The sequence below is a fragment of the Algoriphagus winogradskyi genome (assembly GCF_900182815.1).
Lineage (GTDB): Bacteria > Bacteroidota > Bacteroidia > Cytophagales > Cyclobacteriaceae > Algoriphagus > Algoriphagus winogradskyi.
This window is the reverse complement of sequence record NZ_FXUA01000003.1, coordinates 634385-692055: the sequence shown is the minus strand read 5'-3', so window position 1 is coordinate 692055 and position 57671 is coordinate 634385. Positions and strand designations below refer to the sequence as shown.

General features: G+C 40.4%; 46 protein-coding genes and 1 other RNA gene (2 of these 47 running past the window's edge). 22 read left to right on the top strand and 25 right to left on the bottom strand.

Features of this window, described 5'->3' with window-relative positions; genetic code table 11:
- The 4 genes from QOL76_RS11325 to ssrA form a co-directional block, all read right to left on the bottom strand.
- On the bottom strand, positions 1–1932 hold the 5' portion of the coding sequence (locus tag QOL76_RS11325) for an efflux RND transporter permease subunit (protein WP_283413073.1). The gene continues 1236 nt to the left of window position 1, outside the view; only the first 1932 of its 3168 coding nucleotides appear in the window; its start codon is at positions 1930–1932; the stop codon falls past the left edge of the window.
- A 30-nt stretch (positions 1933–1962) separates the two neighbouring features.
- Complete coding sequence (locus QOL76_RS11320) at positions 1963–3051, bottom strand: efflux RND transporter periplasmic adaptor subunit (RefSeq protein ID WP_283413072.1); 1089 nt, start codon at positions 3049–3051, stop codon at positions 1963–1965.
- A gap of 263 nt (positions 3052–3314) precedes the next feature.
- A complete protein-coding gene (locus QOL76_RS11315; protein WP_283413071.1) occupies positions 3315–3725 on the bottom strand; it encodes a hypothetical protein in 411 nt (136 codons plus the stop codon).
- Positions 3726–4158: 433 nt separating this feature from the next.
- Positions 4159–4561: a transfer-messenger RNA gene (gene ssrA / locus QOL76_RS11310) on the bottom strand.
- A gap of 239 nt (positions 4562–4800) precedes the next feature.
- On the opposite strand from ssrA, the gene QOL76_RS11305 reads away from it, so the two are divergent.
- Positions 4801–5946 carry a DNA polymerase III subunit gamma/tau gene (locus tag QOL76_RS11305; protein WP_283413070.1) on the top strand — a complete coding sequence of 382 codons (1146 nt, stop codon included), beginning with the start codon at positions 4801–4803 and terminating at the stop codon, positions 5944–5946.
- A gap of 74 nt (positions 5947–6020) precedes the next feature.
- Complete coding sequence (locus tag QOL76_RS11300) at positions 6021–6521, top strand: hypothetical protein (RefSeq protein WP_283413069.1); 501 nt, start codon at positions 6021–6023, stop codon at positions 6519–6521.
- Here the strand turns inward: QOL76_RS11300 and QOL76_RS11295 are convergent.
- From QOL76_RS11295 to QOL76_RS11280, 4 genes are all read right to left on the bottom strand, one after another.
- A complete protein-coding gene (locus tag QOL76_RS11295) occupies positions 6518–7510 on the bottom strand; it encodes a DUF3078 domain-containing protein (RefSeq protein ID WP_283413068.1) in 993 nt (330 codons plus the stop codon). The two genes, QOL76_RS11300 and QOL76_RS11295, sit on opposite strands and share 4 nt — an antisense overlap.
- Positions 7511–7534: 24 nt before the next feature.
- Positions 7535–9127, bottom strand: coding sequence for a lytic transglycosylase domain-containing protein (locus QOL76_RS11290; RefSeq protein ID WP_283413067.1), 1593 nt, complete (start codon positions 9125–9127; stop codon positions 7535–7537).
- Positions 9128–9193: 66 nt separating this feature from the next.
- Positions 9194–9838 carry an O-methyltransferase gene (locus tag QOL76_RS11285; protein ID WP_283413066.1) on the bottom strand — a complete coding sequence of 215 codons (645 nt, stop codon included), beginning with the start codon at positions 9836–9838 and terminating at the stop codon, positions 9194–9196.
- Positions 9839–9840: 2 nt separating this feature from the next.
- Positions 9841–11070: a M16 family metallopeptidase gene (locus QOL76_RS11280; protein WP_283413065.1), complete on the bottom strand. Its 1230-nt coding sequence runs from the start codon at positions 11068–11070 to the stop codon at positions 9841–9843.
- Positions 11071–11190: 120 nt separating this feature from the next.
- On the opposite strand from QOL76_RS11280, the gene QOL76_RS11275 reads away from it, so the two are divergent.
- Positions 11191–12483 carry an aminopeptidase P family protein gene (locus tag QOL76_RS11275; RefSeq protein WP_283413064.1) on the top strand — a complete coding sequence of 431 codons (1293 nt, stop codon included), beginning with the start codon at positions 11191–11193 and terminating at the stop codon, positions 12481–12483.
- An 84-nt stretch (positions 12484–12567) separates the two neighbouring features.
- On the opposite strand, the gene QOL76_RS11270 is transcribed toward QOL76_RS11275, so the two are convergent.
- Both QOL76_RS11270 and rlmD read right to left on the bottom strand, forming a co-directional pair.
- Positions 12568–12945 carry a hypothetical protein gene (locus QOL76_RS11270; RefSeq protein ID WP_283413063.1) on the bottom strand — a complete coding sequence of 126 codons (378 nt, stop codon included), beginning with the start codon at positions 12943–12945 and terminating at the stop codon, positions 12568–12570.
- Positions 12942–14348 (bottom strand): 23S rRNA (uracil(1939)-C(5))-methyltransferase RlmD, encoded by a 1407-nt coding sequence (rlmD, locus tag QOL76_RS11265; RefSeq protein WP_283413062.1) that lies wholly within the window; start codon positions 14346–14348, stop codon positions 12942–12944. The genes QOL76_RS11270 and rlmD overlap by 4 nt, the downstream gene beginning before the upstream one ends.
- 255 nt (positions 14349–14603) lie before the next feature.
- On the opposite strand from rlmD, the gene QOL76_RS11260 reads away from it, so the two are divergent.
- The 4 genes from QOL76_RS11260 to QOL76_RS11245 all read left to right on the top strand — a co-directional run bounded on the left by QOL76_RS11260 (position 14604) and on the right by QOL76_RS11245 (position 21086).
- Complete coding sequence (locus QOL76_RS11260; RefSeq protein WP_283413061.1) at positions 14604–15425, top strand: SDR family oxidoreductase; 822 nt, start codon at positions 14604–14606, stop codon at positions 15423–15425.
- Positions 15426–19307, top strand: coding sequence for an AAA domain-containing protein (locus QOL76_RS11255; protein WP_283413060.1), 3882 nt, complete (start codon positions 15426–15428; stop codon positions 19305–19307). It begins immediately after the preceding gene.
- 148 nt (positions 19308–19455) lie between these two features.
- Positions 19456–19791 carry a helix-turn-helix domain-containing protein gene (locus QOL76_RS11250; RefSeq protein ID WP_283413059.1) on the top strand — a complete coding sequence of 112 codons (336 nt, stop codon included), beginning with the start codon at positions 19456–19458 and terminating at the stop codon, positions 19789–19791.
- Positions 19785–21086 carry a type II toxin-antitoxin system HipA family toxin gene (locus QOL76_RS11245; RefSeq protein WP_283413058.1) on the top strand — a complete coding sequence of 434 codons (1302 nt, stop codon included), beginning with the start codon at positions 19785–19787 and terminating at the stop codon, positions 21084–21086. The genes QOL76_RS11250 and QOL76_RS11245 overlap by 7 nt, the downstream gene beginning before the upstream one ends.
- Positions 21087–21120: 34 nt before the next feature.
- On the opposite strand, the gene QOL76_RS11240 is transcribed toward QOL76_RS11245, so the two are convergent.
- On the bottom strand, positions 21121–22242 hold the full coding sequence (locus tag QOL76_RS11240) for an AAA family ATPase (RefSeq protein WP_283413057.1): 1122 nt from the start codon (positions 22240–22242) through the stop codon (positions 21121–21123).
- 132 nt (positions 22243–22374) lie between these two features.
- The gene (locus QOL76_RS11235) at positions 22375–23145 is read right to left on the bottom strand and encodes a YdcF family protein (protein ID WP_283413056.1); all 771 of its coding nucleotides are present in this window, start codon (positions 23143–23145) and stop codon (positions 22375–22377) included.
- Between the two features lie 258 nt (positions 23146–23403).
- Between QOL76_RS11235 and QOL76_RS11230 the strand changes: the two genes are divergently transcribed.
- The 3 genes from QOL76_RS11230 (at position 23404) to araD1 (ending at position 27938) form a co-directional block, all read left to right on the top strand.
- On the top strand, positions 23404–23808 hold the full coding sequence (locus QOL76_RS11230; RefSeq protein WP_283413055.1) for a hypothetical protein: 405 nt from the start codon (positions 23404–23406) through the stop codon (positions 23806–23808).
- Positions 23809–23947: 139 nt separating this feature from the next.
- Positions 23948–26893, top strand: coding sequence for an FAD-binding and (Fe-S)-binding domain-containing protein (locus QOL76_RS11225; protein ID WP_283413054.1), 2946 nt, complete (start codon positions 23948–23950; stop codon positions 26891–26893).
- A gap of 28 nt (positions 26894–26921) precedes the next feature.
- Positions 26922–27938, top strand: coding sequence for an AraD1 family protein (araD1, locus tag QOL76_RS11220; RefSeq protein WP_283413053.1), 1017 nt, complete (start codon positions 26922–26924; stop codon positions 27936–27938).
- 49 nt (positions 27939–27987) lie between these two features.
- On the opposite strand, the gene QOL76_RS11215 is transcribed toward araD1, so the two are convergent.
- Both QOL76_RS11215 and hutG read right to left on the bottom strand, forming a co-directional pair.
- A complete protein-coding gene (locus QOL76_RS11215) occupies positions 27988–29169 on the bottom strand; it encodes a DUF4934 domain-containing protein (protein WP_283413052.1) in 1182 nt (393 codons plus the stop codon).
- Positions 29170–29201: 32 nt separating this feature from the next.
- On the bottom strand, positions 29202–30167 hold the full coding sequence (gene hutG / locus QOL76_RS11210) for a formimidoylglutamase (protein ID WP_283413051.1): 966 nt from the start codon (positions 30165–30167) through the stop codon (positions 29202–29204).
- Positions 30168–30292: 125 nt separating this feature from the next.
- Between hutG and QOL76_RS11205 the strand changes: the two genes are divergently transcribed.
- Positions 30293–30913 carry a Uma2 family endonuclease gene (locus QOL76_RS11205; protein ID WP_283413050.1) on the top strand — a complete coding sequence of 207 codons (621 nt, stop codon included), beginning with the start codon at positions 30293–30295 and terminating at the stop codon, positions 30911–30913.
- 13 nt (positions 30914–30926) lie between these two features.
- Here QOL76_RS11205 and hutU read toward each other — a convergent pair whose 3' ends face one another.
- The 3 genes from hutU to hutH all read right to left on the bottom strand — a co-directional run bounded on the left by hutU (position 30927) and on the right by hutH (position 35974).
- Positions 30927–32927, bottom strand: a complete 2001-nt coding sequence (gene hutU, locus QOL76_RS11200) for a urocanate hydratase (protein WP_283413049.1) — start codon at positions 32925–32927, stop codon at positions 30927–30929.
- Between the two features lie 129 nt (positions 32928–33056).
- A complete protein-coding gene (gene hutI, locus QOL76_RS11195) occupies positions 33057–34289 on the bottom strand; it encodes an imidazolonepropionase (RefSeq protein WP_283413048.1) in 1233 nt (410 codons plus the stop codon).
- A 119-nt stretch (positions 34290–34408) separates the two neighbouring features.
- Positions 34409–35974, bottom strand: a complete 1566-nt coding sequence (gene hutH / locus QOL76_RS11190) for a histidine ammonia-lyase (RefSeq protein ID WP_283413047.1) — start codon at positions 35972–35974, stop codon at positions 34409–34411.
- A 100-nt stretch (positions 35975–36074) separates the two neighbouring features.
- Between hutH and QOL76_RS11185 the strand changes: the two genes are divergently transcribed.
- Both QOL76_RS11185 and QOL76_RS11180 read left to right on the top strand, forming a co-directional pair.
- Positions 36075–36941 carry a LysR family transcriptional regulator gene (locus tag QOL76_RS11185; RefSeq protein ID WP_283413046.1) on the top strand — a complete coding sequence of 289 codons (867 nt, stop codon included), beginning with the start codon at positions 36075–36077 and terminating at the stop codon, positions 36939–36941.
- Between the two features lie 126 nt (positions 36942–37067).
- Positions 37068–37886, top strand: a complete 819-nt coding sequence (locus tag QOL76_RS11180; RefSeq protein WP_283413045.1) for a helix-turn-helix domain-containing protein — start codon at positions 37068–37070, stop codon at positions 37884–37886.
- Here QOL76_RS11180 and menD read toward each other — a convergent pair.
- From menD to QOL76_RS11165, 3 genes are read right to left on the bottom strand one after another with little or no spacing between them, the layout of a single operon-like run.
- Positions 37864–39549: a 2-succinyl-5-enolpyruvyl-6-hydroxy-3-cyclohexene-1-carboxylic-acid synthase gene (gene menD, locus QOL76_RS11175; RefSeq protein WP_283413044.1), complete on the bottom strand. Its 1686-nt coding sequence runs from the start codon at positions 39547–39549 to the stop codon at positions 37864–37866. The two genes, QOL76_RS11180 and menD, sit on opposite strands and share 23 nt — an antisense overlap.
- Positions 39546–40763, bottom strand: coding sequence for a chorismate-binding protein (locus QOL76_RS11170; protein ID WP_283413043.1), 1218 nt, complete (start codon positions 40761–40763; stop codon positions 39546–39548). The genes menD and QOL76_RS11170 overlap by 4 nt, the downstream gene beginning before the upstream one ends.
- Positions 40763–41185 carry a hotdog fold thioesterase gene (locus tag QOL76_RS11165; protein ID WP_283413042.1) on the bottom strand — a complete coding sequence of 141 codons (423 nt, stop codon included), beginning with the start codon at positions 41183–41185 and terminating at the stop codon, positions 40763–40765. The genes QOL76_RS11170 and QOL76_RS11165 overlap by 1 nt, the downstream gene beginning before the upstream one ends.
- A gap of 52 nt (positions 41186–41237) precedes the next feature.
- Here QOL76_RS11165 and QOL76_RS11160 point away from each other — a divergent pair, with 52 nt between their 5' ends.
- Positions 41238–41858 (top strand): histidine phosphatase family protein, encoded by a 621-nt coding sequence (locus QOL76_RS11160; RefSeq protein WP_283413041.1) that lies wholly within the window; start codon positions 41238–41240, stop codon positions 41856–41858.
- Here the strand turns inward: QOL76_RS11160 and QOL76_RS11155 are convergent.
- From QOL76_RS11155 to QOL76_RS11145, 3 genes are all read right to left on the bottom strand, one after another.
- Positions 41845–42258, bottom strand: coding sequence for a hypothetical protein (locus QOL76_RS11155; protein ID WP_283413040.1), 414 nt, complete (start codon positions 42256–42258; stop codon positions 41845–41847). The genes QOL76_RS11160 and QOL76_RS11155 overlap by 14 nt on opposite strands.
- A 112-nt stretch (positions 42259–42370) precedes the next feature.
- Positions 42371–43156, bottom strand: a complete 786-nt coding sequence (locus tag QOL76_RS11150; protein ID WP_283413039.1) for a zinc ribbon domain-containing protein — start codon at positions 43154–43156, stop codon at positions 42371–42373.
- Between the two features lie 3 nt (positions 43157–43159).
- Positions 43160–44260, bottom strand: a complete 1101-nt coding sequence (locus QOL76_RS11145; RefSeq protein WP_283413038.1) for a Nif3-like dinuclear metal center hexameric protein — start codon at positions 44258–44260, stop codon at positions 43160–43162.
- Between the two features lie 39 nt (positions 44261–44299).
- Here QOL76_RS11145 and lpxK point away from each other — a divergent pair, with 39 nt between their 5' ends.
- From lpxK to QOL76_RS11125, 4 genes are all read left to right on the top strand, one after another.
- Positions 44300–45355, top strand: a complete 1056-nt coding sequence (gene lpxK / locus QOL76_RS11140; RefSeq protein ID WP_283413037.1) for a tetraacyldisaccharide 4'-kinase — start codon at positions 44300–44302, stop codon at positions 45353–45355.
- A gap of 42 nt (positions 45356–45397) precedes the next feature.
- The gene (locus QOL76_RS11135) at positions 45398–47314 is read left to right on the top strand and encodes a putative porin (protein WP_283413036.1); all 1917 of its coding nucleotides are present in this window, start codon (positions 45398–45400) and stop codon (positions 47312–47314) included.
- A 2-nt stretch (positions 47315–47316) separates the two neighbouring features.
- Positions 47317–47928: a MiaE family protein gene (locus tag QOL76_RS11130; RefSeq protein ID WP_283413035.1), complete on the top strand. Its 612-nt coding sequence runs from the start codon at positions 47317–47319 to the stop codon at positions 47926–47928.
- Positions 47929–48034: 106 nt separating this feature from the next.
- Entirely contained in the window at positions 48035–49279 is a 1245-nt protein-coding gene (locus QOL76_RS11125; RefSeq protein WP_283413034.1) for an ABC transporter permease, read from the top strand.
- Between the two features lie 64 nt (positions 49280–49343).
- Here the strand turns inward: QOL76_RS11125 and mscL are convergent, their stop codons facing one another.
- A complete protein-coding gene (gene mscL, locus QOL76_RS11120) occupies positions 49344–49805 on the bottom strand; it encodes a large conductance mechanosensitive channel protein MscL (RefSeq protein WP_283413033.1) in 462 nt (153 codons plus the stop codon).
- A 203-nt stretch (positions 49806–50008) separates the two neighbouring features.
- Between mscL and QOL76_RS11115 the strand changes: the two genes are divergently transcribed.
- From QOL76_RS11115 to QOL76_RS11100, 4 genes are all read left to right on the top strand, one after another.
- A complete protein-coding gene (locus QOL76_RS11115; protein ID WP_283413032.1) occupies positions 50009–50257 on the top strand; it encodes a DUF7218 family protein in 249 nt (82 codons plus the stop codon).
- 33 nt (positions 50258–50290) lie between these two features.
- Complete coding sequence (locus QOL76_RS11110; protein ID WP_283413031.1) at positions 50291–51139, top strand: SDR family oxidoreductase; 849 nt, start codon at positions 50291–50293, stop codon at positions 51137–51139.
- Positions 51140–51384: 245 nt separating this feature from the next.
- On the top strand, positions 51385–54444 hold the full coding sequence (locus QOL76_RS11105) for a SusC/RagA family TonB-linked outer membrane protein (RefSeq protein ID WP_283413030.1): 3060 nt from the start codon (positions 51385–51387) through the stop codon (positions 54442–54444).
- An 18-nt stretch (positions 54445–54462) separates the two neighbouring features.
- A complete protein-coding gene (locus QOL76_RS11100) occupies positions 54463–55926 on the top strand; it encodes a RagB/SusD family nutrient uptake outer membrane protein (RefSeq protein ID WP_283413029.1) in 1464 nt (487 codons plus the stop codon).
- An 89-nt stretch (positions 55927–56015) separates the two neighbouring features.
- Here the strand turns inward: QOL76_RS11100 and QOL76_RS11095 are convergent, their stop codons facing one another.
- Positions 56016–57671, bottom strand: the 3' end of a protein-coding gene (locus tag QOL76_RS11095; RefSeq protein ID WP_283413028.1) for a PAS domain S-box protein. The gene runs 1932 nt beyond the window's last position; the window shows 1656 of its 3588 coding nt (coding positions 1933–3588); the start codon falls outside the window, past its right edge — the gene reads right to left on this strand; the stop codon is at positions 56016–56018.

Genomic DNA, 57671 nt, shown 5'->3' with positions numbered 1-57671 from the left:
TACCGTATGCTTACGATCGCCCCAGGGCTTTAAGTTGATCAAACAAGTACCTGCATTGGAACCACGACCTTCCGTCATGATCTCGTATCCTGCAAGGGAAGAAACGGATTCTACTCCATCGATTTCCTCACATATTTTCTGTAACTTCTGAGAAACCTGATTGGTACGCTCCAGCGTAGATCCTGGAGGTGTTTGGATAATCGCATAGATTGTTCCCTGATCTTCACTAGGGATAAAGCCTGCCGGAAGAATCTCGTTTTCGAATACAATCCCAGCTCCAAAGAGCAATAGTATGCCAAAGGTGAGCCATCTGCGACTTACCATGGAGCGAAGTAACTGAACATATTTGCCGGTTAACTTATCAAAACCACTATTGAATCCATCCAAAGCTTTGGTGAGGATATTTCTTTTCTTCTCTTTTCCATGGTGGTTTTTCAAGAGCATCGCACAAAGCACCGGAGTCAGCGTTAAAGCAATGATTGCTGAAATCACAATGGAACTTGCCATTGTAATGGAGAACTGACGGTAGAATGTACCCACTGGTCCACTCATAAAGGAGATAGGGAGAAACACGGAAACCATTACTGCCGTGATGGCGATGATAGCTCCAGAAATTTCACCAAGAACTCTTTTCACAGCTTGATATGGCGACAAATGAGGCATTTCCTCCATCTTAGCATGCACCGCTTCCACTACTACAATTGCATCATCGACCACAATACCAATAGCAAGTACTAAGGCAAAAAGGGTAATGATGTTGATAGATAGTCCAAACATCTGAAGCACGAAAAACGCTCCGATCAGTGATACTGGCACAGCAATGATTGGAATCAATGTCGATCGCCAATCACCCAAGAATACAAATACAACTAGAGCAACTAGGATAAATGCATCACGCAACGTATGAATTACCTGTTCGGTAGATGCGTCCAAGAATCGGGATACGTCATAACTGATACTGTAATCCATTCCCGGAGGAAAAGATTCTTTCATCGTTTCCAGTTGCGCTTTTACTTCTTCAATTACATCACTGGCATTGCTACCGTAGTTTTGTTTCAATACAATCGCAGCGGATGGATGACCATCCAGATTGGAGTATATGTCAAAGAATTCACTACCGAGTTCTGTCCGAGCTATGTCTTTCAACTTTATGGATTCCCCTTCAGAGTTGGCTCGTATGATGATATTGTCATACTCTTCAGGCTTGCTGAAACGCCCTTTGTAAGTCAATACATATTCTAGTGATTGTGCTTCTATGCCCGAGCTTTGTCCGATTCTACCTGGGCGGCCTACGATACTTTGCTCTTGCATAGCTTCCATTACCTCATCTACTGAGACATTGTATGCTCGCATACGATCAGGATTCAGCCACACACGCATCGCGTAAGTACGGCTACCTAATATTTGAGATCTTGCTACCCCTTTAATCCTGTTGATTTCAGGGATCATATTCACGTTAGCGTAGTTGTACAGGAATTTTTCATCCATGTTTTCGCTCTTGGAATACAGGTTGACATACATCAACATACTTGGTTGTATGGGTGTGATTACCACACCTTCACGCTGAACGAGTTCGGGTAGAAGAGGCATTACCTGATCCACCCTCGTCTTCACACGTATTACTGCCTGGTTAGGATCCGTGCCCGGTTCGAAGATGATGTTAATTGTAGCTTCACCGGCAGAGGTAGCATCCGTTGCCATGTATCTCATATCCTGCACACCGTTGATTGCGTTTTCCAAGGTGATCAAGGTGGATTTCACAAGTACATCTGCGCTTGATCCAGGGTATGCTATGAAAATACTGACTGTAGTAGGGGCAATCGGAGGGAACTGAGATATAGGTAGTTGCTTGATAGACAACGAGCCGATAAATACGATAATGATCGAAATCACAATCGCAAGGACTGGTCTTTTTATGAATGTGCTAAACATTAGTGTTTCTGGTTTTTATGAGAGAATTGACTACTCTGCATATAAGTCTAACTGAGACAATGCTGTGTGCGGATCTACGAAATCATAGTGTATCTCTTCATTTTCTCTTACCAGACGCAAACCTTCCAGAAGGATTTTGTCACCCTTTTCCAACCCAGCAGATATCACATAAATGTGAGGTATTTCTGCAGCAATGGTCACTTCTCTGGAGCGGATTTTATTTTCTTCGTCTACTACATAGACATACTTTTTTTCAAGTACTTCGAAGGTTGTTTTTTGAGGAATTAGTAGTGCATCCTTTAATGGAATACTCATCTCAATATTACCAGTTTCGCCGTGTCTTAATAGTCCGTCAGGGTTGGGGAATGTCGCTCTGAAGGCAATGTTGCCTGTTTCATTATTGAAATCTGCCTCTATAGTTTCTACTACGCCAGGATAAGTGAAGTACTTATTGTTTGCCATTAGTAGATTCACAATGACATCATCCTCACTTTTTACTTCAGCTTTGTATTCCAAGTATTCAGCTTCTGGTACGTTGTAGTAAACCCACATTTTGCTGTTGTCTGAGAATTCAGATAGCAATTCTCCTTCGTCTAGCAAACTGCCTTCTCGCACACGGAATCGGCCAATAATGCCGTCAAAAGGTGCGCGGATCTCTGTGAATTGCAAGTGGACTTCTGCCAATGCAAGTTCAGCTTTGGCTTTAGCCAATTTCGCTTTTGCCATAGCCAGCTCATTTGGAGCAACGATATTTCTATCTGCCAGCGTTTTGGTGTTTTGATATTCGATTTCTGCAAAATCTACTTCAGCCTTGGCACTTTGTTGTTCTGCTTCATAAAGCTTAGGCATGATCTTAAACATGATTTGCCCTTTTTTCACAAGTTGGCCTTCGTCTACATAGATTTTTTGTAGATAGCCTCTTTCTTGAGCTCTCAGCTCAATATGCTGTATTGAATGAATTTGGGATACATAATCTTTGGTGATCAATGTATCCATGGTGAGGGGGCTAGTAACCTGAAAGGTGGTTTCCTCTTCGTGATGCTCTTCTCCGTGTGAAGTACAGCTTGCGATCCACATTGTGCTGCACAGGCTAAAGAGCATGAAAATTTGATTTTTCATGTGTTATTATTTGAATTTTAATGGTCACATGGAATCGCGCATTTCTCATAATCGTACGCGTGTACGACACTTGAAATAGCCTCGATTTCATAGGTTGATTTAATAAAAACGATACTTTTTTCCGGGTGATTTTGGGAGGTTGTGTATAAGGGAATACACAGAAACCGTTGAGCATCAGGTGTTTTTTTAGCTGATGTTCTAAGGGGTAATTAAGAAAATGGGAGTGTTAGGCAAGAATGGTTTTCTGCCTCAAAAAAGTAGTATTATATTCTAAATACCTGAATGACTACGTGTTTACGAAGCTCTCCTGTATTTGGCACAAACTTGCTGAAATGCAAGTCATGTGATGAAGTTTGAAAGAGAAAACCGAAAATCCGGGTAAAGTATATGGCGCTGAAGTATGCGCTATCTAAAAAGCTATGATCTGTGACAAACTTATCATCTTCCTCTTCAACTTTGGAATTGTTGACGGTAAATATATTGCTGCCATGCTCTTTGCTTGCAGAAATAGATAGGGGGTGTTGTTTTGTATTGTTGATTCCTACAGAAGTCTCAAAAGAGCCTCCTGCGCTTTCTAAAGCATTATCACTATCAATACTGGCATAGATAGCACTATACCCACTCGATATGAGAATACTTAGCGATAATAAGAATCTAACTAGATACTTTGCCATTTGGGTACAAACTTATGTAAGACTTCGCCAATAGTCAAGGGCAATTGATGAAATATCAGTAAAGATTTGTTGCTTTTATTGAAAATACTTTAATTCCCTCATTTTGAGAGTAATATGTTGTTTGCCAGAGTACACATTCAAAGGTGTTACGTTTTTTAAGCGAGCTTATATTGAGTAGTTTATCCGTCAGGAGTATATAGGGGGACAGGTGTTTTGAGGGTGATGGGTAGGCTCGGCGCGTTATAGGAAATTGCAAGTGCAGAAGAGAAGGAAAGTATAATGAGTTCGACTTTTGCAGAAAAAATAACTTTTCAGGATTAAAATGTTCGAACTCCCGAAGTCACCAAATTTGTTAAGCTTATCTATCTGATAAATAGTGGATTATCTTCAAAAAAGAAAGGCACAAATCCTTCAAAATTGGATTTGTGCCATCAGGTGGAGCTGGCGAGATTCGAACTCGCGTCCAGATAAGGAAACAACGTACCTTCTACATGCTTAGTCACCTGTTAGGTTTTCGATCGAAATATGCTGGGTGACACACCTTGTTTCGACTTAGCTACTGAATCTTAAACTTGCATAATAGCATCACAAGCAGCAGTCCGATCAAGTCGACACCTCAGATCCACCCGGATCAGACAACGGGCGGTGAGATGTGGCCGGGGAATTACTCTCGTAACTCAACCCTTTAAGCGTTCTTTCCTGTTAAGGTAAGATTAGGCAGCCATAGCGTAAGATTCTTCGCCATTTATAGTGCATATGAATTTTTCAAGGCCGTACATACTCCAGCCTGCATGCGAGCCCGATCTTTACACTTACTGTCAAAACCGGTCAGCCCCATTTGAATTAGGATGACAAAAGTAATGGGAAAATAGTTCCGACTTGAGGTCGGGGTAATAAAATTTAATTATTCAGTGATCAGTGTTCAGTTGGCAGGCCGATTACTGAACACTGCGCATTGAATACTTATTCAAATTCTCTAATAATATGCGCTTCAAACTCAATTCTTTACGGAAAATCTTTTAAATAGCTCGGATTTCAGGCATCCCGAGTATAGAGTTTTTTATATCTTGCGGTGATGGAAAATTTCGTCGTTTCGGCAAGAAAATACAGACCGGCAGATTTTAAGAGCGTAGTAGGACAGCAGCATATCACGACCACGCTCCAGAATGCCATAAAAAACAATCACTTAGCTCAGGCTTTTTTGTTTTGTGGTCCACGTGGGGTGGGTAAGACTACCTGTGCGCGTATCCTTGCCAAGACAATCAACTGCGAAGATCTTCAGGCTGACTTCGAAGCATGCGGTAAATGCGAATCCTGTGTTTCTTTCCAAAACAACAGTTCCTTCAATATCTACGAGCTCGATGCTGCTTCGAACAACTCCGTGGATGATATCCGTAATCTGGTAGATCAAGTACGCTATGCTCCGCAAAAAGGGCAGTATAAAGTCTATATCATTGATGAGGTTCACATGCTTTCCAATCAGGCTTTTAATGCCTTTTTGAAGACTTTGGAGGAGCCTCCTAAGTATGCCATTTTTATTTTGGCAACCACAGAGAAGCATAAAATTATCCCTACTATTCTTTCTCGTTGTCAGATTTTTGATTTCAATAGAATTCAGATCAAAGACATTTCGGGTCATTTGCAATATATCGCGGAAAAGGAAAAAGTGGATTATGAGGAAGAAGCGCTTAGACTTATTGCCACCAAAGCAGATGGCGCGCTTCGGGATGCACTTTCTATGTTTGATTTGATTGTGACTTATTCCGCTGGGAAAAAAGTGACCTATCATGAGACCATAGGAAATCTTCATATTCTGGATTATGACTACTATTTCAAAGTTTTGGATGCTTTGGTCTCTGAGGATCTTTCTCAGGTTTTATTGATTTTTGACGAGATCCTGAAGAAAGGTTTTGATGGGCATAATTTTATTGTTGGACTTTGCGAGCACTTACGTGACTTGTTAGTGGCCAAAGATCCTGCTACTATAGAGTTGATAGAGGTGTCAGAGTCTGCTAAAGAACGCTATTTGCAACAAACAGAAGCGGCTTCAGCTTCATTTTTACTCTCTTCATTGAACATCGCAAATCAATGCGATATCCATTATAAGACTTCAAAGAATCAGCGCTTGCATGTGGAGTTGGCTCTGATGAAAATGGCGAAGCTTCCTCAAGCATTTCGCCTTTCTATGATGGCAGCAGAGGATGCAAAAAAAAAAGCCTGACAGGGGAAGCCCCTGAACCAGTAAAAGAATCAATTGCCTTACCCATATCTTCTAGTTCTGCAAAACCTAGCTCTTTGCAGAAGACTATTTCTATTCCAAAAAACCTCGGGCATACCAAACAGTTAGCTGAGCAAAAGGCTAAAGATGAACTTATCCAAGCCAGATCTAAGGTAAGTGAAGAGGTTATTGAAGTAGAAATTGAAGGGAGAGATCTTACTCAAAGTATCTTAGATGAAGTCTTTCCAAAAGTAAAAGAACATTTTCAGCAGCTTGGGAAAAGTATGGAATTGGCGATTCTAGGTGATTCTATTAAAATGAATTCTGATACGGTAATCCTTGAGGTGATGGGGCACGTGCAAGAAGAACTTGCATTGAAGATGAAGCCTGAATTAGTTCGAGTAGTCCGGGAATTTGGCTCAGTCAATCATTTTAAAGTAGAAATTGAAATAAAAGAAGAGCTGGAATCAGAACGGAACAAACTTTATACGAGCACCGATAAATTCAATTTTTTAAAAGAAAAGCACGCTGCATTGGCAGAGTTTCAGCGTAGGTTTGGACTGGAAACAGATTTCTAAAAGTCAAGTGAAATCCCAAAGTTGATTAGATTTTGCAGTTGCACTGCTTGTCTGGACGTCCCGTCATCTTGTTTGATAAACACCTCCTCATCATAGATTAGCACGGTTTCTATTCGAGTGGAAATAAATTTATTCACCTGCATTCTGATCACAGATTTGAAATTGACAACCATATTTCCAAATACCTCATAGTTTGAGAAAAGATTGATGTCTGATTTCCAGGTGACATTTTTCATTAATTGGATGTCTGTCACAGAAGCCGCAAGCGAAACCCCAGCTTCAGCTCGAACATTTTCCCCTGGTACTACTCCGAATGCACCAGCACGACTCAGTGAATCATCCAATACAATCGTAAATCTACCTGTGAAAGGGGAGAGTATTACCGAAAGCTTACTTTTGTCTTTATAGGTTTTTCGGTAGTTAAGACCCGTGGAAGATTGTACATAGCCAGGAGAAAGTAAGTCGGATATTTTTGTTCGGATTTCCACATCACTTCCCGCTGGTCTGGAAAATTTGTAACCAGCAAGCAGCTGTGTCCTTGCATCTAATTGAGTGGATAAGTAGAAAAATTCAGAAAGCTCCCGACCATAATTACTGACAAAAGTGAAGTTATCATTAGTTTTTCTGGTTTTGAAATCTCTATCATCTTGTCGGTTGAACCCAAGACTTACAGTAAGCTGAGTATCCCAAACCTTATTATCTTTTTTGTAATTAGCATAAAGAGTCAAGCCGGAGTTCATTGCAAAAGTACTTGCGCCACCCGCAGCCCAATTTGACAAAGTGACTTGCTGAATATTTAGGTTATAATTGCCTCCTGTTTTCCAGAAAATTTCCTTTACTGGCTCTTCTACAAATAGTGAATCTCCAAGCATCAATAAAGTATCTCCATTAATGAGGACAGTATCAGGAATGTATTGCCTGTCCTGAGCCTGCAAAGTTTGGCCGAGGCATACTAGAAGTAATCCAAAAATTAGGAGATATTTTGACATTTAAAAAGCGTGGATGATTGCAATTTAAGGGCGGAAGATAACCAATTTCTGCCCTATGGATATGATGTTTTGAGCTCCAATATTGTTCCAGCTTTTCAACTGGTTGACAGTCACTCCGTATTTCTTACTTATAGCAAATAGTGTGTCTCCACTGGAAACAGTATGTGTTATTTTTGAGGTTGAAGAAGTAGTGTTATTAGGGGCGGAAGTATTAATAGCCGGTTGATTAGTGGTAGGAATAGTCGATACCTCTGATGCCATAACTTCTCTGGTTGGTGCTGGGTTATTGATTTTCACCATCGGAATATCCTCTCCACGTTTTCTATGCTCTTGAAGGTTTAGTACCATTCCAACTTTCAAGTCTCTGTCTTTTCTGATTCGGTTCTTAGACTTCAGTGCAGAAAGTTTGATTCCGTATTTCTGAGAAATGCTCCACAGGGTCTCTCCTGAGCGAACGATATGTGTAGCGACTTCAGCACTTGCATTCTTTTTTTCGGTGTAATAATACTCTCCAGCTTCGATACGCTCCCCTTTATCTAGGTCATTTAGCCTTCTCAATTTATTTTCTCTAATACCCACTCGATCTGAGAATGTACTTTGTGTAGTGGATTGAGCAGCTTGTACACCATCAAGATTGTTCACGGTAATCTGGTCTGGCTGTGAAGCTTTGGTCGTGTTTCCAGAGATTCTCGGGAAGGAATTAGCTTGTTGATAAGCAGGTGAAGTAGAAGTAGTGGTCGAGTTAGAACTTTGGCTAACAGGTTTTGATTCGGTGATGATTGCCTGCTGAATCGGTGCTGATCCATCACGTACATATACTACAGTATAAACTCTGTCGCCTGGGATTTTTCCGTTTTTAGTCCAGAGATTATATTCTTCTAAATGCTTTTCTGTCACCCCATACTTCTTGGCCAAAGCAGCCAGAGTGGTAGGCCCTTGAACTCGCTCTTCCACCATGTATTGACCACTGCTGGTAAATGAGGTGGTTTGGCTTCCAAAAGCGATTTTGTGAGCCAAGAATTTTTTAAAATACCAATGTGTATTTCGGTCTACATCTACGATCTGCTTGCCATTGTATTGAGTCCCAAAATAGGCTTTCGCTCCTCCCAAACCCATTTGGTAAGAAACCAAAGCGCACATCCAGTTGTCGAAGGTGTTATTATGCTTCTGTAAATAGAGTGCAGCTCCTTTAGTTGATGAGACAATATTTTTTCGATCATCGATTTGGTTATCTACTCTTAGAAAAACCTCCTCTGCTGTTCCTTGCTTAAACTGCCAAAAACCAACTGCATTAGAAGTAGAAACAGCATCTCCGATCAGACTACTTTCTTGAATAGCAAGGTATTTTAGATCTACAGGTACGCCTGCATTCCGAAGTTCCCGCTCGATAATCGGCATATATAAATTGACTCTATCCTGCTTTACTTTGAAATAGGAAGGATTTCTGTATTGTGCATCTACGTCAAGCTGGATTTCACGTCTAGCCTGGGGATTTATTCGTACGATTAGATCTGCAAACTCCAATTCCGCAGGTACTTGCGGTATTTGGGCCATGGACTCTTGGCCAAAAAACACTAGCAGGATGAAAAGAAGGTAAGGGGTACTGTTGATTTTCATTCGAAAAAGGCTTTCATCATCGATTCTGACTCATTTTAGCAAAAATGATTCCCCTTTTCGTTTCGGCTAGATTTTTCTTGCAATCATTACTCCATCCCGAATTGGGAGAAGTGCGTTTTCGACTCTTGGGTCGTTTTGAACCATCGCATTGAAGTCCAATAAAGCTTGGGTGTCCTTGTCTATTTTCTTGCCTTTCTCGACTAGGATTTTACCTGACCAAAGCACATTGTCTGCAAGGATAATCCCTCCAGGATTCATCTTATCGATGATCAAGTCGTAATACTTTCCGTAATTGATTTTGTCAGCGTCAATAAACACCATGTCAAAAGGGCCCGTAAGTTCAGGTATAATTTCGAGCGCATTTCCCAACCGGTAATCGATTTGGCCGGCAAGTCCACTTTCATCAAAAAATCCACGGACCATCGTCTCCAGCTCATCATTGATGTCCAGCGTAATTAACTTTCCACCTTTTTTCAATCCTCTAGCTAGGCAAATCCCTGAATAGCCAGTGTAGGTGCCAATTTCAAGAATAGTTTTTGGATTTTGCATTTTGGCGAAAAGTTCCAGCATTTTCCCTTGCAAATGTCCGGAGATCATCCGGGGCATCATCACTTTTGCCTGCGTTTCACGTGTGATTTTTTGAAGCAGAAGATCTTCCTCACTGCTGTGATTTTCACAATAGGTTAAAAGAGCTGGATCGATAAATTCCATAATTATTGGGGCGTGTAAGTTAGGAAAGTAAGTTGGTCAGGATTGAAGATTTCTTCGGCGATTCCCTGGATTTCTGCTGCTGTGGTATTTTTGATCTGGGTGAATATTTTGTCCAAAGGATCTACTTTTCCATGATCCAGGAGACTTTTTCCATACACTAGCATCAAGGCGGAGTAATTTTCCTCAGCCATCGCCATTTGGCCAATTGCCTGTTCTTTTGCCATGTGAAGCTGAAGTGTCCCTAGTCTGGTATTAGCTAATTTGCTCATTTCTTTTAAAACTAGTGCTTGTGCTTTTTTCAGCGTTTTTCCCTCGGTACCAAAGTATATTCCAAAAAATCCTATGTCTGAAAAAGGCTGATAACTGGACTCTATACTATATACATAACCATGTTTTTCCCGAAGCATCAGGTTCAGACGGCTATTCATACTTGGCCCACCCAGGATATTATTGAGCAGGTAAAGTTTGAATCGATTAGGATCGTAAAGGGAAAATGCCGGTCGTCCAATTGCACAAAGGGACTGGCTGATATCTCGTTCCTGCGTTTTCACTTTGGGTACATAGTTGTTGAATCCATTTCTGACATAGAGACTTCTCTTCGTCTGGATTTGGGATAAAGGAGTCTCAATTCCCTTTAGAACTTTTTGGAAGGAGATATTCCCTACGACTGAGAAGATAAGTCTGGAAGTGTCCAAACGAGTGGAAATGAAATCAAAGAAATCCTGCTGAGTAAAGCTTCCGACGGTTTGCTCTGTACCCAAGATGTTTCTTCCCAGTGCATGATTCTCAAAAACCAATTCGTCGAGCTCATCCTGAATCGCATCATCTGGAGAATCCCGGTACATTGCCATTTCTTCCAAGATAACTTGCCGCTCTTTTTCTATCTGCTTTTCCGGGAATGTGCTGTTGAAAGTGATGTCAAAAAGTAATTCGGACGCTTTGCCATAATGCTCCTTTAATGTTGATGCATAGAAGCATACTTTTTCTTTGGTGGTATAGGCGTTAAGTTCTCCGCCGAGCGATTCCAGGCGATTAAGAATATGGAAGGTTTTACGCTTCTGTGTGCCCTTGAAAGCCATGTGCTCCCAGAAATGAGCCAGACCTTCTTGCTCTTTGGTCTCATCTCTACTTCCTATATCTAATATAAATCCGCAGTGAACTAGTCTGGTATGGGTAACTTCCTGATGGACAATCCGAATGCCGTTACTAAGTTCTTTGATGTTTAATTCCATGCTTTAATTTACCCTGTCGGTAATATACAAAGTAAAGCAGGAAAATGGTTCCAGAGGAATTTCAAACCTAATTTTCACCTGAGAATTTGTAACTTTCCAACTCAGAAGAATAAGAATAATATGAAATACCAACCTCTTTCCAGTTCTCTATACATTAAGAATCGTGAGAAATTTTGCTACAAACTTGCTGAAAGTAGCGTCGCGATTTTTAATTCGAATGACATCATGCCTACCAACGCAGACGGAACCATGCGCTTTCGTCAGAATAATGATTTGTTTTACCTGACAGGTATAGATCAGGAAGAAACGATATTACTCGTCGCGCCGGATTGCCCAAACCCTACTATGAGAGAAGTCCTGTTTCTACGTGAAACAAACGAGCATATCGCTATCTGGGAAGGGCACAAGTACACAAAAGAGGAGGCTGAAGCTACATCTGGAATCAAAAATATTCAGTGGCTAAGCAATTTTGATCAGGTGTTTAATACCGTTATGGCGCTTAGCTGCAATGTCTATCTGAATACGAATGAACATCTGCGAGCAGGTGTGGTGGTGGAAACTCAGGATGCTAGATTCATAAAAGAATGCAAGGAGAAATTTCCGCTGCATAATTATCATCGATCAGCGCCAATAATGCACGAGCTGAGAGGAGTGAAGGAAAAGGAAGAAATTGACCAGCTACAGATAGCTTGTGACATTACTGAGAAAGGCTTTAGAAGAATCTTGTCTTTCGTAAAACCAGGAGTTACTGAATATGAGATAGAAGCAGAGTATCTGCATGAGTTTGTGAGAAACCGTAGCAATGGCTTTGCGTACCAGCCTATCATCGCCTCCGGAGCTTCTGCTTGTGTGCTTCATTACATTGAAAATCACAAAGAATGTCTTGCGGGAGAATTACTTCTCATGGACGTAGGTGCAGAATATGGTAATTACAATGCCGATATGACGCGTACCATTCCAGTGAGTGGGAGATTTACAGAGCGACAACGAGCAGTTTATGATGCTGTTTTAAGAGTGCAAAAAGAAGCTGCTAATATTCTAAGAATCGGTACAAACATTCAGGATTACCACAAAGAAGTAGGATTGATCATGCAAAGTGAATTGGTTGGCTTAGGTCTGATTGATCAAACTGACATCAAAAATCAAGATCCAGCTTGGCCTGCTTATAAAAAGTACTTTATGCATGGTACTTCCCATCATTTGGGACTGGATGTGCATGATGTTGGGACGATGCATGGGCCAATTAAACCTGGAATGGTATTTACAGTAGAACCAGGAATCTATATTCAGGAAGAAGGTTTAGGTGTCAGATTGGAAAATAATATCGTAATTAAGGAAGAAAAAGGTTATTTCGACTTGATGCGTAATATTCCAATAGAAGCTGAGGAAATCGAAGATTTGATGAATAGTTAATTGGATTTTTACACCAAAACCCACCAAAACAAAAAAGCTTTACCTAGTTAATAGGTAAAGCTTTTTTGTTGTTAAAATCTGAATTTAATCGTTCGGATAAGGTATGTACACAAAACTGGTAAATGCTCCATCCATCACAAACAAGCAGCAGAATTCGTCTGGATCTTTATAAGCTTTTTCGAAGTCTGGAAGAGATTCTTCAGCGATTAATTTGCGTTGAACAAATTCGTCCACATAGGTCATGAAGTAATTCCAATCCAAACCTTTTTCTTCTTTTCCCACAAAGATTTTACCGATAGGCTGCATCTCTTTTGATATTGGGAAAATTGGGTAATTAGAGAATTTTCTGTCTCTGATTTGATAGGAAGCTTCTTTCAAAGCGTCCGATATTTTTATGAAATCAGCGGTAATTGTTCCTAAATATTTGCCGCTAAGTTCTGGATCATTGAAATCTGAAATCATGATTTTAAAGTTAAGAGTACGACATTTTCTACGTGATAGGTTTGTGGAAACATATCCACTGGCTGGATTTTTTCCACCTTATATTTTTCTCCCAAAAGAGCCACATCCCTTGCCTGTGTGGCGGGGTTACAAGAAACATAAACAATCTTGGGAGCGTTCAGTCTCAAAAGCATCTGAAGTACCTTCTCATCCATTCCAGCACGAGGAGGATCGGTGATGATCAGATCCGGTGCGGCATGATTTGCGATGAATTCATCGTTTAGCATGTCTTTCATATCGCCGGCATAGAATAGGGTGTTGTCGATACCGTTGATCTGGGAATTGATTTTCGCGTCCTCGATCGCCGCAGGTACATATTCAATTCCGATCACTTGTTTCGCCTTTTTCGCCACGAAATTAGCGATAGTACCCGTTCCGGTATAAAGATCATAAACCACTTCATCTCCTTGCAAATCAGCAAAATCACGTGCGACCTTGTACAATTCGTAAGCTTGCTCAGAGTTGGTTTGGTAGAAAGACTTTGGTCCGATTCGAAATTTCAAGCCTTCCATTTCTTCTTCGATAAAGTCATTTCCTGCGAAAGTCACCAAATCCAAATCATGGAAAGTCTCATTTCCTTTGGTATTAATCACGTAAAGTAGTGACGTGATCTCAGGGAATTTCTGATTCAAAAACTCCATCACTTTTTGAATTCCTTCCGGATCATTTTCGCCAAACTGTACAATCACCATGGATTGATCTGTACTGGTTGTTCGGATGATGAGATTGCGAAGAAGTCCAACTTGATTTCTAATGTCGTAGAAACTTAGGTTGTTCGCTAGCGCAAATGTTCTCAGCTCATTCCTGACGTCATTCGAGATATTTCCCTGTAAGTAGCAGTGATCTACATCCACGATCTTATCAAACATCTTTGGGATATGAAAACCAAGTGCATTTCGGTCAAAATCTTCTCCCGACTGGATTTGCTCTATGGTCAGCCACTTCTTGTTTGAGAAGGTAAAGTCTAGCTTATTTCTGTAGTATTTGGTTTTTTCTGAACCTAGCGTTGGCCACACTTCAGGGATTTCCACTTTGGCTATACGCTGAAATTGATCCAAAACCTGCTGACGCTTGTAGGTTTTCTGCAAGTCATAATTAATGTGTTGCCACTTGCAGCCGCCGCAAGTCCCAAAGTGTGGGCAGAAAGGCTCAATTCTCTCGGTAGAATACTCGTGGAATTTCACAGGTTCTCCTTCCATAAAAGAGCTTTTTCCCTTGGTAATTCTCACATCTACCACATCTCCAGGTGCTACCCCAGTTACAAAAACCACTTTTTCCTCATGATGTCCCAAGCATTTTCCCTCCGAAGCAATACGCTCGATGAGTAGGTTGGTAATCACTTTATTTTTCATTTTTCGCGACATGGGCGCAAAATTAGGGAATTTTGGCTGCAATAAGGAATATCAGATCTAACTTGAATTTTATCTCGTACTTAAAATTTCTACTGCCCATTAAAAAACAATCCATTAGAAAACTTAAAAATGGAAATTTTGGTTAGAACTTGTTCGGTAGGAAAATCCCTAATTGATTGAGCTTTTGATAAAAGTCAATTTTCGAAGTTTTTTCGATACTCGGACTTGAAATTTAAAAAACACAAATTCTGTATCTTTGCACGATCAATGAAAGAAGATAGTCTTAAAGATAAAGTAGTCATAGTTACTGGTGCCACATCTGGAATAGGAGAGTCTTGTGCGAGAGTTTTTGGCGAAGCAGGAGCTAGGGTGGCCATAACAGGCAGAAATCAAGAAAAGTTGGATGCTACCAAAGAAAAGTTGGCTGCAGAAGGGCTAAATGTTTTGACCATTTTAGCTGATGCCAGCGTGATTGCGGATAACCAACGGATGGCAGAAACGGTACTTTCTGAATATGGAAAGATCGACATTTTGATAAACAATGCGGGCATTTCTATGCGTGCACTTTTCGAAAATCTTGATTTCGAAGTATTCCATAAAGTAATGGAAACTAATTTTTGGGGTACCGTATACGCAACCAAGTTTTGTTTGCCATCTATAATTGAGAATAAAGGGACCGTCATTGGCATTTCCTCGATCAACGGATTTCGTGGTACACCAGCTAGAACGGCATATACGGCAAGTAAATTTGCGATGAATGGTTTTTTTGAATCGCTTAGAACAGAAGTAATGAAAAAGGGAGTTCATGTCTTAGTGGCTTGTCCTGGATTTACTGCGTCCAATATTCGTAAAAATGCACTCACTGCTCATGGTTCTTTACAAGGAGAATCGCCTAGGGACGAATCCAAAATGATGAGTTCGGAAGAAGTAGCAGAAGAGATATTGAATGCTACACTGAAAAGAAAGCGTGATTTGACGCTTACTACCCAAGGAAAGCTGTTGAAATTCCTTAATAAGTGGATGCCGGGCAGGTTGGATCATATTGTGTATAATCAATTGAAAAAGGAAAAAGACTCACCTTTCCATTAAATGCCTGAGTCAATCTTTCAGACTTACCGAAACCGCCTCGTAGACCTGTCCTCCAAAAACAGGTCGCTTTATTTATCTAAGTCGGAAGGTTTTGGAGTTCTAGATCTGAAGGAATTTGATTTTTTAAATGGTGAAAATAGCTTTGAGATAATCAGGAAGTCTATTTCATCTAAGAAACCCCTCACATTAATCCCCGAATCTGATCCTCGTCTTGCGAATGTAAATACGCTTTCAAAGGCATTATCCAGACTTTCCTTTCGTGATCAATTGACCCAAGAAGAGACTGGTGAGCAATCACTTTTTCTTGGTTGGCCATTTGTTGAAGGGAAGCTTATTAATGGTCAGGTCTTGCGTGCGCCACTATTGCTTTTAGGTATAAAGTTGCAACTTGAACATGGGCAATGGATATTCTCAAAAACGGACGATTGGCAATGGAATCCGGCATTTCTTTTGGCTTATAGCCATGCATATGGAAAAGTAGTAGAGGCAGATTCGTTGAATCAAGAATTGCAGGAATTATCGACTGATGCAACTGGGTTTCGAACTGGGTTTTCAAAGATTCTTAATTATCACTTCTCGATTCAGCTGAGTTCATCGCTGTTTGAAGACCAGTTGGCTCCATTCCCAGTTTCCCAACTTAGTCTGGATTCTATTCAATTTCAGGATGGAAGGATTGCCTTGAAAAGCTATGCTTTGTTAGGGTTATTTGCTCAAAAAGGAAGTTTTCTTTTCACTGATTACGAAAAGTTGGAAAAGGAATTTGGCGAGTTAAGTCTGGAAGAGTTATTTACTCATTTTTTTGCAAACGATGAAAGTCAGCTCATTCCTAGAGAAGACCAGCTTTTTCCTGTATTTCCACTGGATGCTTCTCAGGAAAATGTTTTAGTGAAAGTTCGGCACGGCAAGAGTCTTGTTGTTGAAGGTCCGCCAGGTACGGGCAAGTCTCAATTAATTGCAAATCTGGTTTCAGACTATTGCTCTCGCGGCAAAAAAGTATTGGTGGTCTCACAAAAGAGAGCTGCGCTTGATGTGGTTTTTGAGCGATTGAGTAAAGCTGGTTTTGGTGATTTCTTGGGGTTGGTGCATGATTTCCGGACAGATCAGAAAGTCCTCTTTCAAAAGATAAAAGCTCAAATTGAATCTATAGAGGCTTATCAGGAGCAAAATCGAGGGATTGATTCTATACAACTTGAGCGTGAAATCTCTCAATACTCTAAAACAATTGCTAGGCTTTCGGATAAGTTTGAGAGGTTTAGATCTGCACTTTTTGATACCGATGCGGCTGGCATTCCAGTAAAGGCAATGTATTTGAAGGCTGACCTCCAAAAGCCATTCTTCGAGCATTCTGAATTAGTAAAGCTGGATTATCAGTCAGCTCTGGATTTTGAAAAGAATTATAAAATTCACCATTCTTATAAAGTCCAGTTTGCTGGCTCCTTTTGGGAAAACAGAGTTTCTTTTGCCCATTTTGAGCCCTCGGTTTTCCCTAGGATAAATCAGGTTCTGAAAGAGATTTCAGGATTTAGAGAAAAGACTTTTCACCTGAACAATGATTTTGACTTTGATAAGCTATCCGAGCTAATACTAACAGATGGTGATTTCTGCAAAAAGGTAGAACGAATAAGTTCTTTCCTTAAGCAATTGGAAAAGCCTGATTTAGGTATTTCAGCTGTTTTCGATCCTGCTATATTAAGGGGTCTGACCATCATTAAGGACTGGAATACTAAGGCTATCAATAAGTTGCAAAAGCTTTCATTTGGGATATCGGCAAGTAATGAGAGTATTTCTGCTTTGGAAGGTGAGTTGAATTCGCTACAACCTAAAGCAAATTCATGGCTTGGCAGAATTCAGGTGAACTTGAGTAAAAGTAAGTTCCCACTGACTTTTGATATTCTGAAGAAAGCCAATCTAAGCTTTAATGAAGCATCTGTATCTAATATTCAAGCTGAGTTAGACATACTCAAATCCTTGAAAATTGAGCTTTCAGAGCTTCCGATAATTGAAGGTTTGAATAGGAATGAGCTTTCAATTGAAGGGTTGAAGGATGAGGTTGAATTGATAAACCCGATTTTGGCTTGGGTGGAGTCATGGAAAAGTCAGCCAGAAGTTCATTCAGTGGCAAATTGGAATTCTGATGACTTTATGCAGCTGCTCAAAAAACTAGATGAATTCTCTAAATCGCTTGAGCTCAATTCTACCAATTGGAGGGCATATTTGAGGGATGAACAAATTTTGGAAATTCTTAAAAATGACTTTCCTACTGATAAGTTTGAAATCCAGATTAATCAGACATTTTCTGAGTTAGTTGCTTTTGATAGGTTTTTGGAAAGCTCTGACTCAGTTACTCTTACACTTGCAGAAAAGCTTGAAACTGATTTTGCCGACTTGAATTTAAGTGAGCAGGTTTTGGTGTTTTGGAATTCCTGGTATTTGGCTTGGATAGCTCAAATTGAAGTTAAGAATCCTGTTTTGGCAGATGCTGGAAGTCTCAAAATGGCTCATGAATTGGCTGAATTGAAAGATTCAATTCTTGAAAAAAGGAAGATCGCTAGGCACATTGCCTTACTAAGACTTCGAGAACAAGTTACTTCTGACTTGGAGTTTAACCGCTTAGGAAATCGACTGACTTATCGGGATTTGCTTCATCAGGTAAGTAAAAAGAGGCAGCGCTGGCCGATTCGCAAATTGGTGGAAGAAATGGGAAAGGAGGTTTTTCGTTTGTTGCCTTGTTGGTTTGCGAGCCCTGAGACTGTTTCAGCCTTGTTTCCTTTAAATCAGGAGTTTGATTTGGTGATTTTCGATGAGGCTTCTCAGTGTCAAGTTGAGCGCGGTTTGCCTGCTATGCTTCGTGGTAAGCAGGTGGTGATTGCCGGAGATTCCAAGCAGCTGAGGCCGTCAGATTTCTATCAGGTTAAATGGGAGTCTGACGAAGAAGGGTTGGAATACGAAGCAGAATCTTTACTAGAATTGGCTGGAAATTTCTTTGAAAAGCACCAACTCAAAGGGCATTACCGCTCTTCAGATCCTGCATTGATACATTTTTCCAATAGTCATTTCTACGAAAATCAACTGGAAACCTTGCCGGATTATGCAACTTCAATGGCTGGAAAACCTGCTTTCTCTTGGGAAAAAGTGGAGGGAATCTGGGTAAACCAGGTGAATAAGATGGAGGCCGATGCTGTGGTTTTGAAGGTGGAGTCAATTGGTGGTTCTTATCCTGAAGATACTATTGGTATTGTAACGGGAAATTATTTTCAAATGGAATTGATTCGGGAAAAGCTCTGGAAAGCTGGTTTTCAAAATAGTGGAATCAAGGTTCGAAACATTGAAAATGTACAGGGCGATGAGTTTGATCAGGTGATTTTATCCTTAGGCTATGCTCCAAATCCTGAAGGGAAGTTGGTGACAAACTTCGGGTTGCTTGGGAAATCTGGTGCTGAAAATAGATTGAATGTGGCTATCACCCGTGCTAGGAAAAAAATGCATATTATTTCGAGTATTGATTCAGCTGATTTTCGTCCTAGCCAACTTAAAAATCCAGGTTTAGTCTTACTGCGGGAGTTTTTGGCTTTTGTCCGTGCTCAGAGTGAAAATGCTTCGATTTCTATTCCTGAGCCCATTTCAAAGGGTTATGAAATTGATTGGAGCTTGAAAAATAGACTTCTGAAGAGCGGTAATTCTTATTCAGCTGATGTTCCATCAGTAGTGATGGATTTGATGTCAGAGGATTCAAATGGAGATAAGATAGCCATACTTACAGATGATCAACGGTTTTTTAATGCCTCCACAGCTAAAGCCGCTTTGGCTTACCACCCGATTCTTCTTGTGCAAAAAGGATGGAGTTATGATTGGAAATGGAGTAGAGATTCGTTTATTGATTGATAAATAAGAATATTGACTTATAAATCATTCACTAAGTTATTTTTATCTATTTAATGAATGATTAATCATTCGTTCCTAAATTTGTTTTTTTGTGTTATAAATCACTCATTAAGTCGTATATTTATGGATAATGAATGATATTTAAGTCATGGATTATAATCAAATAAGCGATTTAGCAATTTTGCAAAAGCTAGGAGATTTTGTCAAGCATCATCGTATAGAGCAAAACAAGTCTCAGGATCAGTTGGCGACCGAAGCTGGTGTGAGTAGATCCACACTGAGTCTGTTGGAGCGTGGTGAAAAGGTGAATTTGATCACTTTGATTCAGGTGCTCAGAGCCCTTAATCAATTACAATGGCTAGAGTCATTTGAAATAAAGCCTGTAATAAGTCCAATGACTTATATCAAGCTTCAAAAGAAGCATGAACGTCAACGCGTCAGGAATAGTGGTATGGCGGCAGAAGACCCACCTTTAGAGTGGTAGTAGCAGCCGAAATATGGATTTGGGATAAGCTTGCCGGTGCTATCCTATGGGATGATTCTGAGCAAATGGGAAGTTTTGAGTTTGACCAAAATTTCCTTTCCTCGGGTCTCGATATTTCTCCTATTAAAATGCCATTGAACCAAGGAAAAAGGATTTACCAATTCCCTGAAAACAGAAAATCCCGAGGCGATGTTTTTGACACATTTAAAGGGTTGCCAGGTTTGCTGGCAGATATGCTGCCTGACAAATACGGAAATCAACTCATCAACGCTTGGTTAATTCAAAACGGGCGAGCGATCGATAGCCTGAATCCTGTCGAACAACTATGTTTTATTGGAAAGCGAGGAGTGGGGGCATTGGAAATCAAGCCTTCTTTTCGGTCTGAGGCTATGAAAGCAAGCTCTTTGGAAATTGACAGCTTGGTTAATATTGCGGGAAAAATCCTTAACTCCAGAGCCGATTTCCAATCAAATTTGACAAGTGAGGAGCAATCTGCACTTTCTGATATTCTCAAAATTGGTACTTCAGCAGGTGGAGCGCGTGCTAAGGCCGTAATAGCATTCAATACAAAAACAGGCGAAGTAAAAAGTGGCCAAGTGAAAGCTCCACCTGGATTTTCTTACTGGATCATCAAATTTGATGGAGTGCATGATTCTCAATTTGGTGCTACTGTGGGTTTTGGGAGAGTAGAAATGGCTTATTATTTAATGGCTAAAGCAGCTGGGATTGATATGAGTGAATGCAGGTTGCTGGAGGAGAATGGCCGGGCACACTTTATGACGAAGCGATTCGACAGAATGGATAATGGTCAGAAAATCCATATGCAGAGTTTATGTGGCATCCGTCATTTTGATTTTAATCAGGTTGGTTTTTACAGTTATGAGCAGGTTTTTGAAACTATGCGAATGCTAAGGCTTTCTTACCCCGAGGCGGAGCAGATGTTTACTCGGATGGTGTTTAATGTCTTGGCGAGAAACTGCGACGATCATACCAAGAATTTTGCCTTCCTAATGGATCAAGGGGGAAAATGGTCACTGTCACCGGCCTATGATATTTGCTATGCATATCGCCCTGGAAGTCTCTGGGTAAGTTCACAGTCTTTGACTGTAAACGGTAAAAGGGAGGGGATTGATGAAGCTGATTTTCTGGAAGTAGCTAGAAAGATGAATATTAAAAAGCCTGAGGAAAAGATCGCTCAGGTAAAATCAGTTGTAAATAGATGGAATGAATTTGCCGATGAAGTCGGGGTTGATTCTGCACTAAGGGATGGGATAAAAAACACACTTTTGGTGTGATGTGAGCGGGGGGCAGTTATCGGTAGTAAAAAGGCTATAAACTCGCCATCCATCTCGCCAGCTGTACTTCGTGTACCAAGTAACTGTCTTCGTCTTTGATAACCAGTTCTAATTTTTCCAGAGCTTTCAAAGCCGTACTCACTGTGCTGGCTGCTCCCAGGTTATGCTTTTGGATAAAGTCCTTGCTAAGGGGATTTTGCAGTGGTTCTTCTTTAGCAATTGCCCGAAAGACATTCCACTGAGCTCGTGTAAGCATCTTTTGAAAATTGGCAAAAATCGCCTGCTGCTGCTTCAATATCTGGTCAAATACTACGTCCACATCTGGATTAGTTACTTTTTTGAAATTGGCAAAAAGATGGTTGCAGACCAGCTGCACTGTGTAAGTTTGCCCACGACTCCAGGTGTAAATTTTCGCAATTGAATCTGGCTCAATGGTTTTATTGACAGCTTGGAAATGCTTTAAAATAAATTCGGTATAGGCTTCCAATTTTATGGGTTGAAGCGATTCCAATTGTGAACTTTGATAAAAAGGACGGTTTTTCTCCGTAAACATAGATTCCATCAGTGTCCGGTGACTACCGCTGAAGATAAAACGAACTTCAGGGATTTGCTGAACCCAGGTTCGAAAAACAGCTTCCGCTTTTGCTCCTTCATAATCAGCGATTTGCTGAAACTCGTCGATAGCTATCACTATTCTCTTTTTACGGGAAATCAAAAAATCTCCCAAAGCCTTGAGTGATTGGCTTGGTTGCTCTGGTTTATTTATTCCAAGTGTAATTTCCGGTAAACCAGAAAGTGCGCTGAAATTAATTGTTGCGCCGATAGAAGCAAGTAGTTTTTGGATGCTTGCACTGATGCCTGAGGTAGTTTTACCGTATTTTTCATAAATACCTGAAGCAATTGCTTGTATTGCTTCCTCCATATTTTGGGTAGCAAGCAAGTCTATATAGAGCGTTTCAAACCCTTTGGAAGTTTCTAATTCTTCAAAAAGTCGATGGATTAGAGCTGATTTACCAAGTCTTCTCCATGCATAAAGCCCTACATTTCTATCATTTTCTATATGAGAAATGAGCATGTCTAGATCAATTTCTCTGTCACAGAAATAGTCTTTCCCTTGATAAGTATTGATTACGAATGGATTGAAGGGTTCTTTCATGATTACTTGGTGTTTTATTACGTGTTTAGCGTTACGTGAAACACGTTACGTAAAGTACGTAATAAAATCATGAAATTTCAATTCTCATTATTTTAAGAATGGGGTTAATCATGGGTGAATTAGACCAAATCCTTAAATGTACCCAACTACAGTGTAGACAACTATACCAATCCATTCCTTTACCAGTTTGTGCCAGATGAAGATGGAGTAGGGATCAGGGAAAAATAAAGTCGGGATATCGTATTTTGTATCGTTACTGTAATAGTCTGTTGGAAATGCTAATGTTTGCAGTCCGACCTTATCGAAGCAGGCTTTGGATCTTTTCATGTGAAAAGCTGAGGTGACAAGTATGAATTCCTGATTCGTATCTATTCCTTTTTGCTCTAAGAATGTCTTCGTGAAAAGTGCATTCTCATGCGTGTTTTTGGATTTATCCTCGATCATTACATCTTCTGCTGGAACCCCAGTCATAAGCAAGAACCGCTGCAAAAGCTCAGCTTCCGATTGAGGGTTGACTGGATTGAGTCCTTGGCCTCCAGTGATCAATATTTTTTTGATTTTTCCCTCACGATAAAGTTGCAAGGCATGAGTGATCCGATCTGCGCCTTTGTTGAAGAAAGTTCGATCGTATGCGGTTTTACTCAGGTTGGTCACGCCAGTTAGAACAATGCCAATTTCGTGGTTTTTAATCTCGTTAAAGTCTTTAAAATCCGGTTCCCAAGCTAGCATGGCTTGATTTGCGATAAATTGATTTGAGAAAAACCACAGCAAGAAGATCCCAGTCCAAAGGCTTCTTTTGCCCCATTTCTTTTTCACATATAGAGCCCCAACTACAATTAACAAACTGATAATGGTCAAGGGCATTGCCAAAAAGCTCAGGAATTGGGAGAGATAGAAAAACATGAATTGATTTAAGTGTTTGAGGCAAAGAAAGGAGGGAAAGATTCAATTATCAAATTCAATTTTCAATGATCACACTTTGTAGTATGAAGAAATAATTTGTTTAAGTAATTAGGTGTTTATTGCCTTTAACATTTTTTATTTAACTAAGTATTAAATATTCTGCGATCTGTTATTAAATTGATCAATATATAACTTGTTCATAATGAGTTGTTATTTTGATTTTTAGCTAAAAGAAAAAACATGAAAATTTTGTTTTTAATGATTTTATTAATTGATCCTAGTGCATTACTTGGAAAATGGACCTTGACGTTTGCTGAAGCAAATTTCAATTTGGTGAATTCTGCAGCATTTAAGGCTACGCCAAAAGCTCAACAAGATGAAATCCTTGAAGTGAATGAACTCTATTTGAATAATGCTTATTATGAATTCAAAAAGGATACAGTTTACTGGGCAGATGTTAATGCAAGGGAAAAAGAGGTCGTTTTTAAAAAAGGTAAATGGATGATTATTGGAGATACTCTTCGAATTTTTGATTATGATAAAATTTATACTTACAACTATTTAATTAAATTGAATGGAAGGGAAGATGAACTACAGACAAGAATGATTTTTCCAAACGGAGATGTAGCAAGGAGTAAAGAGACTTTTGAAAAGGATGATTGAATTTTTCATGTTAGCTACAAACATGGAGCAACAAGTTGTTTTGCTTTGAGAATTGAGCATTGCCCATTGAACATTGCACATTTCCAAATTCTTTTCCCCAACGTTTCCTTAAATCCATCTCATCGGGTTATTTTTGAGCATGAGTTCAAGCCTACCTAACCTATTGCCGTTGCTTCAAGATCTTTCTGCCCAGATGGAAGGTACATTGCAAGTTGATTCTTTAACGAAGACCCTTTATGCCACCGACGCTTCCGTTTATCGAGAGATGCCTTTGGCGGTAGCTTTTCCAAAATCCGAATCAGATATAAAAAAGCTGATACTTTTTGCCTCCAAAAATGGCACTTCTCTGATTCCAAGAACGGCTGGGACATCACTTTCTGGACAATGTGTTGGGAATGGAATAGTGGTGGATGTATCGAAGCATTTCACAAAAATTTTGGAATTGAATGTGGAAGAGAGATGGGTTCGAGTGCAGCCTGGAGTAGTAAGGGATGAACTGAATCGCTATCTGAAACCTCACGGATTATTCTTTAGTCCAATCACATCCACGGCCAGTCGAGCCATGATTGGTGGAATGGTGGGGAATAACTCTTCAGGTACAACCTCTATTGTATATGGAGTGACAAGAGATAAAGTCATTTCCTTAGATACGATTTTGAGTGATGGAAATCCGGTGAAGTTTGAGGCGCTTACAAAGGATGAGTTTGAAGAAAAAACTAAGTTGCCATCACTGGAAGGGGATATTTATAGAAAAGTATTTGAGGAATTAAGTGATGAAGAAGCTCGACAAGAGATTCATGCACAATTCCCTAAACAATCTATTCATCGTAGAAATACTGGCTATGCAGTAGATGAATTACTGAAAGCTGAGATTTTTGAAGGGGAGGAAAAGTTTAATTTCTGTAAACTTTTGAGTGGTTCTGAGGGGACTTTGGCTTTCACAACGGAGATTAAAATCAGCCTTGATCCACTTCCGGAACCGGTGGAAATCGTCGTAGCTGCGCATTTCGCGACTATCCACGAAAGTATGGTTTCAGCCCAAACTGCCATGAAGCATCCTGCTACTGCGGTTGAGTTGATGGATAAAATCATTTTGGACTGTACGAAAGAAAGTATAGAGTACAGCAAGAATCGGTATTTCGTTGAAGGAGATCCTGAGGCAATTTTGATGGTGGAGTTCCGCGGCCAAACGCTGGAGGAAGCTATGGCTAAAGGCAAAGCGCTGGTGGACGACCTGATAGCAACTGGACTTGGCTATGCTTATCCGATTATTGAGCCGGCGATGGTTTCTACCGCTTGGGCACTTCGCTCAGCAGGATTGGGGCTACTCGCAAATATTCCTGGCGATGCAAAGGCTGTAGCATGTATTGAAGATACTGCTGTGGATATCGAAGACCTAGCTAATTACATTGATGAGGTAGGAGCTATGATGGATGGGTTTAAGCAAAAGCCTGTTTATTATGCGCATGCAGGGGCTGGGGAGATACATTTGAGACCAATTTTGGATTTGAAAAAGTCCAAGGATGTGGAAGAGTTTTACCAGATTTCCAAAGCTTCTGCCGAGTTGGTAAAAAAGTATCAAGGTTCACTTTCCGGTGAGCACGGAGATGGTAGAGTACGAGCTGCTTTCATTCCGCTGATGGTGGGTGAAAAAAACTACCAACTTTTCCGTAGGATCAAATTCTCCTGGGATCCACAAAATATTTTCAATCCTGGGAAGATCGTGGATGCAGCTCCCATGAATAAATTTCTGCGTTATGAGCCGGATATGGAAACTCCTACTCATGATACCATCATGGATTTCTCCAATGTTGGAGGGATTCTCCGCTTGGCAGAAAAATGTAATGGGTCTGGAGACTGTCGCAAACTCCCTGGCTCAGGAGGTACCATGTGTCCAAGCTATATGGCTACCCGAAATGAAAAAGACACTACGCGTGGTCGGGCCAATACTTTGCGTGAGTTTCTCACGATGGACAAAAAGGAAAATGCCTTTAACCATCCTGAGATCAAAGAAGCGATGGATTTGTGTCTTTCCTGCAAAGGCTGTACGGCGGAATGTCCTTCGAATGTGGACATGTCTAGCATGAAAGCTGAATTCCTGTATCAATACCAAAAAGCTAATGGTATTCCGCTTCGGTCAAAAGCTTTTGCTTACATCAACGAGTTAAATGAGCTTGGCGCTAAAACTGGCGGTCTGGCAAATTTCATGTTGAGCAATAGTCTTACTGGAGGCATGATGAAGTCTGTTTTGGGCGTAGCCCCAAAAAGAAACCTGCCGGAGATCAGTAAGGTAAGCTTGCGAAAGTGGTATAAGAGGAACTATGACAATCTTCCAGCAGCTGCTAAGCAAATCAAATCCATATACTTCTTCGTGGATGAATTTACCAACCATAATGATACAGAAATAGGAATCAAAGCCATTTCTCTGCTGAAAAAGCTAGGCTATGAGGTAAAAGTTGTAGATCATGAGGAAAGCGGAAGATCTGCTCTTTCTAAAGGTTTGCTCCCAAAAGCTAAGAAGCATGCTGAAGCGAACGTGGCAATTTTTGATAAACTGATTGATGGGAATACGCCTCTGATTGGGTTGGAGCCATCAGCTATCTTAAGTTTCCGCGATGAATATCCTCGAATCGTTAAGAAAGAATTGGTGGAGGGAGCAAAGAAACTGAAGTTTCATGTGAAGCTGATCGATGAATTTTTGGCTCAAGAAATCGCTGCAGGAAACATTACATCAGATTTGTTTACAACTAAAACACAGAAAATAAAACTTCACGGACATTGTCACCAGAAAGCTCTTTCATCCATGACTTGGACGCAGAAGTTGCTGTCTTTGCCGGTAAATTACTCTGTGGAAACTATCCCAAGTGGATGCTGTGGAATGGCTGGAAGCTTTGGCTACGAAGCTGAGCATTATGAGGTTTCTCAGCAAGTGGGAGAGTTGGTGCTCTTTCCAGCGGTGAGAAAAGCAGAAGCAGAAACTATCATTGCAGCTCCTGGAACCTCCTGCCGTCATCAGATCGCTGATGGGACAGGCAGAAAAGCCAAACATCCTGTAGAGATTTTGTGGGAAGCGCTGAACAACTAAATGAGATGATATTTTTATCCAAAAAACAATGAAAGAAAAAACCCGATTAGTACAGCTAACCCACCCCGAAAAAGGAAGAAAAGTAGCTGTTGTTGCAGAACCTTTTCTGGTTTTGGTGGATGAAATTACTTCCATTTACCACTTAGCACTAAAAGCAATGGATTCTGAGGTTTCGATTCATCTCCTTTTGGATCAACAACTTTCTAATGAAAAGCTGGATTACGATAAAGTTTATTTTGGAACAAGCGATTGGAGGTTATTGCCGTCATTTGACAATCCAGATGTAGTTTCAAATTGTATGGTTTCTGGCACAGGGTTGACACACTACAGTAGCGCGATGAACCGAAATGTCATGCATCAGAGCGAAGCAGGAAATGCATTGACAGACAGCATGAAGGTTTATCAGTGGGGAGTGGATGGGGGGAAGCCTGTCGAAGGAGAAATTGGTATTCAGCCAGAATGGTTTTATAAAGGGACTGGGTCTATTCTAAAAGGACATGGTGAGGCATTGCATGTTCCTGCTTTTGGAAACGATGGTGGTGAAGAACCGGAAATAGCTGGTGTTTATATTATAAATAGGAAAGGTCAACCAATACGAATTGGGTTTACCACAGGTAATGAATTCTCAGATCATGTAATGGAAAAGAAGAATTACCTCTACCTGGCACCTTCTAAATTGCGTAATTGCTCTATCGGTCCAGAACTTGTTCTTTCTGATGATTTTTCCGATCTAAATGGAAATGTTAGCGTGTCGCGCGGAGAAGAAGTGCTATGGTCAGCCGACATAAAAACCGGTGAAAACAACATGGCGCACAGCTTAGCTAACCTGGAATACCATCATTTTAAATATCCTGATCATCGACAGCCGCTACAAGGACACGTACATTTCTTCGGTACTGGAGCATTCAGTTTCGGGGCTGGAATAAGTTTAGAAAGTGGCGATCAGATGAAAGTGCAATGGGATGGAATGGGCCGCAGTCTTGTGAATTCGCTTAAAATCGCTGAAAATAAAGAATCATTGGTTTCCGTAAATTCTATTCTCTGAGCAAGTCTAGCGTTTTTGTCTCCTGATGTGAATAAGGATTTGCCATCGCTTATTTCACTTGATACTTGATAAGTATAGGGTCCTCAAAATCCTTTAGATCATTAATGATTTTCTCAAGCTTTTCTCCATATTTCCCAAGCATTCCACTCTCCAAGGCATGTATCCAATCATCAGCTCGAAGTATGTCATAGAAATAGCCATCTTTTGCATCTCCTTTTCCATTTGACCAGCCTGCTAAAGATTGGAAAGCGGTTACCTGATTAGTTCTGTGATTGAGAAAAACCTCATGAATCGGGAAGGTTCTCATGTTGCCTAAATCCATATTCGGATTTTTTGCAAGCGCAAAGGTTTTAATTCTAGAAATGGAATCCGTTTGCCATATTTTACCCATGTTGATTGCAAAAGGTTGATTAGCGACAGTAGCCTCTAGCTGAGCCCCGTCCATTTTCAAATCCTCTTCAGTGGGTTTTCTGTCCCCGAAATCCAAGCTGGCAAATGGAGTCACTTGCTCATTTTTATACTGATAAAGTGTGTCTGAGAAAGCAAAGTTGAGCAGAAATAAATTGCCAATTTTTTCGAATTCTCCCTCTCCGATTTCAAATGTTATAGGAGTTGCTTTAATTGGGATGTCTGAAGTTTGGCCAGTGGAGCCATCCATGATTTTATAGATGTTGAACTCTCCATTTTCATCTACATTTCCATTATACAACGGGGACGTTAGCCATTTGTCCTGAGAGATTTTGGTGAAATTAGGAATGAATAAAGCTTCTTTATCAAGTGAAATTGTTCTGATGTAATCAAAATCAGGAAAATGGTATTGCTTGATTTTTCCTGATCCAACTGTAATACTGAGCGTATCTTGGCTCAGGTCAACTCCTTGGATTACTTGATACTCCTCAGGGCCATTGCCATTTTTAGCCAGGGATTTTATGTAATTCCCTTTTAAGTCAAAGAGATGGACTTTAGCTTCTGGATTGCAAATGGTCGAATACACAAAATAGTTTTCGGTGACAATCAAATTCCAAACACTACAATTGAGGTTGACAGGTGATTCATTGTTGTTTCTCAAAGGAATGAACTCAATCGAAGAAATTACCTCATCAATTTTTGAAATGTTTTGCTCAGTAATGCTAAAATTGGTGAATCCAGATTCTTCTTCTGCAGGCTTACAGTTGAAAAATGAAATGGAAAAAGTCAGAAGTATTAAAAAGCTGGTTCTTGATATTTTCATTGTTGTGTTATAGGGTTTTTTGAAATGCGAGGTCAAGAGCGAATAGCTAATACTTTGCGAGCAACATATTCAGCGCATCTTGCAGCCAATCTGGAAGTAGCCTGATCATGGTCAAAAGCTGGATTGAGCTCTACCACATCCATAGAAATCAGCTTTTTCGAAGAAGCAAGTAACTCAAAAACTTTAAACGCAAACTCAGGTCTGAAACCCATAGGAGAAGGTGCCGAAACTCCTGGAGCAAACGCTGAAGAGAATCCATCCATATCTACGCTTAAGTAGATTTTGTCAACTGAGTCCAGAAACCAGAGGATTTTTTCTTGAATTACTTCCCAGTTATTCATTCTAAAATCTTCCATTACCATCCATTTAGCGCCTATTCTTTCCGCAGTATTAAAAAGTGATTTTGGATTAACAGAGCGCTGTACACCTAAACATAAATACTGAAAGGAACCTGGGTTTTCTTCAGCTAATTGGAAAAAGGGAGAGCCAGAATGTCCTTTGCCCTCCAAAGTAGGACGAAGGTCAAAGTGCGCATCCATATTGATGATGCCTAGTTTCTGGTTTTTTGAAGCTAAATGCTGGAAAACACCTCTTCCGTGAGCCAAAGCCAAATCATGCCCTCCGCCCAATAGAATGGGGAAATGCTTTGTTTCCAGTAGATTGAAGACGGTTTTAGTGATTAATTCATGGCTGGACTCCATATCCGAATCCTCGGTGTACACATCTCCATAATCGAAAATCCTGCTCCGCTCTGGCAAGTGAAAAGCCAAGGTTCCAAGTCCTTTCCTGATGGCATTTGGCCCTTCAGCAGTACCTAGTCTTCCTTGATTTCTTTTGACTCCCTCTTCACCTGCATAGCCTAAGATTCCTACTTTGGGAGTCAGCTGATCTTCATCTAATTTCAGGTCTTTTATTGCGATAGCGGCTTGATGCCAGTACTCGATAGTTTCAGATTTTCTTCCCGACCAAAGCGATGGATTTGGATTTTGATGAAGCATATGGATTTTGGATTATTTTCTAGTAACTTAAAAATGGTGTTTTGATAGTTTTATTACCATAAACAATGTATTCTGTTTTTAGGTAATATTCAAAAGTTTCGACTTAAAACCCCGTTCCTTTAGCCATGAAAGAATTTAGAATTCCGCAGAAAGAAAAGATTAATTTGGATGTTTTTGAGGAGCCAAGCGGTTCCTTCGCAGGGTATTCCTATGCAGATTATCTCAAATGGGATTATGAGGAAATAGTCGAGTTGATCAAGGGCAAAATCTTTGCAAAGGCGGCTGCTCCCAATCGAAGGCATCAAGAAGTTACAGGGAATATTTATTTAGCGATAGGGAATTTTCTTAAAAACCATCGGTGCAAGGTTTATTCAGCACCTTTCGATGTGAGATTCTCTAAAGATCCTGATTTTTCAAAAACAGACTCGGTAGTCCAGCCGGATATTTCTGTGATTTGTGATCTTAGCAAATTGGACGAAAAGGGCTGTTGGGGTGCTCCAGACTTGATCGTGGAAATTCTGTCTCCGGGAAATAGCCGGGTGGAAGTTCAGAATAAATATGAGCTATACGAGGAATATGGAGTTCGTGAATACTGGGTGGTTCATCCAACGGACTGCACAGTTTTGATCTATACCTTGATTGGAGGGAAATTCCAGCCTTCCCGACTTTTCACCTCTGGAGATCAAATAAATTCGAGTGTGATTCCAGGATTTTCACTTGATCTCGAAGATGTTTTTGAGGGGTAATTAATGAGATTTTTTAGAGCAAATTCTTAAATACCTTCTCATCCACCAAATTTGGAATAGTCACTTTCAATTCTGGACTTCTATCCATTTCTCGCTGTATTGCTTCCAAAGACCCTGAATTTCTCGCCCAAGCGCGTCTAGCTATTCCATTATTCACGTCATAAAAAAGCATGGATTTGAGCTTTCTCTCAGCATCTACCGACCCGTCTAGCACCATTCCAAAACCTCCGTTCATCACTTCTCCCCAGCCTACTCCGCCGCCATTGTGGATCGAAATCCAAGTTGCACCTCGGAAACTGTCTCCAATCACATTATGAATGGCCATATCTGCGGTAAACTTGCTTCCATCGTAGATATTGCTTGTTTCACGGTAAGGTGAATCGGTCCCACTTACATCATGATGATCTCGACCCAGTACAATCGGAGCAGAAATTTCTCCAGATAGAATCGCATCGTTGAATGCTTTCGCAATTTTTGCTCTTCCCTCAGCATCTGCATAAAGGATTCTCGCCTGTGAGCCCACTACTAATTTATTTTTCTCAGCCTCTTCTATCCAAGTTACATTGTCCTGCATTTGTTGCTGGATAGACGCTGGTGAATTTTGCATGATTTCCTTCAAAACTTGCGCAGCAATCTGATCTGATTTTCTTAAATCTTCTACTTTACCAGATGTGCACACCCAGCGGAAAGGCCCAAAACCATAATCGAAACACATAGGTCCTAAAATATCCTGTACGTAGGAGGGATATTTGAAATCAATTCCATTCGCAGCCATTACCTCAGCTCCAGCCCGGGAAGCTTCCAGCAAAAAGGCATTTCCATAATCGAAAAAGTATGTTCCTTTTGCCACATGTTTGTTGATAGATTGAGCGTGTCGCCTCAGTGTTTCCTGCACTTTTGCTTTGAATTTCTCAGGGTTTTGAGCCATTAGCTGATTGGATTCTTCGAATGATAACCCAGCTGGATAATAGCCGCCAGCCCAAGGGTTGTGAAGGGAAGTTTGGTCAGAGCCCAGTTCTATGAAAATATTTTCGGTATCAAATCGCTCCCATACATCGACGATATTACCTATGAATGCCAATGAAACAACTTCCATGTTTCGCTTCGCAAGTTGAGTTCGGAATACTAACTCATCCAGATTTTCTATCAATTCATCTACCCAGCCTTGCTCATACCTTTTACGCGCGGCAGATGGATTTACTTCCGCACATATCGTAATACAACCTGCAATATTCCCAGCTTTAGGTTGAGCTCCACTCATTCCTCCAAGGCCTGCGGTTAAGAATATTTTACCAGCCGGTTTTTCTCCATTTTTTAATTTCTTGCGAAATGCATTCATGACAGTAATAGTCGTGCCGTGCACTATCCCTTGGGGTCCTATGTACATAAACGATCCTGCTGTCATCTGTCCATATTGCGTCACTCCCAGTGCATTGAATTTCTCCCAATCGTCTGGTTTGGAATAATTTGGAATCATCATTCCATTCGTAACTACCACGCGTGGTGCTTCAGGAGAAGATGGGAAAAGTCCCATTGGGTGACCGGAATAAATGTGCAGCGTTTGATTTTCTGTCATTTCAGACAAATACTTCATCACCAATAGGTATTGTGCCCAGTTCTGGAAGACCGCTCCATTTCCACCATAAGTGATCAATTCCTCAGGATGCTGCGCAACAGCAGGATCCAAGTTGTTTTGGATCATCAACATGATCGCTGCTGCCTGCTGACATTTTGCAGGATATTCCTGAATCGGTCTTGCACGCATTTCGTATTCCGGCATAAAGCGATACATGTAAATTCGACCAAACTCCTTGAGCTCTGCTAAAAATTCACTTACCAATTCTGCATGCCATTCTTTAGGAAAATAGCGCAAGGCATTACTCAAAGCAAGTTTCTTCTCTTCTGTAGAAAGTATATCCTTGCGCTTAGGAGCATGGCTCACAGTTGTACTTCTAGTTCTTTTTGAAGGAAGTTGAGAAGGGATGCCTTGGGATATTTGCTCTTGGAAAACCATTATAATTACGATTTGTGATTTACGAATTACGAGATCAATTGGAACCTCAGTCGTAATTCAAGAAACTGAAGTCAAATGTTTAAAGTCTAAAATCTTTGCTCTTGATTCTTATGTCTTAAGTCTAAAATCTTATGTCTTCAACCCATTCTTCCACACTTGTGCAGGTTTTAGTTTCCCTTGCTGGTAAAGTATTTCTCTATAATCATACGTTGCGTACAGATTGAAGTCAGCTAATAGTCCAGCTTTCAACTTACCTCGATCTTCTAATCCCAAAGCTGCTGCTGCTCGGAAAGTGAGAGCTGCTAGAACTTCTGCGGTGCTGAGTTTTTCGAAAGTTGCCAAGATGGAAGCCTGTGTTATCAGGTCACCCATTGGGGCAGAACCCGGATTCCAGTCGCTGCCGATCGCCAAAGATCCGCCCTGATCTAGAATTTTTCTAGCTGGAGTAAATGCACAACCCAAGCCTATTGAAGCTCCAGGAAGTGCGACGGCGATCGTTTCGGATTTCGCCAGGATATCAATTTCTTTTTTGCCTGAAGCTTCTAGATGATCGGCTGATTTTGCACCAAATTTTGCTGCTACTTCAGATCCGCCCGTCGTGAATTGATCGGCATGAACAGTAAGATCAAACCCTAAATCTTTTGCTTTTTGGTAATAGCTCACAATCTCATCAGGAGAGAAAGCGCTTTTTTCGATAAAGGAATCGATTCGATTTGTTAGATTTTCTGACTTGAGAATTGGGTATAGCTCTTCAGAAATTATTACCAGATACTCTTCATTTGTTCCCTCAAAATCTCTGGGTTTCATATGGGCAGCCAAACAAGTAGAAATTAAATCAGCCTTGGTTTCTGAATTTGCTTCTCGTATTGCTCGAAGCATTTTGAGTTCCTCGGCTACATTGAGTCCATAGCCACTTTTTACTTCAATTGTAGTTACGCCTTCGCTCAGATGTCGATCAGCATTTAAAGCTGTCCTTTCAGCCAGTTCTTTCTGAGTGAGGTTTCTGGTTTGAGTGACAGTATCCCAGATTCCACCACCAGCTTCTGCAATTTCTAAATAAGATTTCCCGGCATTTCTCATTGCAAAATCTTGAGCCCGGCTACCTCCAAAACAAATATGCGTATGACAATCTATCCATCCTGGTAGTGCCACAAACTCACCGTCAAGCTCAATAAGCTCTACATTTTTTGTCTTGGTCTGATCTAGTAAATGAGAATATTCCCCAACTTCAAGAATTTTTTCGTCTTCAATTAAAATTCCTGCATTCTCCAGAATCATCAATTTCTCGTCTTTCAAAGCTCCCTTTAGTGGGACTTTATCAAGCGTGAGTAGCTGGGTAATAGGGCCGATTAGTTTTTTCATGATGTTTTAGTTTTTCAACAGTTTCCAGTTGTTCCCGCAGATTGTCGCGGATAAGGTCGCAGATAAAAACGCAGATTATTTAAATAGAAGGTAAGGGTTGTTCCCGGTCCTATTTTTTTTTAACAATCGAATAGCTTACTCCATTCAGTCTGGTATTGTAAACCTTCCTCTTTTGCGACTTTGTTAGCAATTTCGATCAACTCTCCACTTTGGATCATTTCGATTGCAGTTTCCATGTCTTCAGTCATGACCCTGTCATTGATCACAGGAGTGATTTTAGTTCTCAAATGCTCGTGTATTGCTGTCATTATCTTTCCAGATTTCAAAGGAGCATGAAAGTCCATGGCTTGTCCAGCATAAAACAACTCAATTCCTAGTATTTTCTCCACATTTCCAATGACTTGCAGGGCTTTTCTCGCACCAATTGAACCCATACTTACGTGATCTTCCTGACCAAGGGAAGTTGGGATGCTGTCGGCTGAAGCAGGAAAGCAAAGTCCTTTATTTTCCGAAGCCAAAGCCGCTGTGGTGTACTGTGGTATCATCAAACCTGAATTCAGACCAGTCTCTTTTAGAAGCAATTTTGGTACGCCTGGGGTGCCTCCTTCAAGGGAAAGATATATTCTTCGATCTGAAATATTTCCCAATTCTGAAGCTGCAAGACAAGCATAATCCAAAGGTAAAGCGATGGGTTGTCCATGAAAACTACCTCCGGAAATCGTGTGATCTTCGCTGAACACAACCGGATTGTCGGTCACCGAATTGATTTCTGTTTCTATGGCATCCTTTAGGTGCAACCACGCATTTCGTGAAGCACCATGAACCTGTGGCATACAACGTAAGGAATACGGATCCTGAACCCGTGCACAATTCAAATGCGAATTGACTATTTCCGAACCATGTAGCAAATTCAGAATAGTCTGCGCTACATGTTTATTTCCTGCAAATGGCCTCAATTGATGTAAATCAGGCGAAAAAGGTTTGATTGAACCCATTAATCCCTCAATCATCATCGCTCCAGTGATGTCAGCGTGAACAAGCAAATTATGCAAGCGATCCACAACTTTTACTCCGTAAGCAGCCATAAATTGGGTGCCGTTTATTAGGGCTAACCCTTCTTTTGGTCCGAGAGAAAGAGGTGATATTCCCAACTTTTCAAATACAATTGATGTGCGATAGATTTCTCCCTCGAAATGTACTTTTCCTAAACCTAAAAGTGGTAGAAATAAATGGGAGAGTGGGGCCAAATCGCCAGAAGCCCCTACTGAACCTTGGATTGGAACCACTGGAACAACATCGTTCTCCAGCATCCAAAGCATTCGTTCCAAGGTCTCAAGTTTGATTCCCGAAAATCCCTGCGCCAATGCCTGAAGTTTCAAGACAAGCATCAACTTGGAGATTTCTATTGGAACTGGCTCACCCAAACCTACAGCATGACTTTTTAGGAGGTTTTCCTGCAGAGTCTGTGTGTCAGCTGCAGAGATTTTGCTCGTGCAAAGTGGGCCGAAGCCCGTGTTAATTCCATATACAGCTTTTTCACGGTTGGCAATGTTAGCAACAGCAAGCGCAGACGCTTGAATTTTGTCACGAGTCTCAGGGCTTAATTCTCCTTTGATCTCTTTTCGAGCGAGTTGCAAAGCTGTGCCTACTGTCAGTTGGTCTTGGCCGTATTGGAATGTATTCATAACTATTTGGGTCTTAATTCTAGGGTCCTGACAAAGATATTAAGCATTAATGATAATTTTTGATATCAATTTTATCATGATTTGATACCTTTAAGGCATCATGGAATTAAGACATTTGAGTTATTTCAAAGCAGTGGCTGAGGAATTGAATTTCCGAAAGGCAGCCGAGCGACTGTTTATTTCGCAACCTGGATTGAGCCGACAGATTAAGCAGTTGGAAGAGATGCTGGATGTGAAACTCTTTGAGCGCGATCAAAAGCATGTGGAGCTGACTGCTGCAGGCACCTATTTTAAAAATGAAGTTGACTTCGTTCTAAATCATCTGGATCTAACGAGAAGCCAATTGAAATTGATAGCCGCGGGGAAAATAGGGGAGCTAAGAATTGGCTTCCTGGGTTCGGCATCCAATCAGGTTTTACCGGATTTGCTAGGCAAACTGAATGCTAATCAACCCTTGATCAGTACTAGCTTAGAAGAGTTGAGTAATTCTGTTCAAGTGGAGATGATTGAGAAGGACAAGTTGGATTTGGGTTTTGTACGATTGGCGTCGGTGCCAAGTGATCTTGAAATGAAGGTTGTTTTGAAGGATAGTTTTTCATTGGTAGTTCCCAAAAATCATCCACTTCAGGATCGAGATTTTACATCAGTCAATCAGTTTAAAGATGAATCATTTGTGCTTTTTTCCTCTGATTATAGCAATCTCTATTACGAGCAGATTATTGGAATTTGTCGAGATGCTGGTTTTTCTCCAAAGATCAGACATAAGTCCGTTCATGCATTGACGATATTCAAATTGGTAGAAAATGGGATGGGAGTAGCGATTGTTCCTACTTCTTTAAAAGAAGGATACGAACTTAATGTCCGATTTATGCAGATTCCGAATATCCCGCAATTCACAGAGCTTTCTGCTATCTGGAAAGGAGAGAATCGCAATCCGGCATTGAAACAGGTTTTGCCTTTGATCTAACCAAATCATTAAATTAGAGCTTAAAATCAAAATGTCGGGTAAATGTCGGGTCAAAACCGAGTCTATTTCGCCCTAAGTCACAATCCAATCAGAGAAATTGCCATGGTTAACAAAAACATACACACTATGAAACAACCAGAATTAGGCAAAAAAATCTCTGAAATGAGAAAGGCAAAAGGATTGACTCAGGAGGAGTTGGTCGAATTGTGCAACCTGAACGTGCGGACTATACAGCGCATAGAAGCAGGAGAGGTGACTCCAAGGAGTTATACGATCAAGGCTTTGTTTGAGGCTTTGGGGATTGCAGAATTAGATTTTAAAAATTCTAAGGAGTTTTCATTAATGCCAAAACTTGAAAAGAAATGGTTGATAATGTCATTTACGGCAGGTATAATCTATTTTATATTGGGTTTTCTGGAGCTGCCTTTGGATATCAAAATGCTAACTGGATCAGGAGATCCAAAGAATTGGAATTCGATGTATTCTATAGTTAAAGTATCTTCCTTCGCTTCCCTAGCATTCTTTATGATCGGATTTTTGAAAATTTCAAAGTATGAGAATAATTATGTACTAAGAGTTGCTTCTTGGTTTTTTATTATCGGAAGTGGATTATTAATGACCTTGGATATTTCACTTTCATATTTTGAATCGTTCTCCAATTCACTTTATTCAATTGTGAAGCTTGGCACGACTGGACTTCTATATTTATTGTTTGGATTCGGGTTTATAAAATTTGATTCCCCATGGAAGTCATATTTAGGATTTCTTGGAGTACTAGGGATGTTGACTGGAGTGCTGTTTCTGACTTTTGTAGGAACAGTAGGAGCAGTTTTTATTATGGTGCTTTTTGAGATTGGGTTGCTGTATTGTTTGATGACTTATATAAATAAAATCGGGAGAACTTCTTCTCCCGATTCTACTTTTAGCTCTCAAGTAACGGCTTGATTTTCTCTTTTACCAACTTCAAAATCTCCGCATTTTTGGGACTTGAAGTCTCAATTTCCAGAATTTTTGGATGAATGGAGTCTTCATAAAAGTCCTGGAGTGATGCCTCCAGTTCTTCCTGATTCACAACTTTTGAATAAAAGAACCCAAATTCTGTGGCCAAATGTTGAGCGGATAATCTCTGCTTTGTTTCAAAAAATTCTTCTAGCTCAGGCTGATTTGACGGTCCGTCGATTAATCTAAAAATGCCACCGGCATGATTGTTTAGCAAAATGATCCGTAGGTTTGGCATGGAGTAATTATGCCAAAATGCATTGCGATCGTAGAAGAAAGCCATGTCTCCAGTGATCAATGTAACAATTTCCTTGGTGGTAAATGTACAGCCAACAGCTGTGGAATTGGATCCATCTATCCCTGAAGTTCCTCTGTTGCAAATCACTTCCTGAGTCCTTTTTCCCAGCAAATTCAAATAACGAACGGCCATGCTATTCGCGACATGGATTTTTGATTGTGCTGGAGTTTTACTGAGACAAATAGATAAAGCAGGATATTCTCCGAATTCTGATTCTCTTAATGCATCTGAAAGAGCGGATTTAGCATTCTTCTCTAATTGAAACCAACGATAATAGTAATCTTGGTCTTGAGGTTTCAAGTCAGTCGCAAGCCAATTCAAAAAATGTCCTGGACTACAAGGAATGGTGCGCGAGAGCCGCTGAAAGGTATCTTTTGCTTTTCCATCTTCCTGAATATGCCAGTGTGAAGCTTGAGTTTTTCGAAGGAAAAGCTTCAAGGATTTTGAAATAACCGACTTCCCAAATGAAATAATCAATTCCGGCTCTAGTTCTTGACTTAGATTCGGGTTTCCTAGCCAATGATCGTGAAGTGAAATAGTCTGGTCGGACTGCAAATTGCTAATAGTATCCGTCAGGATCACTACTTTTTTCTCTTTCGAAAGTTTATCTAAAACAGCTTGAAGATCATCGCTTGGTTTCTGTTGTCCTGCGACTATCAGAATCTTACTAAAGAACTGAAGACGATTTTTAAGTCTTTTCAAGCTTTCTTCAGATAGCTGAACAGAAGAGTGCTCCTGATTGAAAACTCTCGGTTTTTCCGGGAAAGTCAACTTTTCGTCCTTACTAGGATAAAATGGTTCCCGAAGCGGAATATTAATATGAACTGGTCCGGAAGGGAATTGCTTAGCAAGGTTGATTGCTTCATTTACGATTCGAGATGAATGCCAAAGTTGATCCGTATTATTTGTATTATCAGGTAACTGATAACTTCCTTTCACATGCTTTCCATAGACTTCAGGTTGGAAAATTGTTTGTCCATCGTATTGATCAATCCACTCAGCAGGTCGGTCGGCACTGAGTATTAGAAGTGGTACTTGTTGGAAAAATGCCTCAGCTATTGCCGGATAGTAATTCAAAGCAGCCGATCCAGAGGTGCAAACTAGCACAACAGGCTCTTCCAATTGCTGAGCCATGCCTAGGGCTATGAATGCAGCCGAACGTTCATCAGAGATAGTTCTGGCATGAATCTGCGGATGCCTGGCAAAGGCCAAAGTGAGTGGAGCACATCGCGAGCCGGGTGAAAGTATAGCGTTTTCTATGCCTTTTTTGGCACAAATGGCTACTAATTCAGTGATCTGAGGAAGAATCAAGCGCTTGGGTTTTGGATAAATTTACCTATGATCTGACATTTAAGCTCAGTTTCTTCCCATTCCTTCTCGGGGTCAGAATCTTCTGTCACACCAGCCCCTGCATAAAGTGTGGCTTCGTTGTCATGAAGACTAGCGGTCCTTAGGTTGACATATATAGATGTGCTGCCCTGGATATTCACAGGACCTATAAATCCAGAGAAAAATGAGCGGTCAAAGCCTTCAAATTCCTGAAGAAAATCGTGTGCTTCTTTTCTTGGCATACCGCAAACTGCGGAAGTGGGGTGAAGTAACCCGAGCATAATGGAACCTAGCTCCGGGAATCCAGTTTCCTGCATGTTGATTTTAAAATCAGAACGTAAATGCAAAAGATTGCCTGCCAACACGGTTTTTGGACCATGCTCCTCGTATTCACGTAACCTGATTTTTTTGAAACAAGAAACGATGTAACGGCTTACTAAGGCTTGCTCCTCAATTTCTTTTTGGGTCCAGGCAACTGATTTTAGAGGATTATCTCCAGTTGCTTTTTGAGTGCCAGCAAGAGACATGGTGCAGAATATGTCACCTTTGGTTTCGATCAAAGTCTCAGGAGAAGCGCCAATCCAAGTTCCTACATGTGGCAAATGGAAAAAGTTGATAAAAGCATTTGGATATGCTTCCATCAAACTTAAAAGGGTACAGCTCAAGTTGAAACTAGTAGGAATTGAAATAGTCTTGGTACGTGCAGGAACTACTTTTTCAAGTTGATTGTCCTGAATTGCCTTGATTCCTTCTTTTACTAGGTGGGTGAAATGATCTTTATCCTCGCTAATTTTTGAAACTTCTATTTTATGAATTAGAGTTTGATTGATCAGCAGTTCTCTGATTTCTTCAGAAGATAGCCTCTCCTGGTTTTTCAATTGGATTTTGGCCCACTCTGGAAGTTCGTCGGCTGCTAATGGTTTATCAAGCTCAAATGAAAAATACTTGTTGGCCTTGATGAAATAAGCTTTTTTGTCAACTTGGTCAGCGAATGGATGCACGATAAATCCAGGCTCAAGATTTTCAATTGACAAGTCAACTTTTACGGGTTCCGCGGTGTCATTTAAAACAATTTCTACGGTATTTGATTTTGGCTTTCGCCAGATAGCAAAAGAACCAGCAGAAGTTAATCCCAACTGAAGTAAAAGTTGAAGTATATCTGCTTTAGTATGATTTGTAGCTACGTTGGTTTGCATTACTTTTTATCTAAAATCGCCATGGTAATTCTGCTGATGCAGCATAGCTGACCTTGCTCATTTGTGATTTTAATCTCCCAGACTTGCGTACTTTTCCCAATATGAATAGGTTTCGTAATTCCAGTGACTAATCCAGACTTAACGCCTTTTAGGTGATTTGCGTTTATTTCCAGACCTACACAAATTTGTTTTTTTAAGTCAAGAGTTAGCGAAGCTGCTACACTTCCGAGAGTTTCGGCGAGTACTACATTTGCTCCTCCGTGTAACAAGCCCATGGGTTGTTTTGTTCTTTCATCCACGGGCATAGTCGCGCACAAGTAGTCGTCACCAACTTCAGTAAATAGTATATCCAAATGTTCTGTCATTGTGTTTCTTCCGCTTTGGTTGATTTGATCCAATGAAGGCTTTTGGGTGAATACCATGAATTTTAAAGTAAATGAGTTTTCTTTGGGGTGCAGACAAAAATAGATAATCTTGAATCGAAAAAAAATTTACTTAGTTAGACACGGGCAAACTGATTATAATCTCAAAGGTGTAGTTCAAGGAAGTGGGATAGATGCTCCTATTAATGAAAATGGCAGAAAGCAGGCGGCTGCATTTTTTGAGGCATACAAAAATATTCCGTTTGATCAGGCATATTACACTGGACTTCAGCGTACGAAGCAATCAATACAGTCTTTTTTAGACTTGGGTATACCAGCTATTTCCACCACTGATCTCAATGAAATTTCTTGGGGAGATTACGAAGGCCTCCCAATGTCCCCTGAAGAAAGTAAATACTATCAGCATATGCTGGATCAATGGCAGCAGGGAAATCTCGATTATTGTATTGCAGGTGGGGAGAGTCCCAATATTGTTGCAAAGCGAATGCAACGGGGGATTGATGCGATAATAGCCGGTCCTGGTGAAACTATTTTAGTTTGTATGCACGGACGCGCAATGCGAATCTTCCTAAGCTTGATAATGAAGCAGGATTTATGTCACATGGATATGTTTGAGCACAAAAACCTGTGCTTGTATCTAATTGAGGAAAAGGAAGATGGTACTTTTGAATTACTCAAAAGAAACGATACTGACCACCTTAAGGAGCTGTAGTATTCCGCTTATCGTTTTTGTCCTTTTTCTGACTTGCTTCAAAGGCAGTTAGGAAGATGTCCAAAGACTTTTTATTGGCAGTCATATCGATCAATCTAAAGGCAATCTCCTGTAGCTTCATGTCTTCGCCTTCATCTCTGGAAACAAGAAATTGTCCTAGAAAACAAGCGTCAAAATCACATTTTGGAATGTCAATAATGAGTGCTAGTTCTGAATTTCCTGAATAGCTTCTAGTTTTGAATTTGGAAGAAAATTGGCTCTGAATATCTTTTAAAGAGGTGTTCAGAGATTTTAATTCTTTTGATTTGAATATGACCAAAAAAGTTTTGGATTCGGTCTCTTCAGCTGAGACTGAAAGAGAAAGAAATAGGGTAATTATAAGAATTCCAAGACTTTTCATAGCTTCCAATATAAAGATATTTTGCAGTTGAAAGCAAAAAAGTGGTAAAAAAAGAAGCCCCAAGCAATTTGCTTGGGGCTTCTTTTGATCATATATCTCGTTAAAGTCTGACCTAAGCTTTTGTCTTAGTAGACTTGGTTGCTCTTTTTTTCTTTGGTGCTACCTCTTCTACAACCTCATCTTCAACACCTGCTAGGATTCTACCGCAATGCTCACATACGATCAATTTTTTCTTTTCACGAATATCAGCTTGTCTTTGTGGTGGAACAGTATTGAAGCATCCACCGCAAGCACCTCTTTTTACCAAAACTACTGCAAGTCCATTCTTTGCGTTAGCTCGGATTTTGGTGTAAGATTTTAAAAGTCGCTCGTCAACTTTCTTCGTTGCTTTTTCACGATCGTTTTTAAGCTTTGCTTCTTCAGATTCGCTTTCAGATACAATCGAAGTCAATTCGCTGTTTTTCTGATCTAAATCTTTCTGACGATCCTTCTTCACTGCACTTAATTCCTCCAAGTCTACTTTCTTGGTGTCAATTCTATAACCAGCCTCAGTGATTTTTTTCTTAGCAACCTGAATCTCTAGATCCTGAAGCTCAAGCTCTTTAGTGATAGCATCATATTCGCGGTTATTGCGAACATTCATCTGCTGCTCCTGATACTTCTTGATCAGTTTTTCAGAGTCCTTGATGCTTTCTTTAAGCGCCTTTATTTCGTTTTCAAAAGAATCTATTTCACTTTGAAATTTCTCCAATCGCGTTTCGTAACCAGCAATTTCATCTTCAAGATCCTGAACCTCTTCTGGAAGAGCTCCTCGGACTTTAATGATGGCATCTAGTTTTGAATCTAAAAGTTGAAGGTTGTGAATAGCTTCGAGTTTCTGTGCTACTGTACTTTCCATGTACTATCGGTAGGATGTGGGATTTGTAACTACTTTTGTCAAATAGAGTGCAATATTAGGAAAATTTTGTGACAAAAACTCCCTGAGTAATTCTTTTGTGAAAATTTCACTCTCATAATGTCCGATGTCACAGAGAATTAATGCACCGTCTGCATCAAAAAACTCGTGGTACTTTACGTCAGCGGTCACAAATACATCTGCCCCAGCTCTTTTTGCATCACTGAGAAGGAAAATTCCTGCTCCTCCACAAACCGCAATTTTTTTGATTTTTCGGTGAATAAGTGCCGTATGTTTGATCACTTCCAAATTCATTTTGGCTTTTAAGTAGTCCAAAAATTCTTCTCCTTCCATTTCATTGGGGAGATTTCCGATCATTCCAGCACCTACTTCCTGGTTTTCATTTTCTAGACTTTGCACATAGTAGGCAACCTCCTCGTAGGAATGCGCTTCCCGCATTTTTTGTAAAACTTTTGGAAGCAGATGATTGGCAACCAAAACTTCCACTCTGATTTCGGATTCTTCTTGTGGTTTTTCCCGCTGTCCCAAAGTTGGGTTTGCTGTTGCCGAAGGGGTAAAAGTCCCAGTCCCTTTTACCTGAAATGAACAATCAGCGTATTCACCGATCTTACCTGCACCAGCTGCATAAACTGCCTGGAGCACTTTTTCTTTTTCTGGTTCTGGAACGAAGAATACGAGTTTGCTTAGTAATTGCTTTTTAGGCTGTAATATCTTGGTGTCCAACAGGCCCAATCGATCAGAAATCCTCTTGTTCACCCCATGAGCGACATGGTCTAAGTTTGTATGAATAGCATAAATGGCGATGTCGTTTTTTATTGCTTTAATGATCGTGCGCTCCACGTAATTTTTCCCAGTGAGACTTTTCAAGCCTTTAAAAACTATAGGATGATGAGCCACAATCATATTAGCACCGAGTTCAATGGCCTCTTCCACCGTCGCTTCTATGCAGTCTAGAGAACAAACAATCCCTGTTACTTCTGCATTCCTTTCTCCAGTGATTAAGGTGGCGTTATCGTAAGACTCCTGATAGGATGGAGGCGCGATTTGTTCCAGGTAGGAAATCACATCGCTAATCTTGTATCCCATATTTTTTCTGTTTATTTGATCAAAAATAGTAATTCTGGAATGCGCTGGTACGCTTTTTTACTTTATCCTTTTGCTTTATTGTACGATTTGGTCACGAGACTTCGGAATTGGTTTTTCGATTTGGGCTGGCTGAAAAGTGTTCCTTCGCCTATTACAAGTATAGTAGTTGGGAATTTGAGTGTGGGCGGGACTGGCAAAACTCCCATGGTGGAATACCTTATCAGAAAGCTTCAGAAAGAATGGAAGGTAGCCTCACTAAGCCGAGGGTATGGCCGGAAAACCAAAGGATTTCTTGAGGCTAACAACCAGATTACCCCACAGGATATTGGCGATGAACCATTTCAGATTTATCAAAAGTTTGGTGAGGAGATCTCGGTATTTGTAGGAGAAGATCGAGTGAATGCACTTGAAAGAATAGTGTCGAAGACAGACTTTCCAGAGTTGGTTATTTTAGATGATGCCTATCAGCATCGCTATGTGACCGGAGATTTGACTATTCTTTTGACTACTTATCAAAAGCCATTTTTCTCGGACTTTCTTTTGCCAATGGGAAGATTGAGAGAGAGCAGATCTGGTGCGAAAAGAGCTGATGTGATCATCGTTACCAAATGTCCAGAAGGTATCTCTGACTTGGAAAAGAATAGGTTTAGGAAGGAGTTTTCCAAATATAAACGTTCTGGGATACCCGTACTTTTTTCATTCATTTCTTATGGAGAACCGATTCCAATAGTAGATTCGACTCCTTTTTCATCTAAAATTATATTGTTGACAGGACTGGCAAATGACCAAGCTCTTGTGGAATTTGTCGAGAAAAAATTTAAACTGCTTGAAGTCATCAGATATCCAGATCATCATGATTATTCAACGACAGATTTTCAAAAAATTCAAGCATTGGTAAAGCAACTGGCTGGACAAAATCCCGTTGTATTAACGACTGAAAAAGATGCTGTGAAAGTTAAATCCAATGCACCCAAAGGTTTTCTGAAAGAAATTCCGATTTTTGTGCTTCCCATTGAAGTAAGGTTTTCTGCTAATGATGAACTTACTCTAGCCGAACTAATCCAACAAAAGGCCTTCAAAAAAGGCAATAACTAAGTGAATAAACGGATACTCTGTTTCATATTTTTCTTCAGTGTCGTGAGTTTAACCTCCGCTTTTGCACAGGTTATTGCTCCCCCGACACGGAAAAACCCAAATCAACAGCAAAATCGTGAGCGGGTAATTCCTCAGGAAGAGGAGGAAGCAGGGGAGAGAAAATCTTTGTTGGATGATAGTACCAGGATGGTTTATGGGCCTACTACGAGTTTGTACTTTTTTGAAAAGGATATCAAGCGTAATAACCTGATTCTCTACCCGCAGGATACTGTGTTGAATAATTTTCATAATTATTCACCTGTGGAAAAAAGCAATTGGAAATATCAAGATCTCGGGAATATTGGCAGTGCTGCGAAGCCTATTTTCTATGAGATTCCGGATGTTATAGGAACTAGATCTGGATTTTCGGTATACGATTTATACTATCATGCCCCGGAAGACAATAAATATTTCGATACGAAATCACCCTTTACGGAAATGTCTGCCTTTTTTGGCGGAGGTCAGCGAAATATGTTGGATTTGGCTTTTGCCAGAAATATAAACCCAAGATGGAATGTGGGGTTTAATTTTCACACGATACGAGCTCGAAAGACTCTAAATCCAAATGCACGTGATGATAATATGGTGGTCCAGAATTCTTATTCTTTGCACACAAATTATCGATCGGAAAATGGGAAATATTGGTTTCTAGGTAATTTTTCCAGAATGCTTCACAAGGTGAATGAAATTGGAGGGATCATTCCTCCCAGTGTGGATAGCACTTCTGTTTATTTTACTTATGAAGATGCAAAGGTGTGGCTGAGTAATACGCAAGCGAGTGACTTACGTCAGGAGTATCGTTTTTATCACGAGTATAGTGTCCGTGATGAGCTGCAGATCTATCATATTTTTGATCAAAAGAATAACGACTTCACTTTATCAGCTGCTATGAATAGCAGCGATTCGCTTTTCTTTCCTAGTGCTCGCCTAAATGCTCTGATGGATAGCACCCAATTGGATACCACTAGGAATTATAGTGATTTCAAGGAATGGGGTAATGAAATAGGTTTTAAGGGGAGTTTTAAGGGTTTTTATTATAATGCTCATGCGAAGTTTCGCACAGGTAGGATGAAAAGCACCTTTTACCCTAAGAAAAATAACTTTAATGAGGTATATATTGGTGGAGAGCTGATTGGGAAGATTTCTGAGAAATGGTCTATCAGTGCGGATGGAGAATATCTCATTCCAGGGGCATTCAGACTTCATGGTTTATTTGTTTCTCCTTGGCTGGAAGTGGATTATACAAAGGCGGTTTACAAGCCTACCGCTATGCAGCAAATGTATTATGGGAATCATTTTCAATGGGATAATGATTTTGATAATATAGGTGTAGATCAGGTTCGTGGGGTGTTTAAGATTGATTTCAATAAAATTCAGCTTAGGCCTTCATTGACTATTAATCGGGTAAATAATTATGTATTCTTCAACCAGGATAGCGTCGCTGCGCAGGCTAGTGGAGAGGCTTTTATGTTGATTCCTGGTCTGAAGTCTAGTATTAGAATTGGTCAAAAGTTTCAATGGGATACTGAAGTGATTTTCACTCAAATCTCAGGTGCATCTGGTGATGTTTTTAGAATTCCGCAGCTGTATGCGAATACTAAATTCTATTTTGACAGTCCAATGTTTAATGAAAATGTATATGTCCAACTAGGGGTCGATATACGCTATCATTCAGATTATTTTGCTGATGCATATAATCCAGCCACTCAGCAGTTTTACCTACAGAATAATTTCAATATTTACGCCTATCCAGTTGCTGATGTTTTCCTTGATTTCCGGATAAATCGTACGCGGGTTTTGTTAAAATATAATCACTTGAATAGTGGCTTGATGAATCAAGAAGGATATTTTGTAACACCAGATTACACAGGGTATAAGTCTTTTATAGACTTGGGGATAACCTGGTATTTGTTCGATTAATGATGAGTTGGGAAGAAAGTACACGGCAGAAGATGCTGAATTTGAAATTGCCGACTGATCCTAGATGGGTTGGAATAGCAGAAATGAATTTGCAGGATATTCTCACCGACCATGCTTACTGTGAGCAAAAGGCAGCTTCTTCTTGTATCAGTTTGATTTTGCGGTTTAACGATTTAGATGAATTGGTTGATACCTTAACTCCAATCGTCGCTGAAGAGTGGGGGCACTTTGAACGAGTTTTGGAGCAGATCCGATCTAGAGGGTTGGAGTTTGGATTTCCTAGAAAAGATGAATATGTGGTTCAGCTCACCAATTTTGTAAAAAAAGGAGGAAGTAGAATGCAGCAGCTTACCGAGCAATTACTAATGAATGCTTTAATCGAAGCGAGAAGTTGTGAACGATTTAAACTGCTTTCTAATAACCTTACAGATCCAGAATTAAAGAAGTTTTATTACGAACTCATGGTGTCTGAAGCGGGGCATTATGTGACGTTCATCGAGTTGGCAAGAAAATACCAGGAACCTGCTAAAGTAAATGAAAGGTGGCAGGAATGGCTGGACTTCGAAGCTATGGTGATTAAGAAACTAGAAATTCGTGGAGATCGAATTCATTGAGTGTATCTTAAATTTTCTAGACGAATAGTCATTTACCGCGTATTTATTTATTATTGACTTATCTAGTCACAATTGGCTTAAAAACCCGTTCTATTACGAACATATTATGAATCTGATCGAAAACGTACGTGAAGCCGTACGATCCATAAAAGTAAATTTATTAAGAACTGTTCTCACGGGAGCCATCATAGCCATCGGTATTTCATCTCTGGTAGGAATGCTAACAGCCATTGATGGTATTAAAACTCAAATTGCAGATAGTTTCTCTGGTTTGGGGGCTAATTCATTTGATATCAGAAATAAGGGATTTAGTGGTGGAAGAGCGATTCAAGATGGAAAGACTGAAAAGACTTACCCTAACCTTACCTTTCGAGAAGTGATGAGTTTCAAAGAGAAATACAATGAGATAGGTATTTCTACCGTGTTCGTTTCGGTGACTGGGTCTGCGGAGGTAAAAAGAGGTTCCAAGACCACAAACCCAAATGTTAGAGTTCGCGGGGGAGATGAGAATTATTTAGGTATTAAAGCTATGAAGCTTGGTTTTGGTAGAAATTTCACTGCCATGGAAGTGCAAAATGGTTATAACATTTGCATAATAGGTAAGGAGCTTAGAGAAACACTTTTTGAAGAAAATGAAGATCCGATCAATCAAAAAATAACCTTTTTGGGGAGACCATATACGGTAATCGGTATTTTGGAAAAACAAGGAGGTGTAGGGCCGGATCAAGGAGCTGATAGACAAATTCTGATACCTATTGAAAATGCCAGCCGACTGGATCAAAGAGGTAATTTCAACTACAATATCACAGGTATCGCTTCTGGTCCTGAACGCATTGATTACGAAATGGGCCAGGCAATAGGGATGATGAGAGAGATACGCCAAGATCGAGTTACGCAGGAAAATTCATTTGAATTAGCGAAAAGTGAATCTGTGGCCGAAAGCTTGGAAGAAGTTGCTGGTTATCTTAGGATGGGTGGTTTTGGAATTGGTTTTATCACCTTGCTAGGAGCTTCTATCGGTTTGATGAACATTATGCTCGTATCTGTGACTGAGCGTACACGGGAAATAGGTATCCGCAAGGCACTTGGAGCCACACCACTCAGAATTAGGCAGCAGTTTCTCCTGGAAGCAATTATGATCTGTATACTTGGAGGAGCTATGGGCGTTCTCTTAGGGATATCCATTGGTAATATCATTGCCGCGGTGATTGGAGTAGGAGGTTTTTTGATTCCGTGGCTATGGATGATTGTAGCCTTTGTGATTTGTATAATCGTAGGGCTGATGTCTGGATATTTTCCAGCATTCAAAGCCTCCAAATTAGACCCTATAGAATCTTTGAGATACGAATAATTAAGACATAGTTATCATTAAAACAGGCCTCAAATTATAATTTGAGGCCTGTTTTAATTTAATGCTACTCAGAGCTTTTTGTATTTTTTGCTTCCAGAAGCGACACTTGCTTTTCCATCAATTCGGCCATTCTACTTAGCAATTCAATATTTTTAGGAGTTGTTACTGTATCATTTTTTGGGTCTTCAGCCTTTTTACGAATAGAATTCATAAGTTTCACGACAAGGAAAACTGTAAACCCAATAATTAAAAAGTCTACACTCGCTTCAAGTAGTTTACCGTAGCCGATCGCAATTTCCTCTGGATGGGTGATGCCATCGATAGTCACTGCTTCTCGAAGGATTATTTTCTTGTTTTCCCAGTTTATCCCATTTGTCAGGAAAGACAGAGGTGGTAAAAATATCTCCTTCACCAATACATCCACCACTTTATTGAAAGCTGCACCAATAATCACCCCGATGGCGATATCGATCATATTTCCTTTCACAGCAAATTCTTTGAACTCTTGAATCAACTTAATTTTCATAATTATTCTTTAAAAGCCTTTGGTAAATGTTTTATCAATTGGATTGCCAAATCCAGATTTTTTTAGAACTGGCTTCAGGTATTTCGGCATTTTTTATGGTTTACAGTAATGTGATAACTCGATTAACAGGTGATCTTAATTGTTAGATCACTGATTTTCTGAGTTCTAAAAACCTCATTATTTAACCTTAAACCATAGAAATCATGACTAAAAACCATGGCCCAAGCATCAAGAATGATGAAAAATATGAAGCTCTTCGGGATGAAGGAATGAGTAAAACAAAAGCGGCTCGAATCGCAAATACTCCCAAATCGGGCAAAAAAGGTGGCAAAGCCAAAGAATATGAAGAGAGGAGCGAACAGGAGCTTTATGATAAAGCCAAAGAAGTAGGCATAGCGGGAAGAAGTAAAATGACCAAGAAGGAATTGATTGCTTCTTTAAGAAATTCCTAATCAAATACACAAACAGTCTAATCCACTACAACCATGAAAAAACCAACTGAATTTAAAGATCAAAAACAATCTCTGCCGGGACAGCAGAGCAAAATGAAACCAGAGCCTGAAGTAATAAGAAAAGGGTATAAGGGTAGCGGAAAATTGAAAAACAAAATTGCTTTAATCACTGGCGGAGATAGTGGGATAGGGAAAAGTGTGGCCGTCCACTTCGCACGAGAAGGAGCGGATGTGGCGATAATCTATCTCAGCGAGGTGAAGGATGCAAAGGATACCAAGGAATTGGTAGAGAAGGAAGGAAGAAAATGCCTTTTGATCGAAGGAGATCTTAAGTCTGAGAGCTTTTGTAAGAAAGCGCTAAACCAATGTGTGAAGGAACTCGGGGGGATTAATATTTTGGTAAATAATGCCGCAGTACAATTCCCGAAAAACGAGTTGACTTCCATCACGACAAAGCAACTAACAGAAACCTTCGAGACTAATATTTTCTCGTTTTTCCATTTAGCCAAAATGGCAATTCCTCATTTCAAAGCGGGGGACACAATAATCAACACGAGCTCAGTTACCACTTATCGGGGCAGTGAGCATTTGGTAGATTACGCAAGTACTAAAGGTGCCATTGTGGGATTTACACGCTCATTGGCATTAATGCTGGCTAAGGATAAAATCCGTGTAAACGGAGTGGCTCCTGGTCCTATCTGGACTCCCTTAATTCCCGCGACTTTTGACGATGTTACCAAGTTTGGTCAGGACACAGCGCTAGGAAGAGCAGGGCAACCAAGCGAAGTAGCTCCGGCTTATGTGTTTCTGGCCAGTGAAGATAGTTCTTATATCACAGGCCAATTCATTCACGTCAACGGTGGGGAAGTAGTTGGTGGATAGTGCATTATAGGAAAGTTGGGTTGTGAAATTTAATAGGGACATAATGAGGTTCTTACGCCTCACAGTGATGATAAATTAGCTTAAAAAGTCAATTGGGATCACGGGTATGTCTACTCTATACGCCGGTAAATCGATTATTTAAGGGCTATTAGGGTCTATTGAGCTATAAATTAGTTTACTGGAATAGTAGTTGGTTTTGATGCTGAAACGAAGAGCCACAATTGTTTCATTTCGACCAACCAACTATGACAAAGCTTTCAACCCCAATTTTTCTGGCTTTGATTTTCTTTGGGTTTAACTCAGAAGAATCACAAGCAGGAAACAATTCGCCACTTTATCTCCAGGATACTGTTCCGCTGAGAGATACTATTCCCCCGCCTTCAACCCAGAAATCGACAATTACAGGAATTGTGACTGATGGGGAAGGTAATTCTTTGCCAGGAACAACTGTCCTACTTAAAGGAACTCAGACCGGAGGAATTTCTGATGACTCTGGAAAGTACTCTATTGAAATACCAGCCGACCAAACTAACGCCGTGCTGGTATTTTCTTTTTTAGGTTTCGAGACAAAAGAAATTGTAGTCGGCAATAAGACTATAATTGATGTCAGCCTCAGTACAGATGATCAAGAACTTGACGAAATAGTGGTGATAGGCTACGGCTCTGCTAGAAGGGCTGATCTTACTGGTTCAGTGGCTCAGGTAAACTCAGATGAGTTAAATGCTTTTCCCACATCTAATGTAATCCAGTCGCTGAACGGACGCGCACCCGGAGTTCAGGTTATCCAGAATAATGGTGCACCTGGGGGTGGAGTTTCTGTTAGAATCCGTGGTGCCAATTCAATCCAAGGAGACAACGATCCACTATACGTTATTGATGGTTTTCCATTCTCAGGCAATCCTACCAACCTGAATAACTCGGACATTGCAAGTATAGAAATATTAAAAGACGCTTCTGCTACCGCTATTTACGGTTCTAGAGGTGCAAATGGCGTAGTGCTAATCACCACCAAAAATGGTAGTGGTGCCGGAACTGTTGTAGAGTTTGATGCCGCATATAGTATGCAGTCATTGAGGGAAAAACTTGATTTGATGGATGGAAGTCAATACGCAGAATTGATGAATATCCAGGCTACAAATGATGGATTAGAGCCTTACTTTACAGATGCTGAAGTCAATAGCTTTGGAGAAGGGACTGATTGGCAGGATGAAATTTTTCAGCAAGCTCCTATCAAAAACACTTCTCTGAGCATTTCAGGTGGAGGGGAAAGCACCCAGTTTTTAGTAGGGGGAAGCATCTACCAGCAAGATGGGATTATCAAAGGATCTGATTACGACCGTTATTCGATTCGATCAACTATCAATCATAAGATCAGTGACAAATTCAAGGTGGATTTCAACAGTACACTGAGTAAGCTGGTGACCGCCAGGAGAGATAGTGAGGGGGGAGCAAGAGGAGCAAGCATGATAGGAGCAGCATTGGTTGCTTCACCACTTTCTGATCCATTTACAGCGGAAGGCACCATCAATAATTTAGCGGATGATTTTCCTTTCGTTTCTCCGGATTTGGTTAATCCATTTTACTTTATCAACGAGCAATCAACTGTAATTACCGCAAATGTAATCCTTGCCAATACAGCGATTAGCTATAATCCAATCCCGGAGATTACGATCAAAATATCCGGTGGTATAGAGAACCGTGATGACAGAACCGACAATTACAGAAGTAGAGATTTTATCAATAGTAATGGAAATGCAAGTGTAACTACTAGCCAGTATGTAAGCCGTCTTAACGAGAATACAATCACATATGCAGATGTTTTCAACGAGAAACACGATTTAAATGTATTGGCGGGATTTACCTTTCAGGATTTCACCACTAAATATCTGGCAGGAAGTGGAGCAGGGTTCTTAAGTGATCTTTATGAAACTGATAATCTGGGAGCAGCTGAGACGCCTGGAATTCCTACGTCGGGTTATGCAAATTCAGTTTTACTTTCCTATCTGGGAAGGGTGAATTATGGATTTGATAGCAAATATCTATTTACAGCATCTTTCCGGGCTGATGGCTCCTCAAGATACAGTGAGGGCAATAAGTGGGGGTATTTCCCTTCAGGAGCCATCGCTTGGAAAGTATCCGAAGAAGAATTTATGAAGACTCAGGAAGCTATATCTACCTTGAAAATCCGGTCAAGCTGGGGGCTTACAGGTTCTCAGGCTATTAATCCATATGCTACACTAAATAGACTTTTTCCTGGCTATACAATTTTCGGCGATGAATTGTATAATTTCCTTGCTCCGGGGTCCACACTTCCTGGAGATTTGAAATGGGAAACAACGGAGCAGTTTGATTTAGGATTGGATTTAGGCCTTTGGCAAGATCGCATCGTAGTAGGTGCTGATTACTATCTAAAGACTACCGATGATTTGTTAAGCACTGTTCGCCTTCCAAGTTCTTTTGGATACACCACTACGATAGCTAATGTGGGTTCTATAGAAAATAGAGGTGTGGAGCTAAGTCTTTTCGCGCAACTTTTCTCAAATGAATTCCGCTGGAGTCTGGATGGAAATATCTCCTTCAATCGCAACAAAGTTCTAAGCCTAAATGATGGGCAGCCCATTCTGACCAATTTCATTAATGTAATTACCGTTTCGGATAACTTCTCCATTATGGAAGAAGGAAAGCCTTTGGGACAGTTTTGGGGATATCAGGAAGATGGGTACACCGAAACAGGCGCTATTAAATATGTGGATAGAAATAATGATGGTGAAATCTCTGAGGAGGACAAAACCTACATAGGCAATCCAAATCCAGACTTCTTCTACGGGTTCAATTCGAATATGAGCTTCAAAGGCTTTCAGCTTGATCTTTTCTTCCAAGGTAGTCAGGGAAATGACATCATGAATGTAAGCGCGATATCCAGTACAATGGATTATGGGCAGGGACTGAATATGCCGGAAGAAGTTCTTCTAGATCACTGGACTCCTCAAAACATCGATGCCAAGTATCCGAAAATCAGTAGAAGTTCTACAGCGCGTGTGTCAGATCGGTTCGTAGAGGATGGCTCTTATTTGCGGTTGAAAAATGTGCTTTTGGCGTATAATTTTCCTTTAAAAAATTCAAGTGGTAAATTCCTGCAAAGCCTACGGATTTATGCAAGTGGGCAAAACTTGTTGACTTTCACAGATTACTCTTGGTGGGATCCTGAGGTAAATAGCAAAGGGAGTGATAATACTCAAGGGATAGATCACTTCAGCTACCCGATTCCGAAATCTTACACAATTGGTCTCAACGCAACTTTTTAAACCTCAACCCAACAAGTCATGAAAACATTAATAAAACAGAGAATATTGAACTCAAAATTACTCCTAGTTGGATTTCTAGCTTTGGGAGGGTTTGTCAGTTCCTGCAGCGATATGTTAGAGGAAGAGCCCAAAACAATCGTTTCGGAGAACTTCTATCAAAGTGTGTCTGATTTCAATGCAGCGACTAATGCGATTTATTTTCCCCTACGAATGGTGAGATCGGAGCAGATCGCAGTACTCAGCGCACATACAGACTGGGGATATGGACGGGGAAGCCGCGCCCAATACAATGATTTTGATGGGTTTAATCCTACTAATATCAATGCGGCAGCGGCTCGATGGAACAGTTTCTATCAAGGAATCCGCAATGCGAATATTGTCATACAGAAAGTGCCACTTAGTGAGGAACTGACAGCAGATGAAGTAAGTCAATTCACTGCAGAGGCTAAGTTCCTAAGAGCGCTTACCTACTTCGACTTGGTGAGAAATTGGGGTGGGATTCCACTTCGTACTGATCAAAACCTAGAAGAAAAGGATGTGCCAAAAAGCAGCGCTGAGGAAGTTTATGACTTAATCCTAGCTGACCTAGCTGATGCTGAAATGCACCTTCCTGCCTCTGCAGCCGAACCTGGAAGACCTACTCAATGGGCCGCTAAGACACTTTTGGCTGATGTTTATCTGCAATTAGAAGATTTTGCTATGGCTAAACTGAAAGCTGAGGAAGTTATGGAATCAGAGGTGTTTAGATTGGTGGAAATTGATACGGTGGTGGATTTACGAGAGAAGATTTTCGGAGCTACTTTGATCACTTCCAGCGAGGAGATTTTCTCGTTCAAGTTTGCCAGACAATCAGGTCAGGGGAATGGGCTTCCTTGGATCCTTAATCATCCTAGTACTGGACTTTATAATTTTGGAGGAGCCTATGCGCATTATGGAGATGCAAGTAATCCCTTTTACAAAGAATGGGAGGACGGAGACATAAGAAAGGATCTGTGGCAGTTTGTGGACTTTGGATTAGGCGATTCCACGATAGTAAATGGCAAGTATGCAGAGCCCCAAGCGGTGGATAATTCCGGTGCAGGGAATGATATACCTATTTATCGTTATTCAGAGTTGCTATTGATCTATGCAGAAGCTTCGGCAAGGATAGATGGGTTGAATGAGGACAATCTGGAAGCAGTCAATCAGGTTCATCGAAGAGCTTTTGGCTTAGATCCTATGGCAGCGTCAGATCTAGATTTTCAAATGGAGAAATTGAGTGCGGAGAATTTTCTGGATCTTATACTTCAGGAAAAAGCCTACGAAACACAGTTTGAAGGCAAGCGCTGGTTGGATCTGAAAAGGACCGGGAGAGCTGAGGAATTTGTGATGAAAAATAAGGGGATATCTATTTCGGAGAGGCATTACTTATGGCCGATTCCTTTGGAAGAACTGAATTTTAATGAGGCCATGGATCAAAGTGACCAGAATCCAGGATATTAAAAACGCCTAAGTATCAAATCAAAATGGGGCATTTATTGTGCCCCATTTTTGTTACTATGATTTTTGCCCAGATTAGGAAAATTATACAATCAAGCTGGAATGTAGATGTCAAATGTAGCTCCTTTACCTAATTCCCCTGTGGCTTGGATAAAGCCATTGTGATTGTCAACGATTTTCTTGACTATAGCTAGCCCTATTCCAGTTCCAGCATATTCAGCCTTACCATGAAGGCGCTGAAATACTTCAAATATTTTCTCGCTATAACTTGGGTCAAAACCAATTCCGTTGTCGGAAAATGATATCCAGTTATACATTTGTTCTGGGTCGAGTTTGGCAACTCCGGCATTTTCCCCTGAAATTAATTGACACTTAATTCCAATAAGAACCTTTCGGGATGGATCTGAAAATTTCAATGCATTACTAGTCAAATTCATCAGCAGTTGCTTGAATTGAAAAGGAATCACTCGAATTCGGCAAGCAGCATTAACATCTAACGTTGCTTCTTTATATTGAAGTTCTTCCTTCTGATTATCAATTATTTCATTAATGATGGAGCTAAAACTTACCTCTTCAAAAACCCTTTCCTGAGTATTAGTACGAGAGTAAACCAATAAATCCTGAATGAGTGTCTGCATTCTTTGTGCTGCATTTTGCATGCGATCAAACATGTCTTTCCCCTTAGCTGATATATTATCATATTCATCATCTAAGAGTAAGCTGGTGAAGGTCTGGATCTTGCGAAGAGGTTCTTGTAGATCATGACTAGATATGTAAGCAAAGGACTGTAGCTCCTTATTCATTTTTTCAAGTTCAATGTTCTTAAACTGCAATTCCTTCGTCCGATCCTTTACCTGTTTCTCGAGCTCATTGGCAAAAAGTTTTTGATCTTGAATATCGGTACTGGACCCTACCCACATTTTTATGTTCCCTTGATCATCTCTTTGGGGTATAGCACGGCTTAATTGCCAGCGATAGGTTCCATCTGCCTTTCTGAATCGGTGTTCGAAATGATAGTCTTTCCCACTTGAAATAGACTGAGCCCACTTCTCAATATTTTTCTTTCTGTCATCTGGGTGAACCATTTGAGCCCACCCGTCACTGATAAGTTCATCTGCCGATAGCCCTGTGAAAATATATACAGCTTGGTTAAAGTAATTGACCTTGCCATCTCTATCCGACGTCCAAATTATCTGTGGCATAGAATCAGCGAGAAGTCTGAATTTCTCTTCCCTTTCTAATAATAACTTGTGAAAGTTCTTTTCTTCAGTAATGTCCCGGATAGTGCCGACGATTCGCTCAGGTTCGTTGTTTTGGTCAAAAAATACTTTGCCTCTCACTTCAATCCAGCATCGCTCACTATCGTCGCGCAGGACGCGAGATTCGTATAATAAGCTACCGGTTTTATATGCTTTTTCATAGGCTAATTTGACTGTCTCTAAATCATCTGGATGGAATTTTTCCATCAATTGAGCATTCGAAACTTTCTCTAAGCCTGAAACCCCCATAATCTCATAACATCTGTTAGAGATTATACTTTCTTCGGTTTTTAAGTTAAACTCCCACACGCCTAGACCACTGGCAGAAATCACAATGTTCAGTCTTTCTTCGTTTTCCTCTACTTTCAATCTGGCTTCTACTTTATCAGTCACATCATTCACTGTGATCATGATTCCCCATACTTTTCCTTCTGTGTCATATAGAGGTGCATACTCAAAATCAAAATAAAACTTTTGTACACCGTTGTC

Bases quoted from the DNA above. Each gene is read 5' to 3' on its own strand.
- QOL76_RS11320 (WP_283413072.1), bottom strand. From the start codon at position 3,051: ATGAAAAATCAAATTTTCATGCTCTTTAGCCTGTGCAGCACAATGTGG.
- QOL76_RS11315 (WP_283413071.1), bottom strand. From the start codon at position 3,725: ATGGCAAAGTATCTAGTTAGATTCTTATTATCGCTAAGTATTCTCATA.
- QOL76_RS11305 (WP_283413070.1), top strand. From the start codon at position 4,801: ATGGAAAATTTCGTCGTTTCGGCAAGAAAATACAGACCGGCAGATTTT.
- QOL76_RS11295 (WP_283413068.1), bottom strand. From the start codon at position 7,510: ATGTCAAAATATCTCCTAATTTTTGGATTACTTCTAGTATGCCTCGGC.
- QOL76_RS11290 (WP_283413067.1), bottom strand. From the start codon at position 9,127: ATGAAAATCAACAGTACCCCTTACCTTCTTTTCATCCTGCTAGTGTTT.
- QOL76_RS11285 (WP_283413066.1), bottom strand. From the start codon at position 9,838: ATGGAATTTATCGATCCAGCTCTTTTAACCTATTGTGAAAATCACAGC.
- QOL76_RS11280 (WP_283413065.1), bottom strand. From the start codon at position 11,070: ATGGAATTAAACATCAAAGAACTTAGTAACGGCATTCGGATTGTCCAT.
- QOL76_RS11275 (WP_283413064.1), top strand. From the start codon at position 11,191: ATGAAATACCAACCTCTTTCCAGTTCTCTATACATTAAGAATCGTGAG.
- QOL76_RS11270 (WP_283413063.1), bottom strand. From the start codon at position 12,945: ATGATTTCAGATTTCAATGATCCAGAACTTAGCGGCAAATATTTAGGA.
- rlmD (WP_283413062.1), bottom strand. From the start codon at position 14,348: ATGTCGCGAAAAATGAAAAATAAAGTGATTACCAACCTACTCATCGAG.
- QOL76_RS11260 (WP_283413061.1), top strand. From the start codon at position 14,604: ATGAAAGAAGATAGTCTTAAAGATAAAGTAGTCATAGTTACTGGTGCC.
- QOL76_RS11255 (WP_283413060.1), top strand. From the start codon at position 15,426: ATGCCTGAGTCAATCTTTCAGACTTACCGAAACCGCCTCGTAGACCTG.
- QOL76_RS11250 (WP_283413059.1), top strand. From the start codon at position 19,456: ATGGATTATAATCAAATAAGCGATTTAGCAATTTTGCAAAAGCTAGGA.
- QOL76_RS11240 (WP_283413057.1), bottom strand. From the start codon at position 22,242: ATGAAAGAACCCTTCAATCCATTCGTAATCAATACTTATCAAGGGAAA.
- QOL76_RS11235 (WP_283413056.1), bottom strand. From the start codon at position 23,145: ATGTTTTTCTATCTCTCCCAATTCCTGAGCTTTTTGGCAATGCCCTTG.
- QOL76_RS11230 (WP_283413055.1), top strand. From the start codon at position 23,404: ATGATTTTATTAATTGATCCTAGTGCATTACTTGGAAAATGGACCTTG.
- QOL76_RS11225 (WP_283413054.1), top strand. From the start codon at position 23,948: ATGAGTTCAAGCCTACCTAACCTATTGCCGTTGCTTCAAGATCTTTCT.
- araD1 (WP_283413053.1), top strand. From the start codon at position 26,922: ATGAAAGAAAAAACCCGATTAGTACAGCTAACCCACCCCGAAAAAGGA.
- QOL76_RS11215 (WP_283413052.1), bottom strand. From the start codon at position 29,169: ATGAAAATATCAAGAACCAGCTTTTTAATACTTCTGACTTTTTCCATT.
- hutG (WP_283413051.1), bottom strand. From the start codon at position 30,167: ATGCTTCATCAAAATCCAAATCCATCGCTTTGGTCGGGAAGAAAATCT.
- QOL76_RS11205 (WP_283413050.1), top strand. From the start codon at position 30,293: ATGAAAGAATTTAGAATTCCGCAGAAAGAAAAGATTAATTTGGATGTT.
- hutU (WP_283413049.1), bottom strand. From the start codon at position 32,927: ATGGTTTTCCAAGAGCAAATATCCCAAGGCATCCCTTCTCAACTTCCT.
- hutI (WP_283413048.1), bottom strand. From the start codon at position 34,289: ATGAAAAAACTAATCGGCCCTATTACCCAGCTACTCACGCTTGATAAA.
- hutH (WP_283413047.1), bottom strand. From the start codon at position 35,974: ATGAATACATTCCAATACGGCCAAGACCAACTGACAGTAGGCACAGCT.
- QOL76_RS11185 (WP_283413046.1), top strand. From the start codon at position 36,075: ATGGAATTAAGACATTTGAGTTATTTCAAAGCAGTGGCTGAGGAATTG.
- QOL76_RS11180 (WP_283413045.1), top strand. From the start codon at position 37,068: ATGAAACAACCAGAATTAGGCAAAAAAATCTCTGAAATGAGAAAGGCA.
- QOL76_RS11170 (WP_283413043.1), bottom strand. From the start codon at position 40,763: ATGCAAACCAACGTAGCTACAAATCATACTAAAGCAGATATACTTCAA.
- QOL76_RS11165 (WP_283413042.1), bottom strand. From the start codon at position 41,185: ATGGTATTCACCCAAAAGCCTTCATTGGATCAAATCAACCAAAGCGGA.
- QOL76_RS11155 (WP_283413040.1), bottom strand. From the start codon at position 42,258: ATGAAAAGTCTTGGAATTCTTATAATTACCCTATTTCTTTCTCTTTCA.
- QOL76_RS11150 (WP_283413039.1), bottom strand. From the start codon at position 43,156: ATGGAAAGTACAGTAGCACAGAAACTCGAAGCTATTCACAACCTTCAA.
- QOL76_RS11145 (WP_283413038.1), bottom strand. From the start codon at position 44,260: ATGGGATACAAGATTAGCGATGTGATTTCCTACCTGGAACAAATCGCG.
- lpxK (WP_283413037.1), top strand. From the start codon at position 44,300: ATGCGCTGGTACGCTTTTTTACTTTATCCTTTTGCTTTATTGTACGAT.
- QOL76_RS11130 (WP_283413035.1), top strand. From the start codon at position 47,317: ATGAGTTGGGAAGAAAGTACACGGCAGAAGATGCTGAATTTGAAATTG.
- QOL76_RS11125 (WP_283413034.1), top strand. From the start codon at position 48,035: ATGAATCTGATCGAAAACGTACGTGAAGCCGTACGATCCATAAAAGTA.
- mscL (WP_283413033.1), bottom strand. From the start codon at position 49,805: ATGAAAATTAAGTTGATTCAAGAGTTCAAAGAATTTGCTGTGAAAGGA.
- QOL76_RS11115 (WP_283413032.1), top strand. From the start codon at position 50,009: ATGACTAAAAACCATGGCCCAAGCATCAAGAATGATGAAAAATATGAA.
- QOL76_RS11110 (WP_283413031.1), top strand. From the start codon at position 50,291: ATGAAAAAACCAACTGAATTTAAAGATCAAAAACAATCTCTGCCGGGA.
- QOL76_RS11105 (WP_283413030.1), top strand. From the start codon at position 51,385: ATGACAAAGCTTTCAACCCCAATTTTTCTGGCTTTGATTTTCTTTGGG.
- QOL76_RS11100 (WP_283413029.1), top strand. From the start codon at position 54,463: ATGAAAACATTAATAAAACAGAGAATATTGAACTCAAAATTACTCCTA.